37 protein-coding genes (1 of these 37 only partly in view) are annotated in these 41,229 nt (G+C 37.4%); 11 read left to right on the top strand and 26 right to left on the bottom strand.

What is annotated here, in order from left to right; translation table 11 throughout:
* Positions 1 to 1,056: IS4 family transposase (locus tag DEU40_RS07835; RefSeq protein WP_110009317.1), on the top strand; the 1,056-nt coding region annotated here is incomplete at its 5' end.
* Positions 1,057 to 1,171: 115 nt separating this feature from the next.
* Here DEU40_RS07835 and DEU40_RS07830 read toward each other — a convergent pair.
* Complete coding sequence (locus DEU40_RS07830; RefSeq protein WP_110009316.1) at positions 1,172 to 2,053, bottom strand: AraC family transcriptional regulator; 882 nt, start codon at positions 2,051 to 2,053, stop codon at positions 1,172 to 1,174.
* Positions 2,054 to 2,256: 203 nt separating this feature from the next.
* Between DEU40_RS07830 and DEU40_RS07825 the strand changes: the two genes are divergently transcribed.
* Positions 2,257 to 2,601, top strand: a complete 345-nt coding sequence (locus DEU40_RS07825; RefSeq protein WP_062671077.1) for a MerR family transcriptional regulator — start codon at positions 2,257 to 2,259, stop codon at positions 2,599 to 2,601.
* Positions 2,602 to 2,710: 109 nt separating this feature from the next.
* Here the strand turns inward: DEU40_RS07825 and DEU40_RS07820 are convergent, their stop codons facing one another.
* Positions 2,711 to 2,935, bottom strand: a complete 225-nt coding sequence (locus tag DEU40_RS07820) for a hypothetical protein (protein WP_110009315.1) — start codon at positions 2,933 to 2,935, stop codon at positions 2,711 to 2,713.
* A 226-nt stretch (positions 2,936 to 3,161) separates the two neighbouring features.
* Here DEU40_RS07820 and DEU40_RS07815 point away from each other — a divergent pair, with 226 nt between their 5' ends.
* Positions 3,162 to 4,421, top strand: a complete 1,260-nt coding sequence (locus tag DEU40_RS07815) for a helix-hairpin-helix domain-containing protein (protein WP_110009314.1) — start codon at positions 3,162 to 3,164, stop codon at positions 4,419 to 4,421.
* Positions 4,422 to 4,499: 78 nt separating this feature from the next.
* Here the strand turns inward: DEU40_RS07815 and DEU40_RS07810 are convergent, their stop codons facing one another.
* From DEU40_RS07810 to DEU40_RS07780, 7 genes are all read right to left on the bottom strand, one after another.
* Positions 4,500 to 5,723 carry a YncE family protein gene (locus DEU40_RS07810; RefSeq protein ID WP_146207835.1) on the bottom strand — a complete coding sequence of 408 codons (1,224 nt, stop codon included), beginning with the start codon at positions 5,721 to 5,723 and terminating at the stop codon, positions 4,500 to 4,502.
* Between the two features lie 173 nt (positions 5,724 to 5,896).
* The gene (gene rluF / locus DEU40_RS07805) at positions 5,897 to 6,619 is read right to left on the bottom strand and encodes a 23S rRNA pseudouridine(2604) synthase RluF (RefSeq protein ID WP_110009312.1); all 723 of its coding nucleotides are present in this window, start codon (positions 6,617 to 6,619) and stop codon (positions 5,897 to 5,899) included.
* Positions 6,619 to 7,197, bottom strand: coding sequence for a hypothetical protein (locus DEU40_RS07800; RefSeq protein ID WP_110009311.1), 579 nt, complete (start codon positions 7,195 to 7,197; stop codon positions 6,619 to 6,621). The genes rluF and DEU40_RS07800 overlap by 1 nt, the downstream gene beginning before the upstream one ends.
* The gene (gene truB, locus DEU40_RS07795; RefSeq protein WP_110009310.1) at positions 7,194 to 7,892 is read right to left on the bottom strand and encodes a tRNA pseudouridine(55) synthase TruB; all 699 of its coding nucleotides are present in this window, start codon (positions 7,890 to 7,892) and stop codon (positions 7,194 to 7,196) included. The genes DEU40_RS07800 and truB overlap by 4 nt, the downstream gene beginning before the upstream one ends.
* 19 nt (positions 7,893 to 7,911) lie before the next feature.
* The gene (locus tag DEU40_RS07790) at positions 7,912 to 8,730 is read right to left on the bottom strand and encodes an undecaprenyl-diphosphate phosphatase (RefSeq protein ID WP_110009309.1); all 819 of its coding nucleotides are present in this window, start codon (positions 8,728 to 8,730) and stop codon (positions 7,912 to 7,914) included.
* Positions 8,731 to 8,841: 111 nt separating this feature from the next.
* Entirely contained in the window at positions 8,842 to 9,138 is a 297-nt protein-coding gene (locus DEU40_RS07785) for a DUF3098 domain-containing protein (RefSeq protein ID WP_110009308.1), read from the bottom strand.
* 2 nt (positions 9,139 to 9,140) lie between these two features.
* Complete coding sequence (locus DEU40_RS07780) at positions 9,141 to 10,040, bottom strand: cell division protein FtsX (protein ID WP_110009307.1); 900 nt, start codon at positions 10,038 to 10,040, stop codon at positions 9,141 to 9,143.
* A gap of 91 nt (positions 10,041 to 10,131) precedes the next feature.
* On the opposite strand from DEU40_RS07780, the gene rsmA reads away from it, so the two are divergent.
* Entirely contained in the window at positions 10,132 to 10,902 is a 771-nt protein-coding gene (rsmA, locus tag DEU40_RS07775; RefSeq protein ID WP_110009306.1) for a 16S rRNA (adenine(1518)-N(6)/adenine(1519)-N(6))-dimethyltransferase RsmA, read from the top strand.
* A gap of 127 nt (positions 10,903 to 11,029) precedes the next feature.
* On the opposite strand, the gene DEU40_RS07770 is transcribed toward rsmA, so the two are convergent.
* The 8 genes from DEU40_RS07770 to DEU40_RS07735 form a co-directional block, all read right to left on the bottom strand.
* Entirely contained in the window at positions 11,030 to 13,282 is a 2,253-nt protein-coding gene (locus DEU40_RS07770; protein ID WP_228406465.1) for a choice-of-anchor L domain-containing protein, read from the bottom strand.
* 393 nt (positions 13,283 to 13,675) lie between these two features.
* On the bottom strand, positions 13,676 to 17,209 hold the full coding sequence (locus DEU40_RS07765; RefSeq protein WP_228406464.1) for a choice-of-anchor L domain-containing protein: 3,534 nt from the start codon (positions 17,207 to 17,209) through the stop codon (positions 13,676 to 13,678).
* A 219-nt stretch (positions 17,210 to 17,428) separates the two neighbouring features.
* On the bottom strand, positions 17,429 to 19,789 hold the full coding sequence (locus DEU40_RS07760; protein WP_110009303.1) for a choice-of-anchor L domain-containing protein: 2,361 nt from the start codon (positions 19,787 to 19,789) through the stop codon (positions 17,429 to 17,431).
* Positions 19,790 to 19,983: 194 nt separating this feature from the next.
* Positions 19,984 to 20,550, bottom strand: a complete 567-nt coding sequence (locus tag DEU40_RS07755) for a DUF1003 domain-containing protein (protein ID WP_110009302.1) — start codon at positions 20,548 to 20,550, stop codon at positions 19,984 to 19,986.
* 11 nt (positions 20,551 to 20,561) lie between these two features.
* Entirely contained in the window at positions 20,562 to 21,332 is a 771-nt protein-coding gene (locus DEU40_RS07750; RefSeq protein WP_410493750.1) for a TIGR02757 family protein, read from the bottom strand.
* A gap of 6 nt (positions 21,333 to 21,338) precedes the next feature.
* On the bottom strand, positions 21,339 to 22,253 hold the full coding sequence (locus DEU40_RS07745; RefSeq protein ID WP_110009301.1) for a ribonuclease Z: 915 nt from the start codon (positions 22,251 to 22,253) through the stop codon (positions 21,339 to 21,341).
* Between the two features lie 68 nt (positions 22,254 to 22,321).
* A complete protein-coding gene (gene rdgB / locus DEU40_RS07740) occupies positions 22,322 to 22,897 on the bottom strand; it encodes an RdgB/HAM1 family non-canonical purine NTP pyrophosphatase (RefSeq protein ID WP_262916991.1) in 576 nt (191 codons plus the stop codon).
* A 41-nt stretch (positions 22,898 to 22,938) separates the two neighbouring features.
* Positions 22,939 to 23,769, bottom strand: coding sequence for a CPBP family intramembrane glutamic endopeptidase (locus DEU40_RS07735; protein WP_110009300.1), 831 nt, complete (start codon positions 23,767 to 23,769; stop codon positions 22,939 to 22,941).
* 109 nt (positions 23,770 to 23,878) lie between these two features.
* Here DEU40_RS07735 and DEU40_RS07730 point away from each other — a divergent pair, with 109 nt between their 5' ends.
* The 4 genes from DEU40_RS07730 (at position 23,879) to DEU40_RS07715 (ending at position 28,441) form a co-directional block, all read left to right on the top strand.
* Positions 23,879 to 24,571 (top strand): hypothetical protein, encoded by a 693-nt coding sequence (locus tag DEU40_RS07730; RefSeq protein WP_110009299.1) that lies wholly within the window; start codon positions 23,879 to 23,881, stop codon positions 24,569 to 24,571.
* Between the two features lie 13 nt (positions 24,572 to 24,584).
* Positions 24,585 to 25,295 (top strand): hypothetical protein, encoded by a 711-nt coding sequence (locus tag DEU40_RS07725; protein WP_110009298.1) that lies wholly within the window; start codon positions 24,585 to 24,587, stop codon positions 25,293 to 25,295.
* A gap of 162 nt (positions 25,296 to 25,457) precedes the next feature.
* Positions 25,458 to 27,053, top strand: coding sequence for a peptide chain release factor 3 (locus tag DEU40_RS07720; RefSeq protein WP_110009297.1), 1,596 nt, complete (start codon positions 25,458 to 25,460; stop codon positions 27,051 to 27,053).
* A gap of 443 nt (positions 27,054 to 27,496) precedes the next feature.
* Positions 27,497 to 28,441 (top strand): DUF4349 domain-containing protein, encoded by a 945-nt coding sequence (locus DEU40_RS07715; RefSeq protein WP_110009296.1) that lies wholly within the window; start codon positions 27,497 to 27,499, stop codon positions 28,439 to 28,441.
* A gap of 239 nt (positions 28,442 to 28,680) precedes the next feature.
* Here the strand turns inward: DEU40_RS07715 and DEU40_RS07710 are convergent, their stop codons facing one another.
* Positions 28,681 to 29,046: a hypothetical protein gene (locus DEU40_RS07710; RefSeq protein WP_034695305.1), complete on the bottom strand. Its 366-nt coding sequence runs from the start codon at positions 29,044 to 29,046 to the stop codon at positions 28,681 to 28,683.
* A gap of 21 nt (positions 29,047 to 29,067) precedes the next feature.
* Positions 29,068 to 30,207: an acyl-CoA dehydrogenase gene (locus DEU40_RS07705; RefSeq protein WP_110009295.1), complete on the bottom strand. Its 1,140-nt coding sequence runs from the start codon at positions 30,205 to 30,207 to the stop codon at positions 29,068 to 29,070.
* Positions 30,208 to 30,551: 344 nt separating this feature from the next.
* Here DEU40_RS07705 and DEU40_RS07700 point away from each other — a divergent pair, with 344 nt between their 5' ends.
* Complete coding sequence (locus DEU40_RS07700; protein ID WP_110009294.1) at positions 30,552 to 32,330, top strand: AMP-dependent synthetase/ligase; 1,779 nt, start codon at positions 30,552 to 30,554, stop codon at positions 32,328 to 32,330.
* 66 nt (positions 32,331 to 32,396) lie between these two features.
* On the opposite strand, the gene DEU40_RS07695 is transcribed toward DEU40_RS07700, so the two are convergent.
* The 5 genes from DEU40_RS07695 to DEU40_RS07675 all read right to left on the bottom strand — a co-directional run bounded on the left by DEU40_RS07695 (position 32,397) and on the right by DEU40_RS07675 (position 36,611).
* Positions 32,397 to 32,969, bottom strand: a complete 573-nt coding sequence (locus DEU40_RS07695; RefSeq protein ID WP_110009293.1) for a hypothetical protein — start codon at positions 32,967 to 32,969, stop codon at positions 32,397 to 32,399.
* An 80-nt stretch (positions 32,970 to 33,049) separates the two neighbouring features.
* The gene (locus DEU40_RS07690) at positions 33,050 to 33,355 is read right to left on the bottom strand and encodes a hypothetical protein (protein WP_110009292.1); all 306 of its coding nucleotides are present in this window, start codon (positions 33,353 to 33,355) and stop codon (positions 33,050 to 33,052) included.
* Positions 33,356 to 33,759: 404 nt separating this feature from the next.
* Complete coding sequence (locus tag DEU40_RS07685; protein ID WP_110009291.1) at positions 33,760 to 34,536, bottom strand: zinc ribbon domain-containing protein; 777 nt, start codon at positions 34,534 to 34,536, stop codon at positions 33,760 to 33,762.
* Between the two features lie 2 nt (positions 34,537 to 34,538).
* A complete protein-coding gene (locus DEU40_RS07680) occupies positions 34,539 to 35,636 on the bottom strand; it encodes a Nif3-like dinuclear metal center hexameric protein (protein ID WP_110009290.1) in 1,098 nt (365 codons plus the stop codon).
* 126 nt (positions 35,637 to 35,762) lie between these two features.
* The gene (locus DEU40_RS07675; protein ID WP_228406463.1) at positions 35,763 to 36,611 is read right to left on the bottom strand and encodes a hypothetical protein; all 849 of its coding nucleotides are present in this window, start codon (positions 36,609 to 36,611) and stop codon (positions 35,763 to 35,765) included.
* A 250-nt stretch (positions 36,612 to 36,861) separates the two neighbouring features.
* Between DEU40_RS07675 and DEU40_RS07670 the strand changes: the two genes are divergently transcribed.
* Together DEU40_RS07670 and DEU40_RS22385 are read left to right on the top strand one after the other, a co-directional pair.
* Positions 36,862 to 37,689: an ion transporter gene (locus DEU40_RS07670; RefSeq protein WP_110009288.1), complete on the top strand. Its 828-nt coding sequence runs from the start codon at positions 36,862 to 36,864 to the stop codon at positions 37,687 to 37,689.
* Positions 37,690 to 37,732: 43 nt separating this feature from the next.
* Complete coding sequence (locus DEU40_RS22385) at positions 37,733 to 37,891, top strand: hypothetical protein (protein ID WP_181397945.1); 159 nt, start codon at positions 37,733 to 37,735, stop codon at positions 37,889 to 37,891.
* A gap of 182 nt (positions 37,892 to 38,073) precedes the next feature.
* On the opposite strand, the gene DEU40_RS07665 is transcribed toward DEU40_RS22385, so the two are convergent.
* Together DEU40_RS07665 and DEU40_RS07660 are read right to left on the bottom strand one after the other, a co-directional pair.
* Positions 38,074 to 40,398 carry a GEVED domain-containing protein gene (locus DEU40_RS07665; protein WP_110009287.1) on the bottom strand — a complete coding sequence of 775 codons (2,325 nt, stop codon included), beginning with the start codon at positions 40,396 to 40,398 and terminating at the stop codon, positions 38,074 to 38,076.
* Between the two features lie 175 nt (positions 40,399 to 40,573).
* Positions 40,574 to 41,229 carry the end of a fibronectin type III domain-containing protein gene (locus tag DEU40_RS07660; RefSeq protein ID WP_110009286.1) on the bottom strand. It continues 2,626 nt past the right edge of the window, so only the last 656 of its 3,282 coding nucleotides appear in the window; the start codon falls outside the window, past its right edge; its stop codon occupies positions 40,574 to 40,576.

The raw sequence follows: 41,229 nt of genomic DNA, 5'->3' as shown, positions 1-41,229 counted from the left end.
GGTTTCTATATCCATCCATCGGTTGTTCTTGATGCTTCCAACGGTACACCCTATGGCTTTGCTAATGTTAAGCTATGGAGTCGTTCGCAAAATTTTGCGAATAAACATGAAAGAAACTACCGTGATCTTCCTATCGAAGAAAAAGAATCCTACAAATGGATCGAAGTATCTGAGCAAACCATCTCTGCTTTGAAGGCGCAAGTTCCGGGCATGCTTATTGTGCAAGATCGTGAGGGTGATATTTATGAGCAGTTTGCCAGGATTCCCCAAGAAGGTGTAGATTTATTGGTCAGGGCAAGGGCAGACCGTTCACTTCCAGATGGGACAAAATTATTTTCCAGCATCGACAAGGAGCAGGTACCTGCTGTTTATTCGGTTTTTATTGATGCCAGAAATGGGAGGAAAAAGAGAACAGCCAAGGTAGAAGTCCGTTATAAACAAGTAGAAATAAAGAGCCCTAAAAGAATAAATGAAAATACGCCTAAAAGCTTAAAAATATATTTTATAGAAGCCAGGGAAGTTGAATATGAAGGCAGCGATGCGGTCTGCTGGCGTTTGTTAACTACCCTATCTATAGATAATATGGAGATGGCCATGAACTGTATCGAGTGGTATAGCTGGCGTTGGAGAATCGAAGAGATATTTAAAATTCTGAAAAAGGAAGGCTATGACATTGAATCCTCAGAACTGGAATATGCTTCTTCGATCCGAAAACAAAGCTTAATGATTATGGAAGTTACCATTAAGCTGTTCTTAATGCGCCTTGCCTATGCTGAGCCGGAGATAGAAATTACTCCCGGATCCTGTTTTCATCCTGAAGAACAGCAGCTGATGGAAGAATACATGAAAGATCTGGAAGGCAGTACCCAAAAGCAAAAAAATAATTATTCAAAGACCGATCTTAAAAGATATGTATGGGTCATTGCCCGCTTGGGAGGATGGAAAGGATACGAAAGCAACAGGCATCCGGGTATTACAACCCTGTGGATTGGACTCAAATGTTTTAAAGATATAGCCAAAGCTTACAAAATCTTTAAAGATCTGTCCACACGATAGTCCGTAGGAGGGGTGGCAAAAATTCAAAGAATTTTTGACGGGGTGGTTTACAACAATCTCTCCATTAAACTTTAAACTGTGAACCTTAAACCTTACACTTTAAACTTTACACTCATTAAGCCTTATATTTCCTCATAAACTGCGTGGGAGTCATTCCGGAGCTTTTCCGGAATACTCTTACAAAGTAGGAATATTCTTCGTATCCCAGTCTAAAGGCAATTTCCACCAAACTCTCGTCGAGATACATGAGCATTCTTTTGGCTTCCAGCACTACCCTTTCAGTAATGACATCAGTTGCTGTTTTTTGAACAACAGTCTGGGCAATCCTGTTCAGATGTTTGGATGAAATACCTAACAAAGAGGCATAATGCGTAATGGACTTGTGTTTTGTAAAGTTTTGTTCAATCAGATTTTCGAAATCCTGATAATGTTTAAAATAAGAAAGTCCGGCAGCAGAATCCATTGTATCAAAATCTTTTGAAAACAATCTTGCAGCATTAATAAAAAGCTGAGACATTAGTGATAAAATCAGGCCTTCTTTCATAATGTTTTTAGCCTGATGCTCTTCTCCCAGTTCTTTAAATAAACTCATGTTTTTCTTCAATTCCTGAGCATTCAATTGTAGTTTTCGCGGGAATGATACGGATCCGAAAAACGGAAAATTTCTGAGTTTCTGATTCACATAATGCATTTCATAAAATTCCTGGGAACAAAAGAAAATATAACCGTCTATATCTTCCGAAAGCTCCCAGCTGTGAATCTGTCCCGGTGACAGGAAGAAAAGACTTCCTTCAGAGACTTCATATCTTTGAAAATCGATCTCATGCACTCCTGTTCCTTTGGTAAAGAGAACAGCTGCATAAAAATCATGCCTGTGAGGCTTCTCTATATGACGATGTCCCAACACCAAATGACTCTTCATCGTGTTAAAATAAAAATCTGAAATATTTTTACCCGCCTGGAAAAGATCGATATGAAGAACGGAGATCGGATTCATTGATAAATATCTTAAGGATTCACAAATTTAGATAAAAAGAACCGGTAATAGCTGCTCTTCTTCTCTGTGATGACCAAATGGCTGTTTTGTGATGATTTTACATCTTTATTTTTCCTTTAAAACAAAGTCTGACCGCACTTTTTACAATATATTTTGGATGAAACTTTAAAAAATTTTTATCTTTGAAGTTTAGGAGTTGTAAAATGAAAATAAATTTACCTGATAAGCTGTATTATTCAATAGGAGAAGTTGCGAAAGCATTCGATGTAAACACTTCATTAATACGTTACTGGGAACAGGAATTCCCTATTATCAAGCCTAAAAAAAACAGAAAAGGAAACCGATATTTCACTCCTGAAGACATTAAAAATCTTCAGATGATCTACCATCTCGTAAAAGAAAAAGGATATACCTTAGATGGAGCTCGTATCGCTCTGACCACCAACAGTAAAATTTCCGAAACCATTACTCTGATCGACCGCCTGGAGTTTGTAAAAGCTGAACTGATCAAGCTGAAAGAGTCTTTAGGAGAACGGGAAGAGGATTAAATTCTTTGAAAATATAAAAAGGTCCGCTGCAAATAATTACAGCGGACTTTTTATTGATATACTCATACCTTAGAAAAGGCAATAATTTATTACTTATTTTTGTTCGAAGCTATTCTTCTTTCTTAAAACTCACCACCAGATATTCTCCGTTTGAACAGTATTTCTTACAGCTGTCATCTTTAAAGTTTTCAGGCTTTTTGGTGTACTCTTCAATATACCTCGAACTTTCAGTTGTATCAGCCGGAACTATAACAATATGGTAATTGTCAGCCACTGTACTGTCGGCTTTTTTTAATGCCTCTTCCTTGTATTTTAATGCTTCTGTGTAATTCATATTTATATCGATTAATTAGGTGTGATAAAAAATTTACAAAAACCAAGCCGTTTGAAGAAATACATTCTAAAATGCAGTCAGGACTTTTATTTCTCTACGAAATTATATCACATAAAAGACAATATTCCCGCCACCTTTTAAACCATAAAATGCTTTCTCTACATCATTTTTAACCATTTCATTATCAGCTATTGCAGTGCTTTATTTTTATTAATAGGTTTACTGTATGATGAGAAAAAACTATTACCGGAAACTGGCATTGATGGTCACATTGCTGACTGTTTTATTGGCCTATCAGAAATACACCAGTCGTGAAAAAGAACCTTTTCCTGAAGTTACCTTTATTAAAGATTCTTCAATACAAAATCTATCAGATTTTGATCCCAATACACTGGATAAAGAACAGTGGCTGAAACTTGGATTTTCAGAGAAACAAACTGCTACCATCCTTAAGTATAAAGATATGGTAGGAGGAAAATTTATTTCAAAAGAGCAGTTGAAAAAGTGTTATGCTATTTCCGAAGAGAAATTCAGTGAGCTGGCCTCTTTCATTTTACTTCCTGAAGTAACAGAAAAAAAGGATCCAAAAGGGTTCTCTTCCTACGGAAAGAAAGAAATTCTGGTTTCAGCGAAATTCAATCCTGATCGGTTTTCTGTCCACGACTGGCTTAAGATGGGTTTCAGTGAAAAGCAGGCAGAAGCTATTATAAAGTATAAAAATTATCTCGGGGGAAGTTTTATCAGTAAGGAAAAGTTTAAAGAATGCTTCATCATTTCCCCGGAGAATTACAGCAAAATCGAACCTTATCTTTTGCTGCCGGCAAAAACTCCGGAAAACTTCAGGAATTTTGCGAAGGATAATACTGTGAAATCCAGAATTCAATATCATATTTTTGATCCTAATCAACTGGACTTAGAGGGCTGGAAAACACTTGGATTCTCAGAAAAACAAGCAATCACAATCCTCAATTACCGGAACCGGAATTTAAGAGGAAGCTTTAAAAGCCTTGACGATCTGCAGAAATGTTTTGTGATTTCTGCTGAGAAATTTCAGGAAATGAAACCTTATATCAAACTTCAGGAAAAACAGCAGGAAAAAACAGACTTTTCAAAAACAGACCTTAATACCATTACGTTTAAACAGCTTATAGAATTCGGACTGGATGAAAGAAGTGCAGGTTCAATCATTGGTTTCAGAAAGAAACTGGGAGGTTTTATGAATAAGCAGCAAATTCTAAGCACTTACAATATCGATCTGGATCTGGTTCAGAAACTGATTTCAATAGCACCATTGAATACATCAGGTGTTCCCCGGTACTCATTAGTAAATGCACCGGAGGAATGGCTTAAAAATCATCCTTATTTCAAGTACTCAGCAGATAAAATCATATTCTACAGGATTAGTAATCCAGATGATAAAAAAATATGGAAACTCTTAAAACTGAAACCTGAGTATGAAGAAAGAATGAAATTATATGTAAAATAACATGACAACAAGAAGTTGACATAAACTCTTCCGAAATAATATTCCGGAAGAGTTATACTGTGAATAATGTCCTACATTTTAGTGATGCATATAACTGCCTGGCCCGTTAGTTCCTTCAATAGATTCCGGTAGAATTCCATATTTATTCCTTAAATCTACTGTTCCTAATTTTTTCCCGGAATTAATATCAATGATACTAATCGTACCGGAATTTAAGTTAGGAAGATCCAATAGGTTATTCTGTACTGCTACAACATCTTTTCCTGACTTGGTTTTAAAGAAAACCATATGATGCGCCCCTCTGTCAGCTTCAAAAGTCTTCAAAAGCTTTAGCTGGGGAAGATTATTTATATCAAAAACAAGCACTCTTCCAGGATCTGCAAAACTTACATAGAGCTTGTTTGTATCATCAATATACATTTCAAGCGCCCAGCCTAATCCTTGTGTACTTCCGTCAAAAATCTTGGTAAAAGCATCATATTTTTTGGTTGCGGTATTGTATGGGGCAATCCAGATATCACCGCCAAGCATTGTTGTAGCAAGTGCATATTGTGGAAATTTTCCGCGAAGTAACAATACCTCAACCGGAGCGGACAAATCTGTTGGTGAGTCTGCTACCTGGTATGTTTCCTTGATTTCATAGGTATTCAGATCTAACAAAGTACAGGTATTTCCCATTCCTGTCGTAAGATCAGGGTGAATGGTAGAAGTCACCATCATTAATCCTTTTTCCTCATTAACGGAAATGCCATGCGGATACATGATAAACTTACCGGGATTAGCCTGAATGGGAGCTTTAATCGTTTTGATAAGCTGATTATTATTAGCATTAAAAACGCCAATACTTCCGTCTTTCGGACCTCCTGCCCCACCCATAAAGGTCATAAAATATCTACCGTCATTTGTGAAAAACAAGTTTTCACCTACTGTATTCTCGCCCGTATCAATAGGAGTTGCACTGATTAATTTCGGCTGTCCGTACTGGTCTTTATCCGTTTTTATTTCATAGAGATAACTGCCTCCCAAAGCAGTGGTGAACATTTTTTTTGCATCCAGATTGTAATAAATATGATGGGGCAATACCCCATTACCCAATTCAAGCTTACTGCTGATGTTTCCAAAATTCGGAGCTTCAGGATCGAGTTCTATAACGGCTATTCCGTCTGATGCCCCTTTCAGACTTCTGTAATCAATGTAAAACGAAGTATTATGGGGATGATCGGGATTGTGGTTCTCATTCAGGCAACCCGTGGATATTACCAGAATAACAAACAAGAACACTGAATTCAATTTTAATTTCATGGTTTTGTGATTATCATTGTTAGTATTATAAATATAAAACATTTCCAATGAAAACAAAAACATATTACACCAATATGTGAAAAAAATAATAAATAACATTAAAAAATAATGCTTCCTGTAGCTAATACAAGGAAGCATGAAATTAAAACCGTTATAAAGTATCTTAGATATTTTTAATCAAATGTTTTACTGGAATCTACCAGCAAAGAGTTTAAGGTATTAAGCTCCTCATCAGTCATATCTCTCCATTTCCCTATCGGCAGATCAAGTTTGATATTCATAATACGGATTCTCTTGAGTTTTTTAACTTCATACCCCAGATATTCGCACATTCTTCGGATCTGTCTGTTCAGTCCCTGAGTAAGGATAATTCTGAAATTCATTTCATCAATCTTCTCTACCTCACATTTTTTAGTCACAGTATCCAGGATGGGAACTCCATTTCTCATTTTCTCCAGGAATTTTGGAGTGATCGGCTTATCTACACGAACCAAATATTCCTTCTCGTGATTATTTCGAGCTCTCAGGATTTTATTGACAATATCACCGTCACTCGTTAAGAGAATAAGCCCTTCACTAGGTTTATCCAGTCTTCCGATAGGAAAAATTCTTTTCGGGTGGTTGATATAATCTACGATATTATTTTTTTCACGTTTGGTATCGGTAGTACAAACGATTCCTACCGGTTTATTAAAAACGATATACACAGGTTTTTCCTGAGGTTCTCTGATGGGTTTTCCGTCCACTTCTACGAGATCCTCATCAGAAACTTTGGTTCCCAGTTCAGGAATTTTCCCGTTTATCTTAATTCTGCCTTCCTCCAAAAGTTTATCAGCTGCTCTTCTCGAACAGTATCCTGCTTCTGATAAATATTTATTAATACGTGTCTTTTCCATTAGTCTTTTCCGTAACCGGTATAATTTTTATTGCTGAAAAGGGTAATTCCATAGCTCAGGCCTATGAAAAAACCGTCAGTTCCATCTTTCAGCCGATGTGATTCAAAAACAATTCCTCCTTCCTGGCTCAATCTTTTTGAATAGGAAACCTGCATTCCCAGTCTCCCGCCCCAGAATTCAGTATCTGAAACAGCAGAGTGATTTAGTTGTTTTCCATAATTAATATCGATGTAAAAAGGTCTTTCTCCCGGAGAAAAAATAATCTTTGGTTGAATAACCCAATAAATCAGATGATAATTATCCTGGATAAAACTATATTTAAATCCTGTTCCCAATGCAAAGTTAGGAAGAAAATTATATCCACCCACAGCAGTAATCCCATAAGTAAGATTTCCTAATGAAGATCTGTTTTCAATATACTGCGAATTGCTGGTCTGGTTCTTCTTATTAATATTAAATCCTACATTCAAAGAAGGATTGAAGTAAAAATCCATTTTTGATTTTCCAGTTTCTGTATCCTGAGAAAATGCTTTATAAAAAGAAAATATTAATAAGAAAATGGATAATTTTATTTTCATAGGCTTTCGAATCTGTACTCGTTATTCAGGAACTGATCTGTAGCATCTTCAATGGCATAATCACCAATTTTGGTACGTCTCAGCTGTGTCAGATAAGCTCCTACTCCCAATTCCTGCCCGATATCATGAGCCAGACTTCTGATGTATGTTCCTTTTGAACAGCCTACCATGAAACTCACCAAAGGAAAATCGATTTTTATGTCTTTGATATAATGGATGGTTGTTTTTCTTGCCTTCATTTCCACTTCTTCACCTGCTCTGGCAAGATTGTAAGCTCTTTCGCCATCAATTTTAATCGCTGAATAAACGGGTGGTTTCTGTTCAATTTCTCCAACAAATTTTTCCAGCACTTCTTTTACCTGTTCTTCAGTAATATGAGAGATATCCTGGTGAAGAATTTCCGGTTTTTCGGTATCATAGGATTCTGTTTGCACACCGATCTTGATCTCTGTCCAGTATTCTTTGGGAGCATCCTGAATTTCAGGAATTTTCTTTGTAAATTTTCCACAGCAGACAATAAGAAGCCCGGTTGCTCTTGGATCTAAGGTTCCGGCGTGTCCGATTTTAAATTTCTTGGGAAGATCAAATTCCCTTTTAAGTTTATATTTCATTTTATTGACAGCCTGGAAGGAAGTCCAGTCCAAAGGTTTGTCCAATAAAAAAATGTATCCTGATTTCAGTTCTTCCGCAGTCATGAATGGGTATAAAAATTCCTTATTTAAAGAAATAAAAATAAATCAACAGGGCAATTCCTACAAAAATACGGTACCAGCCCCAAGGTTTAAATCCATATTTATTAAGCACTCCAATAAATGCTTTAATGGCAATAAGTGCCACAATAAATGCAACGATATTTCCAATTACAAAGATCATAATATGATCCTGTGAAGACATAATCATTTCGTATCCTTTCTGCGGATTTGCGGTTTCTTTTCCCCAGGTCTTAACAAAAACTGAGTATACCGTTACTGCCAGCATTGTAGGAACAGCAAGGAAAAAAGAAAATTCTGCAGCAGCCTTTCTGGTAAGACCTTGTGCCATTCCTCCAATAATAGAGGCCGCACTACGGCTTGTTCCCGGCATCATCGCAAGACACTGCCAAAAACCAATGGTAATAGCATTTCTTATGGTGATTCCTTTTTCATCATCAATTTTAGGATTCCTGAACCATTTATCTGCAAACAGCAAAACAACACCCCCTAAAACCAATACGGAAGAAATCGCAATCTGGTTCCCAAGAACGGCTTCAATTTTATCATCGAATAAATATCCCAACACCAAAGCCGGAACTACAGCAAATGCAAGTTTAAAATAAAACTGAATATTATTTAAGTCAAAAAACTTTTTCCAATAGGCTACCACCACCGATAGAATAGCTCCAAACTGAATAGACACCTGAAACATTTTTAAAAATTCTGTTTCTTCCAACCCCATAAGATTCGCAGTAAATCCCATATGTGCTGTAGAGGAAATCGGAAGATATTCCGTCAAGCCTTCTACAATGGCAATAATAATTGCTTTGATTAAATCCATATTCTTTTAAAAATTAAAAAGATTAAAAGATTTAAGAATTAGAAAAATCAGCTCATTGGCTTACATCTTTCAATTCTTAAATTTTTTAATCCTTAAATAAAATTATTTTATTTATTTTCTTTTTAAGATCGCGTACACTTCTATTGCAAATCCTATAACAACAAACAAAGGTGCTATTCTGATTCTTCTGATAGAAAAGATCCCGTCATTCCATGAGTTAGGATCAAATTTCCCGTCTACTGTATTGGCATCAGGTCCCATCATAAGTAGAAATCCTACTACAATGAAGGCTAGTCCGATCAGCATCCATTTGAAATTCTGCTGTCCGAAATAGAAAGCGTTTTCCTGTGGTACTTCAGCTTCATGCCCGTAGTCTGAAGCAGAAAATTTATTTGTTTTTTTGCTCATTATTAAGAGTAATATAAATCGTCAACGTTTGATTTCAAGAACCTCCATGTAGCGAAAATGGTACTTAAGACAGAAATAAAAATTCCAACACCCAGTACCAGGATTACTAACCAGAAGTACTGGTTGTTGTCCTGTACGAAAGCAGAACCAATCTGACTGGTGAAATAATACCAGACTCCGCCCAAAGCGAGAAGACCTATTACAGAACCGATAGCTCCTAAAATAATAGCTTCCACAATGAAAGGTTTAAGGATAAATCTTCTTTTCGCTCCTACCAGCTGCATTGTTTTAATAATAAATCTCTTTGAGAATATTTTCAGACGGATAGAGTTGTTGATCAATACAACTGCCAATATCAGGAACAGGACTGAAAATCCTAAGATCCATTTCAGGATTCTGCTCAGGTTATTGTAGACATCTACCATCAGAGTACTGTCATTTTTAACATCAATAATTCCGGGAACGGATTTGATTTCTTTAATAGCTTCATCAATTTTTGCTGGATCTACGAACTCCGGCTTTAAAGCCACTTCAATAGAAGAAGGGAAAATATTTTCCTCAAACAATGCATCACTGTCGATTCCCATACTTTTCTTGGCTTCTTTTGCCGCCATTTCTCTTGAAATATAAGTCGCTTTTTTTACAGGAGCTAATAACTGTACCTTTTTAAAAGTTTCTTCCTCAAGTTTTGCAATTTTTACAGAATCTTTAGCGTCATAGTTTTCATCAAAGTAGGCATTCACTACCAACTGTTCTTTGATATAGTCAGAATACTTCTGGGCATTAATCAGAATAAGCCCCATTAATCCTAACAAAAATAACACTAAGGCAATACTTATCACTACTGTAATATTGCTGGACCGAAGCCTTTTCTTATTAAATTCATCTACAGATTTAGCCATTAATATTAAAATTTTTGGCTAAAATAGAAAAAATCTTCCGAAATTTGGGACGAAATAAAGAAAATCACTGTTAATAAAATCATAAAAAACTTTGAGTGTAAAAGCAAAAAAACATCTTGGACAGCACTTCCTGACAGATGAAAATATCGCAAGAAAAATCGTAGAAGGTCTTAGTTTTGAGAGCTATAACAACATTATGGAAGTAGGTCCCGGAATGGGCGTTCTTACCAAATATCTTCTTGAAAAGGATCAGAACATTTACCTTGCAGAAATAGACACGGAATCTATAGAATATCTGAAAAACAACTATGCAAAAGTAACTGAAGAAACTTTTGTAGGTGATTTTCTGAAGCAGGATTTCAGTTTTATCAAGGATGATCAGATTGCGATCATTGGTAATTTCCCTTATAACATTTCGTCACAGATTCTGTTTCAGATTGTAGACCATTACCAGCTGATCCCGGAAATGGTAGGAATGTTCCAGAAAGAGGTAGCGGAAAGAACGGCGGCTGTTCCGAGAACTAAAGATTATGGTATTCTTTCTGTTCTGATACAGGCTTATTATGATGTATCTTATATGTTTACGGTACATGAAAATGTCTTCAATCCTCCTCCAAAAGTAAAATCGGGAGTCATCAGGCTTACAAGAAACCCTAAAGAAGGGCTTGCGGGCAATGAAGTACTGTTTAAACAGATCGTGAAAACAGGTTTCAACCAAAGAAGAAAAAAGCTTTCCAATGCTTTAAAAACACTCAATATTCCTGAAGCCTTGAAAGGGCACGAATTTTTAGATAAGAGAGCAGAAGAACTGAGTGTAGCAGATTTTATACACTTTGCAAATCTGTGGAAAGAAAATCAATAAAACAATCATTATAAAGCTTCCTTACCGGGAGCTTTTTTGCTGAATACATTACAATACACTGTCCGTTAAAAGCAGAAAGCCTTTCAAATAAATCCGAAAGGCTTTCTTTTATATTACATTATCAATTTTAGTTTCTGTTTTTCAGCATGATCCATCCTGACCAGTTCATCTGAGCTTTTGATTTCGGATATTCAAAATTGAACTTATACCAGTATGTTGCTGTAGGAAGTCTCTTACCACTTACCGTTCCGTCCCAGACTGGATTTTCTTTTGAGAACCTGAACATTTCCACTCCATATCTGTCATAGATAGAACCCGTAAAGTTTTTAAAGTCTCCAAGAGCCTTAAGATCCAATACATCGTTAATTCCATCTTCGTTTGGCGTAATGATATTGTTGATCTGCAATGTAAAGAATTCAAGAGATCCCACACAATGCGTACCTACTCTTCTTACCAAAACAGTATAGTTTGTATTGTCTAAAAGATTCGTAAATACATTTGAATCCTGCCATGTGATACCACCATCAAGAGAATATTCCAAAGTGCTTGGTGTATTGTTCATTGGCGGGTTTTCAGCTGTAATTGTTACTGTTTTTTTGATGCTTTCATAATTTAATGCAGTAACAAAAGGAGTTGCTGCCCCCATTACTTTGGCTTCAAAAACTTTCTTACAGATACCATTATCAATTTCTACTGAGTAGATTCCCCATTGGTCTACATCAATTTTCCGTGTTGTAGCACCTGTACTCCAAAGATATTTATAACCATCACCGGCTCCTGCATCCAGAGTGACAACATCACCGACACACATTTCAACGTCTTTTAATGTAGAGGTAATTTCCGGTGTCACTTCAATTCTGATCGTTGCCGGATTAAGAGATTTACATCCTTTTGCTCCAATTGCATATACTGTAAATGTTGTAGTCTGATATAGAGTAACCGTCTGCATATTCCCTGTTCCCATGAAATTGCTCCAAAGATACGTATCTCCTCCTTCAGCCGTAAGGGTTACAGATTCTCCCGGACAGATTTTTATTCTCGAAGATTTCACTTTAGCGGTTGGTGTTGCTTCTTTCTGCAATGTCAATTCTACAATTTTGCTACAGAATCCTCCATTGGAAACAAGAACATACAGAATCTGGCCATCGTTACCATTATAATTTAAAGGTGTCTGGATATAGTTGTTATTCTGTGCAACAGCATCCGCCTGATTTTCATAAAATTTAAAGATTGCTCCAGGCGTTGGGCTGATGGTAGGCATAATTGTACTTAAATCGAAAGTAGTAATATCCGGTGTGGTACAAAGCAGTAATGTAGCATCCTGAGCCTGAGGTGTTGTTCCTCCGTGAATCTGGATTGAAGCTTTACCCGGACATGGATTACCAGGAACACTTACTTCGATTGTATAAGTACCAGGCTGTATTGCAGTAATGGTATTGGTTGTAGCATTCGGGATTGGTGCTCCATTAAAGAACCACTGGTAAACAAGGTTAGGATCATTTACAGAAGCTGTAATGACCTGAGGTACATTATCACATACATTAATATCTGAAGGCAGTTTTGTTCCTGCAGGATCTAAAAGATCTACCCCGATATTGAAAGATCCTCCTTCAAGGAATACAGCAGAGTCATAACTATGGTCACTGTAATCGGCAATTACCATTTTGAAGTGGTATTGCTGTCCTGCTACTACGGTTGCTGTGGCAGTCAATGGGATTGTTCTTCCGTTAAAGTTGGTTTCAACGTTACCTGTGTTGTAACCGGCAAAATACTGCTCGTTTACCGCACCACAACTGGTTCCGATTGCAGGGTGGATATTGGTAATACTTACCGGACCTGCACCTCCCGGAAGTACAGCCATATTCACATAAGGTCCACCTGAAGTAGGTCTCAACAAGATGGCAAATGCATCTGCAAAGGTACAAGGGAAAGATCCAGTATATTCTTCTGATGCAATAAGGTAATTAAATTTGATCTGAGAAGTTGTTGGAACGAAGTCAAACTCCAAAAGAACGGCATCATTCAGTCTGCTTTCCACAACCCCGATCACCTGTGCAAGATCAGCATCTGATCCTCCACCGTTAACATCACTCAAACCGCCTTCAAAAGTATTACCAGCTCTTCTTGCATACCCTGTGGAAAGAATAAGCCCGTCTTTAAAAGGGAAATTGGTTGCAGCTTTATGAAAATACCCCCATGCTCTGTTTGCCTCACTTGCCGCATGGTTAGGAGTAATCTTCACATTGGTTACATTGGGAGTAAGGCAGGTATTGGTCCCGGAAGAGATCAATACATCTTTAACCATTTTTTCAATAGTATAAGCGGTTTCAGGATACTGCGGAGCATTCACATCAATAAAAGCACCAGCTCTTGCCGACATATTTGAGGGTCTTTCTTTGACGTGTTTTCGTGGTGGCAGATCTTGTGAAAATAAAAAAGTCGAGATGACTAAAAAAAATAAACAAAGCGGTAGATATCTTCTCATAATATTTTTGTTTCAACAAATTTAATTTTTTTTTAAATATCTCGCATACATATTTATATTTTTTACTATAAAAAAACAAAACAAAAAGCATTTACAGTAAATTTTCATTAATCAATCCCTATCCGGACAAATCATACTTCTTGTGCCAGCATCGTATTACAAATCATTTTAACATATTTTCCACTTATTTTACATAATTCACAAAACACGATAATATTTATTCATCAAAACCAAAAAAAATCTTTCATTACTGAAAGATTTTTATTTTGATTTTTATTTTTATAAAATCTAGTTTCTGTTCTTCAGGAGAATCCATCCTGAACGCTGTTCCATTTTCTTACTGGCTGGATTTTCCCATTGTACCCTGTACCAATAAGTAGCAGTAGGAAGATTAATTCCCTTTAAAGATCCTGTCCAGATAACATTTCCTTTACTTGCTTTGAATACTTCAGCACCGTACCTGTCGAAAATAGAAGCTGCGAAGTCTTTGTATCCGCTTATTCCGGTGAAATCAATAGTATCATTGATACCATCCATATTAGGGGTAATAGCGTTGCTGATAATGAATGTAAAATAATCCAGCGAAGTACCGCATTTAGCACCTTTCACTCTTACCATTACAGTATACATGGTATTGTTCAAAATACCTGTAAACACATTCGATTCGTGCCATGTCAATCCTCCATCGATGGAATATTCTAAAACTCCGCCTGTAGGGTTACTTGCCGTAAGCGTAAGAATATGATTATCATACACAATATTGGTAAACTGCGGCAGATCAGGATTAATAAGCTGTGCCGAAAAAGTTTTGGAACAAACCCCATTACTGATTGTCACAGAATATGTTCCGGGAATATTAGTTGTTATGGTTTGAGTAGTGGCTCCCGTGCTCCATACATAAGTATAGTTTGGTCCTGAACCGGCATCCAGTGTTCCTTTATCTCCGGCACAGACAAATACATCTTTTAATGTAGAAACGATTGCAGGAACGACTTCAATCTTAACTTTGGCAGGATTCACAGAGCTGCATCCGTTTCCTCCCAATGCATATACTGAATATTCTGTTGTTGCTGTTGGAGTAACTACCTGAGTATTTCCGTTTCCTGTGAGGCCAATCCAGTTATATGTAATTCCTCCTGTGGCAGTCAATGTTACAGATTCACCTTCACAGATTTTCAATTTAGAGGCTGTAAGGCCTGCTATTGGCGGACCTACCTGAACAGTAACTGACGCTGGTGTAGCAGAAATACATCCGTTAGCTCCAACGGCAAATACCGTATATACAGTAGTTGTGGTAGGCGAAACAACCTGGGTGTTTCCATTTCCTGTAAGGCCATTCCCCCAGTTATAGGTTACCCCTCCGGAAGCCGTTAATGTTACGGATTCTCCTACACAAATACGGGGTTGTGATGAAACTAATGCAGCAACAGGCTGTACTTTATCTTCCTGAACGTTTACCGTGGAAGTAAATGTACAGCTCAGATTTCCTGGCTGTGAAACATTCGTCACTGTTAAAGTATAGGTTCCGCCGGCGCTTACCACAGGGGTAAGTGTATTAGCTCCTGAGACAATAGTACCTCCGGTGGTTGTCCATGCAATGGTAGATCCTACCGGTACAACAGATGCTGATGCATTGATGGTAACCTGTGGTGTTGTACAGGTAATTGTTTGTGGTGCAGCAATGGTAAGCGTAGTTTGAGCCGTGCTTAATAACTGCAGAGATACTACATAGCTGCAGCCTCCATTACTTACCAGTACATAAATAGTCTGGCTTCCTCCCGGCGGCGTATATGTTGTAGGTGCTGCAATAAAGTTTCCGTTAGCAGCATTGGCATCAGCCTGACTGACGTAGTAAGTAAAAGTAACTCCTGCAGTTGTGGTGATCTGGGGCTGGGCTTCCGTAAGATTATAAGTTAATCCCGGCTGATAACATTTATGAAGTGTTGCATTTTGCGCTGTGAAAGGTTCTGAAACTTCTATCGTTATCGTTGCAGGGTTTTGAGAAACACAGCCATTCGCTCCTACTGCTGTTACGGTATAAGTGGTGGTGGCAGTAGGTGAAACAACCTGTGTACTTCCGTTTCCTGTAAGGCCATTACCCCAGTTATAGGTAGCTCCACCTGAAGCGGTAAGTGTTACAGAATCTCCTTTACAGATTTTTATTTTGCTTGCTGTAAGCCCGGTAACCGGCGGAGCACTGTTTCCTGTCACGGTTACAGTTCCTACCGCTGTACAGCTGATATTTCCTGGCTGATACACTTTTGTGATGGTTAAAGTATAAGTTCCTGCAGCATTAATCACAGGATTTAAAGTCGTTGCTCCTGAAACAATATTCCCTCCCGTAGTCGTCCAGTTGAAAGTAGCTCCTGCCGGATAAACGGAAGCTGATGCATCCAGCGTGGTCTGAGAATTGTTACAGGTAAGCACTGCCGGAGGGGCAATGGTAGGTATCATCTGTGGAGCTTTTACCAGTTGGAGTTGTGCTACTTTTGCACAGAAACCGTTGGCTACTCTTACATACACTGTTCCACCCGCACTCTGATGAGCTGTTGGATTAGGCATTGTATTGGCATTTCCTGCATTAGCATCCGCCAATGTGGTATAGTAGGTAAACACAGCTCCCGGAGTAGTACTTATAGAAGCTTGTGCTGATGTTAAATTAAAAGTTGCATTTCCGGCAGCATAACAGGCTGTTAATGTAGCATTCTGTACTGTAGGAGATGTTCCGCCAACTACTGTAATAGTAGCTTCCCCCGGACAGGTATTCCCCTGGATGAAAACCTTAACGGTGTATACCCCTGGTGCTGTTGCCGTGTAACTTGCATTGGTAGCTCCTGCAATCGGAGTAGTACCCTGATACCACTGATACGTTATATTAGGTCCCTGCACAGAGGCTGTAAAAGTCTGTGGAGTATTATCACACATATTAACAGAATCAGGAAGCTGCACGCCAGCCGGATCCAGTATTTTCACCCCGATATCAAATGACCCTGCTTCAAGAAATACTGCTGAATCAAAGTTGGGATCCTGATAATCCGCAAGCACAATTTTAAAATGGTAGGTTTGCCCGGGGATTACAGTTGCTTTGGCAGTAAGAGGAATGGTACGTCCGTTGAAATTGGTTTCAATCTGAGCGGTATTGGTTCCTCCGTAATAGGCTTCATTCTTAGGCCCGCAGTTTTGATATTGCGGGTGTATATTCGTTACACTTACAGGTCCTGCTCCTCCCGGAAGCACTGCAAGATTGGTATAAGTAGGATCAGTTGATTTTTTTAACAGCAGAGCAAAACCGTCTGTGATTGTACATGGAAAGTTTTGCTGGTATTCTTTAGAAGCAAATAAATATCGGAATGAAATTTCAGTAGAGGCAGCCACAAAGTCAAATTCTATAGAGGTGGCATTCGTGAGGTTATTATTACCGATTCCCAACGCATTCGCAAGATCTATATCACCTCCGGTTCCAAGATCATCACTTAAAGTTCCCTGAAGAGTGTTCCCTGCTTTATTGGCATATCCGGTAGAAAGGATAATCCCTTTGCTGAAAGGAAAATTGGTATTTGATTTATTAAAATATCCCCAGCTTCGGTTCTGGTTGGTAGCGGCCAGGTTGGGGGAGACGGTTACATTGCTTACACTTGAGCTGGTACAGGTGGAACCTCCGGATATAAGAACATCATTGATCAGCTGGGTAATAGGATAGCCGGATTCCGGGTAACTGGGTGCATTCACATCTATAAAGGCACCTGCTCTTAAAGAAGCAGCAGTAGGTTTTGATGCTATTTCTACCCTTCCTTTATTTTGAGCCAAAATAAAGTTTCCCATGAAAGCTAAAAATAACGCTAAAAATAAATTTCCTATCCTCCTATTTAACATTTTATATTATTTTAAACAAAAATACTATTTTTTTTAATTGAAATTCAAGTTAACACAATTTACATTATTACTAACGCAAATTTATTTATGTTAGAATATCAACTCTGTTTATTTTAAAATAATAAAAAAAGACTGACAAAATAGTCAGTCTTTCAGTTATAGTTCAAATTATTCTATATTTTTAAGCAATATCCAGCCTGTTTTCACAGTAAGTTCCTTGCTCGCAGGATCTTCGAAGGTTACCTGATACCAATATGTTGAAGTAGGAAGCTTTTTACCCTGGAAATATCCGTCCCAATACGGTCTGGTCTTCGCTGCTTTGAAGACTTCTCTTCCATATCGGTCGAAAACCTGACCGCTGAAATCTTTGTAATTAACTACCCCGCTGAAATCAATCGTATCATTAATATTATCCCCGTTTGGAGTAATTACATTTTTCATGACGAATGTAAAGAATTCAAGGAAACCTACGCAGCTTGTAAATTTAACTCTTACCCTGATCGAAATGATTTTATTTTTAGGTACATTATTAAATACATTGGAAGACTGCCATGTAACTCCGTTATCTACTGAATATTCCAGGATACCGTTACTTGGATTACTTGCTGTAACGATCATGGTTCCACTCTCATTATAATCCACTTTGATCACTTCCGGAATTACAGCTTTAATCACCTCAGTTTCGAACTCTTTTGAACAAACCCCGTTACTGATTACTACTGAATACTCCCCAGGAGTACCTACTGTAATGCTCTGACTCGTTTCACCAGTACTCCACTGATAGGTATATCCTGGTCCTGAACCCGCATCCAGAATAATTTTATCTCCCTGGCAGATATGGCCGCCTTTTAAATTTGAAACGATAGCCGGTACTACTTCAATGGTAATACGTGCCGGCTGAAGAGATTTACATCCCTGTGCTCCGATAGCATATACCGTATATGTAGTCGTCTGAGTTGGACTTACCGTTCTGATTCCTCCGGTAGCAGCTGCAGAATCGCTCCATTCATAGGTTACACCGCCGGTAGCTGTTAACAATACGGATTCTCCGGCACAGATTTTCAATCTCGGTGCTGTAACCAATGCTGTTGGTGTTTCTTCTTTTCTTAACGTTAAGGTTGCAATTTTACTACAGAAAGCGCCATTGGAAACCAGAACATACAAAATCTGTCCATCTGTTCCTGTATAATTGGTAAGATTGGTGATATAACTGTTATTTTGAGCCTGCGCATCAGCCTGATTCGCATAAAAACGGAATACCGCTCCCTGCGTTGTACTGATCAGAGGTTTTGCTGTTTCCAGATTAAAACTGGTAATAGCTGGTGTGGTACAGAGCTTAAGTTCAGCATTTTGTACAGTAGGGCTTGTTCCTCCAATAATGGTAATAGTAGCTTCGCCAGGACACTGATTTCCCGGGACCATTACTTTTACCGTATAAACTCCCGCCTGGGTAGCTACGTACACAGCACTGGTTGCCCCCGGAATTGCTACTCCGTCTTTGTACCATTGATAAGTCATGCCCGGAATTGCTGCCACCTGTGCTTTCAATTGTTTTGGAGTATTATCACACATGTTGATACTGCCCGGCAGCACTACTCCTGCTTCATCTACAATTTTAATTCCCACGTCAAAAGATCCACCCTCTAAGAAAACTGCAGAGTCATGCGAAGGATCTTTTGCATCAGCCAATACCATTTTGAAATGATAGGTCTGCCCTGGAATTACATCTGCAACAGCTGTCAGAGGTGTTGTTCTTCCATAGTAATTAATGACCAGATGCGGATTGGCCAAAGCCCCGAAATAATTAGCATTGATAGGCCCACAGCTGAATCCGTTTCCTGCAGGAACGATGTTGGTTGCGCTTACAGGTCCCGCACCTCCCGGCAGTACAGCCAGATTGGTATAAGTAGGATCTCCCGCTTTTTTCAGCAAAAGGGCAAAGGCATCGGAATACCCGTCACAAGGATAGTTGGAAGTATATTCATCTGAAACGAAGATATAATTAAATTTCACCTGATTGGAATTCGGAACGAAATCAAATTCAAGAGCCACGGCATCCGTTAAGCTAACGGTAGCTCCGGTAGCGGCTACAAGATCTGCATCACTTCCTGTTCCTACTGATTGTCCTACAGCTGATACATAGCTATTACCGGCTTCTGAAGCGTATCCTGTAGTAAGGACAATACCATCGGTAAAAGGAAAACTGGTAGTTCCTTTATGAAAATATCCCCAGAATCTGTTGCTGTTGGTCACATCATGATTCGGAGATACGGTAACGTTGGTTACATTGGCTGTTGTACAGTTGGTACCGCCATTGATCAGAATATTCTTTACCAACTGCTCCGGTGTATAATTTGAAGGCGTATATGGAGGTACATTCACATCAATGAATGCTCCAGCTCTAAGACTGGCCGCAGAAGGTTTTATTTTTTCGGACTTCCTGACAGGTCTCGTTTGAGAAAATGCAGAAGCAGAAATCAATAAAAAAGAAAAAAGGAAAAAATAGTTTTTTAGTCTATAAATTAACATTTTGTTTTCATTTGTTCAAATGTAGCAAAAATAATTATACTAATCCCCCCTTAACCACTACTATTTTATAATTCATCATATACATTCACAATAAATTTTTCTTATCGTTACATTTTCCATAAATCATTAAACCCAACAATTCAGACATAAAAAAACAGACTAAGAGGCTTAGTCTGTTTCCATTTTTAATAAACTTATTCCGGCTGTTTATCATCTTTTTTCAGCTGATCTATTTCATTTTGTAACTGCGAGATAATATCCTTTAAAGCTTTAATTTCATTTTTGTTGGAGCTTACATTGCTCTTGAGCATTACATTTTTCGCTCTTTCATTGTGGTCTTCCTCATCCTCTTCTTCGTTGATCTCTTCAATATCCTCACTGATTTCCTCAATGTCTTCCTGAATATCTTCTATATCCTCATTGATCTCTTCAATATCTTCGCTGATTTCTTCAAGATCTTCCTGAATGTCTTCGATATCTTCGCTGATCTCCTCAATGTCCTCCTGGATATCTTCAATTTTCTCATGGCTTTTATTCACAGACATCTGAATGAAGATTGCCAGATAAATAGCTTCCAGGGAAAGTACGGTCGTAAGAATCAGAAGCATTTTATCAAAATCAACGATATTCAGCATCGGAAGTAAAAACGAGGTAAGGAACAGCAGAGTATGAACAATCAGGGACTGAATAGATCCGATCCATGAGGTAATGCTGTCTGCAATTTTCTCAAGAACTTCTGTTTTTTCGTTATATTTTTTCATCCTTTCTATTTTTACAATAGTTCTTTTGTTACTCCTAATCCAAACAATGCAAAATCATATTTTGCAGGGTCTTTTTCATCAAATTTTCTGATGGCAATATCCAGTTCCTCCACTGTTTTCCAATCATTTTGTGTCCTCGAAACCAATCCCAGTTTTCTGGAAATGTTCCCGGTATGTACATCCAGAGGAATGGAAAGATTTTTCTGATCTATATTCTCCCAGATTCCAAAGTCTACTCCTCTTTTATCTTTACGCACCATCCATCTTAAAAACATAATAATCCTTTTGGCAGAGGAATTCTTATAAGGTGAACTGATGTGTTTATGGCTTCTGTGCTTTTCTGTTTCCAGGAAACCACTTCTGAATCTTTCTATGGCATGCAGAAAGTTATTTTCTGTTTTTTTTACTTTAAATAAACTTTCCAGGCTTTCATTTTCATTATAAATTCTGTTGAACTGTTTGATAAAATAAGAGAAATCCTGTCCGTTAAAAGTTCTGTGAATACTTTTATCCTGAATCCTTTCCAGATCTTTTTCAGAATAATTCATTACAAAATCATAGGGAGAATTTCCCATAATATCAAGCATTTTATCCGCAGAATTAATGATTGACTTTCTGTTTCCCCAGGAAATCGTAGCTGCCAGAAATCCTGCAATTTCAATGTCCTGTTTTAAAGAAAAACGATGCGGAATCTGTATCGGATCATTTTCAATAAAATCAGGAGCATTATACTGATCTGCTTTTTCGTTGAGAAAATCTCTGAGTTCTTCAAATTTCAGCATATTATTTTAAATCTTTACACTCTCCAATGCTTTTGGCAGAAATGTATTGGGAAATATTTCTCTCGCCTCATCAGTAAATACGGTCAGATCTCCATATCTGTTGGAAAAGTGGCCTAAAATCAACTTTCCGACCTGAGCTTTCTGAGCTATCGTAGCAGCTTCCAAAGCTGTGGTATGACCTGTATAATCTGCCATTTCCTTAAGATCATGTAAGAATGTGGATTCATGGTACAGAACCGTCACATTTTTAATAATCGGGATGACACTTTCAAGATAGCGGGTATCACTGCAAAATGCATAGGATACCGACGGAGCAGGATCAACAGTCAGAATTTCATTTTTAAGAACATAGCCATCACTCAGTACAAAGTCCTTCCCTGCTTTGATATTGTGATAATCGCAGGTTTCAATTTCGCTGTATTTCGCAATCTCCTTCATATTAAGATGTCTGTCTTTCGGCTTTTCTTTAAAAAGATAACCGTTACAGTAGATTCTGTGATCCAGCGGAATAGTATATACTTCTACCCTGTTGTCCTCATATATTTTTTCAGAATAATCTTTATCCAGTTCATGATAAATCACTTCAAAACCACGGTGGGTTTCTGTGATCTGAAAAATAGTTTCCAGCATCTTCTTAATACCTTTAGGACCGTAAACATGCAAAGGCATATCTCTTCCTAAGAGACGGAAAGAAGCTATAAGCCCCGGCAGCCCAAAACAATGATCTCCATGAAGATGAGAGATAAAAATATGATTGATTTTTGAAAATCTTGCTTTTGCTTTTCTCAGCTGAACCTGTGTACCTTCTCCACAATCGATCAGGAAGAGTCTTTCTTCCATTTCCAGCAGCTGTGCTGTGGGTGACGTGTTGATGGTCGGAATCGCAGAGTTAAAACCTAATATTGTTAAATAAGTACTCAAATCAATAATTTATGATAACAAATGTACAACAGAAAAACTAAATGGGGATTTTGTCCTGATATGTAAACTTAATCAGTTACTTTTAAAAAATCCATAAACAGGTCTAATGCCTGTTTGCGGTGGCTGATTTTATTTTTGTCTTCAGGATCCATTTCTGCAAAGGTTCTTTCATATCCTTCAGGAACAAAAATAGGATCATACCCGAAGCCTTTGAAACCTTTATTTTCTGTCAGTAAATTTCCATGAACCCTGCCTTCAAAATATTGCGCCCCGTTTTCATCATAATAGCAAAGAACCGTTACAAAATAAGCCTTTCTGTTTTCAATTCCCTGCATTTCTTCTAATACCTTTTCGATATTTTTTGCAAAATCATGGTCTCCGGCATAGCGGGCTGAGAAAATCCCGGGTCTTCCATCCAAAGATTCTACGACCAAACCACTGTCATCTCCCAAACTTGGAACCCCTGTTTTTTCAAAGCAATATTTAGCCTTGATCAGGGCATTGGCATGAAATGAATCTCCGTCTTCTACAATTTCTTCGTGAATATTATAATCGGTAAGACTTTTTACCACGCAGTCACTTCCCAGGATCTGTTGGATTTCTTCTTTTTTATGTTCGTTGTGTGTAGCTACTAATAATTCCATTTCTATATTCATTTTCAATTTTACTTTTTAAATCGGGTTACTTACATTTCAGCATAATGCACTTTATACTTTTTCATAAACAGATAATAGAATAAGGAGAAAAGTACAATTCCTGCAGCTAATACAAGCCATTCTGAAATATGAAGAACTTTTGCAAAACTCTCATCTTTACCATAAAGAACCAACAATGACAGTGTTAAATTATTAAACGCATGCAGTAATATCGGCATCAGTAAAGATTTTGTTTTATAATAAACCAATCCAAGCACACAGCCCAGCATCACTGCACTGATAAACTGCCATGGATTTCCGTGAACTATTCCAAAAATAATGGAAGCATACAAAATTGCTTTCCAGGGTTCTACTCCTTTATTAATCAATCCTTTCTGGATAATTCCTCTGAAAATAATTTCCTCAAAAACGGGAGCCATAATAACCGTCATGATAATCATTATCACCGGATTGTCTGTCAATTGGCTCATCAGCCTTGTAAAATATTCATAAAAATCTCCAAAAAAAGGACCTGTAGTTGGGATCTGAGCGGCTACAAATTCAGAAATAAACATCATTCCCGCCATCATTGGAAAGATGAGGAGATAGGTTGAAAAATTAACTGATGACATGTTGAAATTAAGCTTTTTTTGCGTGGTACGCCTTACGATAAAAAAGTCAAAAAAGGCAATAGCAGTAAGGAATCCTACAGAATTCGCTACCATCAGAAACCAGTCTTTCAATTCAATATTTTCCCTGAAAACCACTTTCCAGAAAGTACTGAATAAAGAAACGGCCATTGTTCCCACGAATAATCCAACCACCAAGACTACACCGCCCAACCATGTAAACGTAAACTTCGGATATTTGCTATTTTCCATCCTTTCTCTGTAAAAAGTTTATGAAAAACAAAGATAATTTTTTTGCCTGCTACAGGCAACTAAAAAAGGATTTTCTTATTTTCGTTCATTTATCCATGAACATTACAAAATGCATACAGAATTTCCATTCCAAAAAATTGAGTCTACCACCAACAGATGGATGACCATTGTCCTGAATGCTCTTTTCTTTGTGATCTTTATTTCTTTCGCTTTGATTTTCGTTTTAGGCCCTGCTTACGGAATTTACAAAAGAGGATTTGAAGCCATGCTGTACCCTGCCCTGATCGGCTGGGGACTTTCATTGTTGATTTTGATTCCTGCAATCCGTTATTATATCATTAAAAGGAAAAAACTGGCCCATACAATTGTGGTTGATGAAACCGGACTTTTATTTTATAATTCAGGAAATGAAATTGTGGATCAGATCCTCTACACAGATCTCCGGCCTTCAACACAGAATTTTGATATTTACATGGTAAATCCGGTAGGATCAGGAATCGCTCCTTTACTGGAAGTAACAATCTTATCAAAGAAAAAAGAAGAAGCTCTAAGACGTATTGATATGAATCTCCCTTTGAGAGTGGTAAAAAACAAATCTATTTTGTATGCCCATTTCCTACACGGCATCGTCACTTTTCGCCGTGATTTGAAGGTAGATCCTCTCGTTTTCCGAAGCTATTCTATTGATACAGAAACCTGGAAAGTGAACCGCAAAGGGATTTCTCCGGGAGGCTGGCTTGTCATACTGGCAGCACTCATAATTACGGCATTTATATGCGGGCTTGTATTTTTGTTAACTTAAGCTAAGAATTAATATGATTGAAAAATTCCAGACCATAGAATCCAAAATCAATATACCCATTACTTACTTTCTCATGGGAATTCTGTGGATCGCTGTTATTCTGATTATGGTGGTAATCGGGGTTGTTTTTAATTTTATCTACAATAATTTCAGACAATATACAGAAAATGACCTTGGAATCTTTTTCACGATTCTTATTGCCCTGCTTCTTCTTATGTTCTGCTGTATCGCTTTGATCGTGGCTTTAACTTACAGAAAAAAACAAAAGATCCGAAAAGCCATTGTAGATGAAAAAGGAGTAACATTCTACAACCACCGTAATGCAATTATTGAAACCATATTATATCATGAACTTCAGCCAGCTCAGCACTCATCCACCGATGTACATGTTTTCAACACCCAGACCGTAAAATACGGCAAAACGACATTGCAGGTTTACCTGAAAAATAAAGCTGGGGAAATTATGCCTTCAACGGTAGACTTTAATTTTAACTTAGTAATTCTACGCAACCAATATCAGCTATACCGTCATTTTCTTAAAGGCATTCAACACTTTCGTCCGGATCTGAAAATAAGTCAACAGGCTATTGATCAGTACAACCTTAGCTCAGAACCGCAAAAAACTAAATTTGGAATATTTGAATATATCATGTCTGCAGTTTTTATACTGATTGCTGCCGGATTGGTTTATGTCTTTATATTGCTGATAAAAATGTTTGTCTGATAAGTAATGTTAACGCAAAGCCAATTACTGATGAGTTTATAGCCATATCTCTCATTCTCAAATGCGGTTATCCTTCTATTCTTCTGCGTAATGAACATTGTTCTTCATTTAAATTTGAAAACCTCATAAAAAATCACGATTTTTGCAACTTCAAAATACGATATGTCAGACTTAATCAAAGAAATACAAAAAAGAAAGACCTTCGGGATCATTTCCCACCCGGATGCCGGAAAAACAACTCTTACAGAAAAGCTACTTCTTTTCGGGGGAGCAATTCAGGAAGCGGGTGCGGTAAAATCCAACAAAATAAAAAAAGGAGCTACCTCCGACTTTATGGAAATTGAAAGACAGAGAGGAATCTCTGTAGCGACTTCCGTATTGGCATTTGAATATAGAGATCATAAAATCAACATTCTGGATACTCCGGGTCACAAAGACTTTGCTGAGGACACCTACAGAACATTAACAGCCGTAGACTCTGTAATCGTTGTCATCGACGTTGCAAAAGGGGTTGAGGAACAGACGGAAAAACTGGTTCAGGTGTGTAGAATGAGAAACATTCCAATGCTGGTCTTCATTAATAAACTGGACCGTGAAGGTAAGGATGCTTTCGATCTGCTGGATGAAGTAGAACAAAAACTTGGATTAACCGTTTGTCCGCTTTCTTTACCGATTGGTATGGGAAGTGACTTCCAGGGAATTTATAACATCTGGGAAAACAATATTCAGTTATTCCTGGAAGAGAAAAAGCAGAAAGTTGGGGATTCTATTAAGTTTGATGATATCAATGATACTTCAATTGATGATGTTATTGGTGAAAAAGCTGCCAAAAATTTAAGAGAAGAGCTTGATCTGATCCAGTCTGTTTATCCTGAATTTAATCGTGAAGATTATATGAAAGGTGATCTTCAGCCGGTATTTTTCGGTTCTGCTTTAAATAATTTTGGAGTACGTGAACTATTGGATGCTTTCATTGATATTGCTCCTATGCCGCAGCCCAAAGAAAGTGATACGCGTCTGGTAAAACCTGAGGAAAGCACTTTCACAGGATTTGTTTTCAAAATCCATGCGAATATGGATCCTAAGCACAGAGACCGACTTGCATTCGTGAAGATTGTTTCAGGAACATTCAGGAGAAACGAAAACTATTTACTGGTAAGAGAAGGTAAAAAAATGAAATTCTCCTCTCCTAACGCATTCTTTGCCGATAAAAAAGAAGTGGTGGAAGAAAGTTTCCCTGGTGACATCGTTGGTCTACATGATACGGGAAGTTTCAGAATCGGAGATACATTAACAGGTGGAGAGAAATTAAGCTTCAAAGGAATTCCGAGCTTCTCTCCTGAACATTTCCGTTATATCAATAACAACGATCCGTTAAAAGCCAAGCAATTAGCGAAAGGTATTGACCAGCTGATGGATGAAGGAGTTGCACAGCTGTTTACCCTTGAAATGAACGGAAGAAAGATCATTGGAACGGTTGGAGCCCTTCAGTACGAAGTTATCCAATACCGTTTGGAACATGAATATGGTGCAAAATGTACTTATGAACCGTTATCTATGCACAAAGCATGTTGGATAGAAGCTGATGAGAAATCAGAAGAATTCAAAGAATTTGCAAGATTAAAGCAGAGATTCCTGGCGAGAGATAAGTACAATCAATTGGTATTCCTGGCGGATTCTTCATTCACCATTCATATGACGCAGGAGAAATTCCCGAATGTGAAACTGCATTTTATCAGTGAATTCAGAGAAAACTAAGAAGCAATCAGGTAAACCGAAATTGTTTACAATATAGATCCGCAGAAAATTTCTGCGGATTTTTTTATAATATATCATATGAAACCACCCCGGCAAAAATTCTTCGAATTTTTGCCACCCCTCCGGAGGACGGGAATTTTTAGATTTCCCAACTCATATTTGGTAAAACGACAAAGTGTATGAATAACTGAGTACTCTGTTTGTCATTCTGTAGAAATCCAAATCCACAAGTAATAAAATACTGTTATTAAATACTCCTTTGCGAAGTATAAATACTATCCTTATTCCATCAAAACACAGAAAAACGCTTTGTAAATCTTTTGTAAAACAAATATAAAACCTTGATAATATATGAGTTAGCATTTTACCAGTATAATACATTTCATTTACAATCTTTACAAGAACTTCCCTTCTAATTTTACTTCATCAAAAAAATTAATCTTATGAAAAAGTTCATATTACTCGCTGCTGTAGCAGGCACTTTCATTATGTGTAAAAAGGCAGAAGCTACCCAGGATAGAATCAATGAAGTAATCCATTCAGCGGACAGTGCTGCCACTGTTGCTACAGAAACCATAGATCATGTCAGTAAAACGGCTGATAAAGTTCTGGACTCGGCCAGTATTAAAATAAAAGATTTTGAAAATTCGAAAAACGACATCCGTGAAAAGATAGAAAACACTTCCAAGATGGTAGATTCTTTATCGGATAAAATTGCGAATACAAAACTGGAGTCCAACATAGAGAAAAAGGATTCGGTAGAAAAGAAGACTGAAAAGATTGCAGCAAAAGTTCCGGCTCCCAAGGTTATTAAAGAAACCAAAATCATCTATAAAGAAAAGCCTAAGAACGACAGTTACGAACTGAATATGCCACAAGATAAAATGGTAAAATCAGGATATCTTTCTATAACCGCAGAGAATGTGGAGACAGTAAAGGAAATCATCAGAGAAGAAATCAGCAGAAATAACGGCTATATCAAAAGTGAAAATCTGTCTTATGTGGAATCCGCTTATCTTCATGGGGAAAATCAAAAAGTATACAGTCTGGATATCAAAGTTCCTATGCAGCATTTTGATGCGCTAATGGATGCCATAAATAGCAATATTGGAGATATTGATACAAAAGATATTCAGGTTTCAGGGCGAAACTATACGGACAATGCAATCTGTACGATCAATGTAAATATCAGTGAGAAAGCTAAAACAGAAACAGAGCCTGAAACCTTCAGTGGAAAATCTCTGGCAGCCATTGAATCCGGCTGGAATGTTATTACTTCTATATTCCTGTTTATCCTGCCGCTGTGGCCTTTATTTCTTATTGCCGGCATTGGATATTATTTCTATAAAAAGAAGAATGGGAACACCGCTGATCGTGATTCTCATTAGATTTTTAATTTTTTTTTAATGAGGTTTGGAATTGGTGTTCGATTCTTATGTTTAATTTTACCAAATATTCAACAGAAGTGTTGTTTATTAGAAAAATAACTCTTAACTTTAAGTATAAGCAAAATGCAATGAATCTCCGATCAGACGAGGTTCAAATAAATTTGGAAATTTTATTTCATATATTAATATTTTGTGATTTGGTGTAAAATAAGGCCCTCATATTGAGAGCCTTATTTGTTTTATTTCATATTCACTACCTTATCTACGATAAATTTTGTGTTTCCTCTCCACGGAAGAGCCCCGTTGTACTCTTTGTAATGCAGATCAAAAGTTTTACCGCTGTTGGTTTCCAGTTGTTTGAAAACTTCGGGATCATCTACGGAAAATTCAAACTCATAGCTTGTAATAGTTCCTGTTTTTCCTCTTCCAAAGCCTTCCTGAATCAGCTTGCCTTCATAAGTTTTGAAGACATAACCTTTTTTCATAGCATAATTCAGGTATCCGGATTTTACACCTTCTCCGAAAACGAAATAGTACTTATACCAGACAAATACGCCCAGTAACAGCAGTACGACACCGAGGGTGATCCACAAAGATTTTTTCATAGGTCGTGTGTTTTATAAATGTTATTTTGCGATGCTTCTTGAAATCACGATTTTCTGAATTTCAGAAGTTCCTTCATAGATCTGAGTGATTTTCGCATCTCTCATTAATCTTTCTACGTGGTATTCTTTCACGTATCCATATCCTCCGTGGATCTGTACTGCTTCAATAGTAGTATCCATTGCCACCTGAGAAGAGTATAATTTTGCCATAGCTCCGCTTTCAGAGATGTCTTTTCCTGCATCTTTTTCACACGCAGCTTTGAAACACAGCATTCTAGCAGCAGTGATCTGAGTTGCCATATCAGCCAATTTGAATGCAATCGCCTGGTGGTTGATGATTTCAGTTTTGAAAGCTTTTCTTGTTTTAGCATATTTCAACGCCAGTTCGTAAGCACCTGAAGCAATACCCAGGGCCTGAGAAGCAATACCGATTCTTCCTCCATTCAACACTGCCATAGCAAAGTTGAATCCGAACCCGTCTTCACCGATTCTGTTTTCTTTTGGAACTTTTACGTTATTAAAGATCAAAGAGTGAGTATCACTTCCTCTGATTCCTAATTTGTCTTCTTTTGGTCCGATTTCAAATCCTTCCCATCCTCTTTCAACGATAAAAGCATTGATTCCTTTGTGTTTTTTCTCAGGATCTGTCTGTGCAATTACGATATAATAAGTAGCTGTTCCACCGTTCGTGATCCAGTTTTTGATACCATTTAAAAGATAGTAATCTCCTTTGTCTTCAGCTGTAGTTTTCTGAGAAGTAGCATCAGAACCAGCTTCCGGCTCAGATAATGCAAATGCTCCGATTACCTGCCCGCTGGCCAGTGGAGTAAGATATTTTACTTTTTGCTCTTCAGAAGCAAATTTTTCAAGACCGGCACAAACCAATGAGTTGTTTACAGACATTACAACAGCTGCAGAAGCATCTACTTTTGCAATTTCTTCCATAGCAAGCACGTAAGAAACGCTGTCCATACCCGCACCGCCGTATTTTGGATCTACCATCATTCCTAAAAGTCCCATTTCTCCCATTTTCTTCACCTGTTCAGCAGGGAATTTCTGGTCACGGTCTCTTTCAATCACTCCAGGTAAAAGTTCGTTCTGTGCAAAATCTCTTGCTGCCTGCTGAATCATCAGCTGTTCTTCCGATAAATTAAAGTCCATAAAAAAAATAATTAGATAGCCGTAAATTTACACTTTTTAAGCAAATCTGAAAAAATAAATTAAAAGCGGGAAAAAGGCAGGTTTGGGGAGATTTAATGATGATGGATACGTGTTTCGGGAAACGGGATATGCATTAGGAAGACAATATAAAATGTATTGAGAAAAATAAACCTTTATAAAAGATTAATTGAAAATATAAAATCCCCTTTTCAGGGCTTCCGGTCTCCTTTTTGATTCAAACTATTATGGTAAGCATTTAACTAATTTCTAATTATTACCTTTGGATGGTTTCAATTAAAAAAAATGCTTATATTTAAATTTCTTTATAAATTACGTAAAAAATCATGACAATCAAGAGATTATTCGATATTCCACACTATGCTTTAGAAAAATATCCTAAAACGGATATGTTTGTAACCAAATATCATGGTGAGTGGAAAAAAACTTCTACACAGGAGTTTATTAATGAGGGAAATAAGGTATCCAGAGGATTATTGAAGCTTGGTATAAAACCAGGGGATAAAATCGCTTTAATTACAACCAATTCCCGCACAGAATGGGCTATTATGGATTTCGGACTTTCTCAGATCGGGGTTGTTTCAGTACCGGTTTATCCAAGTATTTCTCCTGAAGATTATGAATTCATCTTCAATAATGCTGAAATCCAGTATTGTTTTGTTTCTGATAAAGAGCTGTTGAATAAAGTAATGAAAGTAAAACATAATATTCCGAGTTTGCAGGGAATTTTTACTTTTGACAGTATCAGCGGGGCTGCCAACTGGAGAGAAATTCTGGATCTGGGCAAGGACGAATCTACACAAATTGAAGTGGATGATCTTTCTAATGCGATCAATACAGAAGATCTGGCAACGATCATTTATACTTCCGGAACCACCGGAAGACCTAAAGGAGTAATGCTTACCCATAATAATATTGTTTCAAACATATTGGGATCCATTCCAAGAATTCCAAAAAAGAGAGGCTTTGATTACAAAGATGCCAGAGCATTAAGCTTCCTTCCTATCTGCCATATTTTTGAAAGAATGCTTTTCTATCTTTATCAGTACAATGGTTTTTCTCTTTATTTTGCTGAAAGTATCGAGAAAATGGGTGAAAACGTAAAAGAAGTGAAGCCTCATTATATGACCGTAGTTCCGAGACTGGTAGAAAAGGTATATGACAAAATCTATAATACAGGATCTTCAGCCGGAGGATTAAAATCCAAAATATTCTTCTGGGCATTGAATCTGATCACCAAAAAGAAAACCATTTCAAAGCCATCCGGACTTCAGGAAATCATCGCAGACAAGCTTGTATTTTCTAAATGGAGAGAAGGTTTAGGCGGTGAAATCGTAACTTTGGTTTCAGGATCTGCTGCACTATCTACAAGACTTAATTTAATGTTCCAGAATGCCGGAATTCCAATTCTTGAAGGGTATGGCTTGACAGAAACATCACCTGTAATCTCTGTGAACAGTTTTGATAAGATGAAAGTGGGAACCGTAGGAATTCCATTGGATAATTTAAAGGTTAAAATTCAGGAAGATGGTGAAATTACGGTAAAAGGGCCATCTGTATTCAAAGGATATTTCCGGAATGAGGAAATGACAAAAGAAGCTTTCACAGAGGATGGTTTTTTCAAGACCGGAGATATCGGACATATCGATAGTGACGGATTTTTACAGATCACAGACCGTAAGAAAGAAATGTTCAAAACTTCCGGTGGAAAGTATATTGCTCCCCAGACTATTGAAAACCTGGCAAAAGCTTCAAAATTTATAGAGCAGATTATGGTGGTAGGTGATGGTGAAAAAATGCCATGTGCTTTGGTACAGCCTGATTTTGAATTTGCAAAAAACTGGGCTATGAGAAATAATCTTAATTTAGGCTCAACACCTGAAGAAATTGCAAAAAGCCCTGAATTGAAGCAAAGAATTGAAAAGGAAATCGAAGGCATTAATGAACACCTTGGAAACTGGGAGAAAATCAAAAAAATTGAGCTTACTCCTGAAGTATGGAGCATTGAAAGCGGATTACTCACTCCAACATTAAAACTGAAGAGAAAGGCCGTAAAAGAGAAATTTATTGCTTTGTATAATAAAATGTACGATCATCATGAATAAAAAACAGAAACCGCTTCATTATTGAAGCGGTTTTTTTCATTGACAATAAAATATTTTTCTTTATCCCTATAATTTTTTCAGGCTGAAATGACGGGCCTCAGAAACACCCGCAGGCGCCTGTGACTGCACTGTTCCTGTAGCATTGTCAAAAGCCCCTCTATACATCGTTAAATAAATAACATCACCAGCAACTAAATTGACAAGACAATGGAATGAAATGGGTGTATTCCCGGACCCCGCAATAAGCTGCCCTATATTTGAACGGGTACCGGCAATAAGGTTGGCAGCAGCCGTTCCATTTTTTGTAATACCCAGATTAACACCAATATAATTGCTTGCCCCTGTAGTTCCTCCGGCTCCGAAATAGGATAAAGCATCCAGTTCATAGATACCTGTTTCATTAATGATAAAACGGTTGTTTGCAGCATCCCACGAAGCGGTTGAGCCTTGATTAACCTGTATTTCGCCAGCCGTAAAAGGCAGAACTTGCGGAATACCGGAATTAAAATTAGCGGTCGAAGGTAAATTATATGTAGAGTTTGTTGACATACTGATAATCGTATTAATAGAAGTAGCCGGATTTATAACTATTGCTTCCCAGGTGACCACACCTCCTGCAGCTCCATTACATATTAACATGACAAACCATCCTTGCCCTAAACCAATGGATGAAACAGGCAGACCTGTCTGATTATCAATCAGCTCACTTCCATTGGCTGCTATGGTAACATTAAATTTCCTGTGTTTTTAATATAATATACACGTCCTTTGATATGTCCCGGCGCAGGATAAGCAGCAATAGCTGCCGGCAGTGTTATGGTACCGACTGAACTGCCATTATAAGCTACATAATAGTCTGTAATACTCATATTGTAATCTGCTGATATTAACCGGTACTGTGCTGAAAGACTTCCGTTAATTTCCAATGTACTGCCAGGTATGATTGTATTAATGCCAACATTCCCTGCCTGACCCAGGAGACAGTAACTCAAAAGAGATAAGAACCCCATTAATAATTTTTTCATGATATATAATTTTTCTGGTTGTGTGTAAATTGAATATCAGAATATCCAAATAATACCATTTATAAAAAATTCATTTTGAACGGTTCAATGAAGTTGTAGTTTATGGATATGTCTGCTTTTTTATTGTAACCATAAAGCCTTACTTCCTATATCTCCTGCTGAAGCTTTGTTCAGTTATTTAATCACCATACTTTTCCTTTTTTTATTATATAAAATATACACATAAAAACATTACACTAATGATAATTTAACATAATTCATTATTATTAAAAAAATTAATAAAAAAATCAATGCAATAAGTATTATTTTCTCTTTTAAAGGTAATTATCGAAACACTTTACATATGTCCATAAAAAAAGCTGTCTCATTTCTGAAACAGCTTTCATATGACTTAAAATCAATAATTAGAATTTAATTACAGATTTCATTTTTTCGTTTTCTTCCATTACCAACTCGTCATCAACAAGGATTTTTCCAGAGTGCTCATCAATGATGATTTTCTTTCTCTGAGCAATTTCCATTTGCTTCTGAGGAGGAATCGTGAAGAAAGATCCTTTTGGAGCACCTCTTTCTAATCCTACAACAGCAAGACCGTTGATAGAGTTTGTTCTGATTCTGTTGTAAGAAGCCAATAATCTCTCATCGATTTTAGCTGCAAATTCTTTAGACTGCTCTAAAAGATATTCTTCTTCTTTCTGAGTTTCAGAGATCAAACCATCCAATTCTTCTTTCTTGAACTTTAAGTGGCTTTTCAAATCGTCGATCTTTGCATTCAGTTCAGCTAAAGTTTCGTTTTTGTGAGCAATTTTAGCTCCGAATTCTTTAATTCTTTTTTCAGCAAGCTGAATTTCCAGCTCCTGGAATTCCATTTCCTTTCCTAATGCTTCAAACTCTTTATTGTTTCTTACATTATCCTGCTGAGATTTGTATTTCTCAATTAAAGTTTTAGCATGGTTAATTACTTCATGCTTTGTTTTGATCTGATCTTCCTGATCTTTGATATCAGCATGAAATTTTTCAGCTCTTTTTTCAAGACCTTCAATCTCAATTTCAAGATCTTCAACTTCAATTGGCAATTCTCCTCTAGTATTTCGGATTTCATCCAATCTTGAATCTATGATCTGTAAATCGTATAAAGCTCTTAATTTTTCTTCAACTGAAATATCGTTGGTTTTTGCCATATTTAAATGAAATAATTTACTGGGTTTGTTTTTTCAATAGATTTTGAAATTGCAAATGTACTAAATTTTTGTGATAAAATTTCAAATAATTGTTGAGCAACAAATTGTTCGGACTCATAATGTCCTATATCACAGATCAGCATTTTAGACTCTGCTAAAAAATAATCGTGATATTTAAGATCTCCTGTAAGGTAAGCATCACATTTTCTGGCCGCTGCAGATCTTATCCCACTTGCTCCCGAGCCTCCCAGAACCCCCACTCTTTTGATTTTTTTATTGTTAAAAGAAGAATGTTTGATCACCTCCAGTCCAAATTTTTCTTTTACAAACCCAAGGAAATCTTTTTCATCCATTTCCTCTTCCAGATCACCGTACATTCCCAATCCGGCATGATGATTTTTATTATCCAGACTATAAACCTGATAGGCTACTTCTTCATAAGGGTGTGCTGACTTCATAGCGCCTACAATCTGCCCTTGTTTAAAGCCTTCAAAAATTACAGAAATCATATCTTCGTCTGCATTTTCACGAATACCCTGCTGTCCGGAAAACGGATTTGAGCCTTCCACAGGCCTGAATGTCCCATTACCATTCACTGTAAAACTGCATTCGTCATAGAATCCTATATTTCCTGCTCCGGCTGAGAACATGGCTTCTTTTACTTTTTCCGAATACTCTTTAGGAACAAAAACCGTTAACTGCTTTAAGTTATTTTCTTTGGGCTGAAGAATCTTCATATTCTTTAATCCTAACTGACTGCATATACCGTGGTTCACTCCAAAGAAATCATTGTCAAATGCAGTGTGGATGGCATAGATTGCTACTTTATTTTCAATAGCTTTTAAAACGGCCCGCTCTACATAATTTTTCCCTGTTAAAGATTTTAATCCGGAAAATATAATGGGATGAAAGCATACAATCAGATTACAGTTTCTCTCAATCGCCTCATCTATTACATTTTCCAGCGCATCATGACAAACCAGAATTCCCGACACATCACGATCATAAACACCACACAGCAATCCTACATTATCAAAATCTTCTGCCTGCCTGATGCTTATCTCCTCTTCAATCTTTGCAATTACAGTTTTTAGCTTCATTAATTTATATTTTACGGTTACAGCGAAGATATTAATTTTACCAAAAACCCGGAAAAATTTGCAATAAAAAACCGGCTTTCTTCAACCGGTTTTGCTTTGATATTAAAAAAGAAATCAATAAGACTATTAATCTTTGAAAAGCGATACTCTTGTAAAGGAATCTACTACTACGCCACAGTTGATATCGGATTCCATAAAAAGCTGATAGCCTTTTCCCGGATCAAGACTCGCTGGGTCCGCAATGGTATAGAAATAAAAGGTAAGAATGTTACCTGTTCCACTGGAGCCGCTTGGAACCAGCTGGATAGAATTGATTTCAAAACCGGAATCGGGATTTTTAAAAGTAGCTTTTATGGATCCTGAAGAGTTGGAACCTGGAGTGATTGTAGCGATTGCTCTCCAAAAATGAACCTGCCCGTTAATTTCATTTTCTCTCCATTTACCGGTAGCCGCAATATAGATATTGCTCGTTACGCCCGGAAATGGAACGGTAGTTTCCGGCCAGCTTGTAGTAGGACTTGCTGCAAAAACCAGCGGTGTGGCATAAAGCACCTGTTGTCTCGGGCCATAGCCGCTTCCTGATGCACTTAAATTGAATGAGGGTTTTACATTTGCGTTTCCAGAATTTACTTTAACGACACCGTCGTTACCAGCCTGAGAAGATGTGGGAACAAAAAGCTGTCTCCAGAGGGTACCATCCCAATACTGGAAGTTATTCGTTGTCGTATTATAAATAAGAGTTCCTGCAGTAAGGTTAGCGTTTACTACACCTGCAGGAGGCACTGTGGAAACGTCATTATCAGCCAGGTTGGTATCCCGGTCAGTATCAGTAAGACGAGGAATGAGAATTCCTTTCTGGTTGGAAACTATATCCAGTACTGAAGCACTATTTGGCGTTACAGTATTAATCCCAACCTGAGCATACGCAAAACTGCTTATCAAAAACAGCATTAAAAAGGTTAAAATTTTTCTCATGATATAAAGCTTTTGTAGAATAAAATTACAAACTTGGACGATAAAAATGTTAAAAAAAACATTTTTATATGTCATATTTTATTCGTATTTTACTTAATATAATATATTGATAACCACTATATTAAATTATAATAATTCACTTTTACATGATGAATTTTATTTTAACATTTGCAGGATTCTTTTAACAATCATATATTTACCCTATTCTATATATAAATTATTAACTTCGCTGTGAAATAACCCTATCTAAATGGAAAGAGAACATAATCTTATTCCTGAGGAGACTCTATGGAAAAGATTCCTTTACCGGATAATTTATCGATCTGATACGAAGCTTGGAAAACTGTTCGATATCATATTATTGTCTTTAATTCTTGCAAGTACTGCCATTATTATGATGGAAAGTGTACCTAAGCTTGATAAGAGATTTCATTATACCTTTCTGATTCTTGAATGGATCATCTCCATTTTCTTTACAATAGAATATTCCATGCGGATTGCAGTGGTAAAAAATAAGCGGAGCTATATATTCAGTTTTTTCGGAATTATAGATTTTCTGGCTCTGGTTCCCTTTTTTCTCAGTTTTTTCTTTCCTATTACCAAGTATTTTCTGATTTTCAGAATGTTGAGAATGTTGAGGATTTTCAGGATCTTCAATTTAATGGATTTTATGAATGACGGGTATTTCATTGTAAGGGCTTTAAGAAACAGTTCGAGAAAAATTTATATTTTCCTTCTTTTTCTGATCATTTTCTCAGTCATTGTAGGCTCACTTATGTTTATGGTAGAAGGTGGAAGACCTGGATTTGAAACGATACCGCAATCTATCTATTGGGCCGTTGTTACGGTAACTACTGTAGGATATGGTGATGTATCTCCTATTACGCCCTTAGGCAAGTTTTTTGCGGTTATTCTTATGCTGGCCGGTTATTCTATTATTGCAGTCCCTACCGGCATTGTAACCGCAGAAATGAGAAACAAAAGACAAAACCTGGAAATGGTATGCGAACGCTGCGGAAACGACGATATTGATGATGACGCGAGGTATTGTAAGAAATGTGGCAAGAAATTAGCTTAATATTTGATATAAGTAAAATTCATTAATCAAACACCACAAAATCATGGAACCAAAAAAGAAAAACAGACCCAATAGCTTAGTAATTATTCTTTTTGCACTGATTGTACTGATGGTCATCATTTATTTTATATTAGTAATGTTCTTCCCTGCTGTTTTTGATCTTATGAATACAGGCGATATGCAGCCAGTACCCGATAAGTGATGAGTGATGTGCAATTGTCGACGATAAACAATTTACAATCATCGCGAACCTGGATAAAATAAAAAGATGAGCTGAACATTTCACTCATCTTTTTTTATCGATATTTTTCATATACTCTTAAATCTCAATAAAAAAGACGGATCACATATGACCCGTCTTCCTTTTTTTATTTAAATGATGAATTATTTTTTAATGGCTTTGATCGTTTGTTTAGATCCGTCTTTCATTTCAAGCGTTATCAGATAAACTCCCTGCGTTACATCCCTTAAATGGATCGTAGATTCGGGGTTACCAATGGTTTTCACTAATCTTCCCGTAACATCTGTCACAGATACATTTTTCACATTTTTCACATCGGAGATACTCAACACATCTGTAAATGGATTAGGATAAATCTGGATATTATTTTTCGCTGCAGCGACTTCGGATGTTGACAGGTTAGCATTGTTAATACTGATATCATCTATATACAGATTATACTGGTCCGGATCTGAATAAGCATTAAATCCAAAGAAATACACCCCTGTTGCAGGAACTGTAAATGTTATAGATTCGGTATGAGCAATTCCATCATTAATTGAAGGATAATCTGCTATAGAACCAGTCATAGCAGCCGCATCAGGCGAAGTACCATATGCTACTTTCAGTTTTTCAGCATAAGTTGATGAATTATTACCATATTGATAACTGATTGTATATTGTACTCCTGCTGTTAAGTTCAATCCTTGTGTAAAGAACCATGCATCGGCAGAATTGGAAGAGTTGTACTGATATTTCAGCACATTGGTAGTGAATCCCTGGCTGTCAGAAGGAGGATCCGCTGTTTCCCAGTCATTTGCAGCCCCTGCATTAACATTCATTGTACAACCTGGAAGCTCTGGAACAGTAACATTTTCAAAATCTACAACATAAGGAAGGTTTGCACTTGAACATAATGTTGTAAATGTGGCAGAATCACTCCATGCACTTTTGCTTGTTGCGCTACACGCCGATCTCACCCATACATAATACACAGATGAAGAAGCTAAACCTGGAATATTATAGGTAGTTGCTGTAACTCCTGTAAAATTAGGTGTGCTTGTTGCTGTAGGTGCCGTATTGGTTGTACTGTAATAAATATCATATCCGTTTGCAGGAACGGGAGTAGCTGCTGCCCAGGAAACGGTAGCTCCTGCAGCAGTAATGTTTGAAACAGCTAATGCATTAGGTTCACTACAAGCCGGTGCTACATCGATTTTAATATCATCAACATATAATTGATTCATATTAGCATCAGAATACGCCTGGAATCCAAAATAATAAACACCTGTAGCTGCTGGCGTAAAGTTCACAAAAGCGCTCGTTGCTGTACTGGTAACAATATTCGGGTGATCCGCCAGTGTATTGGTCATTCCAGCGCTGGTAGCTGAAGTTCCATAGGCTACTTTTAATTTTTCTGCGTATACAGTTCCTTCTGCATTGGCATATTTATATTTAATTCTGTAGGTAGTTCCTGCGGTAAGGTTGATTCCATTGGTAAAAAACCAGGTATCGGCATTATTAGCATAATCATAAGAATACTGAAGAACATTCCCTGTAAATCCCTGGGCATCCAGATCACCTGTTTCCCACATATTTCCGGCACCATCATTCACTACCGAAGTACAATTCGGCATATCAGGTGGAGTTATACTTTCGAAATCCAATGCGTAAGGTACTCCCACAGCGACACATGATGTCATAAATGTTGCCATCTGGGACCATGCACTTTTGTTCGAAGTACTGCATACAGAGCGTACCCATACATGATAGGTAGTGGCTGGTGCAAGGGATGGCAGATTTGTAGTCAATCCATTGATAGATCCGGAAACAACTGTTGTAGCAGTAGGATATGTACCGGAAGTTGAATAATAATACTCGTAACCGCTTCCCGGCGCAGAAGAAGGAGCTGTCCATCCGATCTGCGCAGAATTGGCCGTAACAGCAGATACCGTTAAAGCAGATGGTGCAAAACAGGTCGGAACCGCGCCGATGTTTACCGTATAATCATGTGCTTCTCCGTACCCATCCGTATTACAAGGTATAGGATCACTGGAGAATCTGTCGCCTACTCTCATCCTGTAAGTACCAGGAGTAACGGTAGCAGGAATGGTTATAAGTCCGGCCGTAATATTATTGGCTCCTACAAGAGTACTGCTTGCCGTAGCTACAAGTTCAGGAGCGGCATCATCAAAAGTTCCGTCGTTATTGAAATCTATCCAGATACGGACATTCTGATCACTGTAATCATGTTTAACACTAAAATCATAACTCAAACCTGCACTCAGGTTGATCGTCATAGAGGTATAATCTCCATAGGCATCAGTAGAACAACCTGTATTAGGATGATCAAATCCGGCACCCGGAATTGCAAAAGAATCTATCACATCTCCTCCACTACACCCACTGGCAAAAGCAGGCGTACAGTAAGTCTGCGCAGAAGATAAAAAGCCGGCCATTAAGAAACCAACAAGTAAAAAATTTCTCATATAAAAACAGTATTAGTTAATCAAATCTAGTGAAAATCAGCAATAAAAAAAATATTTATTTAATTATATCACAATGAATTAAACTTTTTCTTTAATAAAAGGCAATTTCACCTATATAAAGAGAGGCCGCTCAAATTGAGCAGCCTCTCTTTTCCTGTTTTTTCAAGAAACTATTTTATCTCTTAATTGCTTTAAGGGTTTGTTTAGATCCGTCTTTCATATTCAGGATCACTAAATATAACCCTTCTTTCAGATCTCTCAGCTGAAGCTCTGAAGATGGCTTATCAATAGTCTTAATCAATCTTCCGGAAACATCAACAATTAAAACAGACTGTACCTTGGATACATCAGAAATTGTCAGCGTATCAGTAAACGGATTAGGATATATATTAATCTTGTTTTCTTTTACTGCAGTTTCAGACGTTGCCAGATTAGGGTTTTGCTTTATTTCAACATTATCTAAAAGAATATCATCATAGTAATATCCGCTACCATTCACATTTTTATCTACAGTAAATCTTACCTGAATAGTAGCTCCGATATAAGAAGCTGCCAAAGGAACAGCAACTGTTCTCCATTGGTTTGAGTTGGTATTATCACTAAATATAACTACCCATCCGTTTCCATCGTTTACTTCTACCGTAAGCTTGTTATTATCATAAGTGGAAGGTGATACCGTAGTAGAAGAAGAGGTAGAATGGTTTTTAAACCAGTCAAAAGAAACAAGAGGTGCGGTTAATCCTGTTAAATTTACAGGAGGAGTAACCAGCTGAACCGTGTTGGCACCCGCTCCATTATATGGTGAACTTGCATCTACCCATGCATATGTAC

Origin of the sequence: Chryseobacterium sp. AG844, assembly GCF_003182335.1 — a bacterium.
GTDB classification, from domain to species: domain Bacteria; phylum Bacteroidota; class Bacteroidia; order Flavobacteriales; family Weeksellaceae; genus Chryseobacterium; species Chryseobacterium cupriresistens.
This window is presented reverse-complemented; position numbering and strand designations above follow the sequence as displayed.

Excerpts from the sequence above, each read along its gene's own strand:
- DEU40_RS07830 (WP_110009316.1), bottom strand. The coding sequence starts at position 2,053 with ATGAATCCGATCTCCGTTCTTCATATCGATCTTTTCCAGGCGGGTAAA.
- DEU40_RS07825 (WP_062671077.1), top strand. The coding sequence starts at position 2,257 with ATGAAAATAAATTTACCTGATAAGCTGTATTATTCAATAGGAGAAGTT.
- DEU40_RS07820 (WP_110009315.1), bottom strand. The coding sequence starts at position 2,935 with ATGAATTACACAGAAGCATTAAAATACAAGGAAGAGGCATTAAAAAAA.
- DEU40_RS07815 (WP_110009314.1), top strand. The coding sequence starts at position 3,162 with ATGATGAGAAAAAACTATTACCGGAAACTGGCATTGATGGTCACATTG.
- DEU40_RS07810 (WP_146207835.1), bottom strand. The coding sequence starts at position 5,723 with ATGAAATTAAAATTGAATTCAGTGTTCTTGTTTGTTATTCTGGTAATA.
- rluF (WP_110009312.1), bottom strand. The coding sequence starts at position 6,619 with ATGGAAAAGACACGTATTAATAAATATTTATCAGAAGCAGGATACTGT.
- DEU40_RS07800 (WP_110009311.1), bottom strand. The coding sequence starts at position 7,197 with ATGAAAATAAAATTATCCATTTTCTTATTAATATTTTCTTTTTATAAA.
- truB (WP_110009310.1), bottom strand. The coding sequence starts at position 7,892 with ATGACTGCGGAAGAACTGAAATCAGGATACATTTTTTTATTGGACAAA.
- DEU40_RS07790 (WP_110009309.1), bottom strand. The coding sequence starts at position 8,730 with ATGGATTTAATCAAAGCAATTATTATTGCCATTGTAGAAGGCTTGACG.
- DEU40_RS07785 (WP_110009308.1), bottom strand. The coding sequence starts at position 9,138 with ATGAGCAAAAAAACAAATAAATTTTCTGCTTCAGACTACGGGCATGAA.
- DEU40_RS07780 (WP_110009307.1), bottom strand. The coding sequence starts at position 10,040 with ATGGCTAAATCTGTAGATGAATTTAATAAGAAAAGGCTTCGGTCCAGC.
- DEU40_RS07770 (WP_228406465.1), bottom strand. The coding sequence starts at position 13,282 with ATGTCGGCAAGAGCTGGTGCTTTTATTGATGTGAATGCTCCGCAGTAT.
- DEU40_RS07765 (WP_228406464.1), bottom strand. The coding sequence starts at position 17,209 with ATGGGAAACTTTATTTTGGCTCAAAATAAAGGAAGGGTAGAAATAGCA.
- DEU40_RS07760 (WP_110009303.1), bottom strand. The coding sequence starts at position 19,789 with ATGTTAATTTATAGACTAAAAAACTATTTTTTCCTTTTTTCTTTTTTA.
- DEU40_RS07755 (WP_110009302.1), bottom strand. The coding sequence starts at position 20,550 with ATGAAAAAATATAACGAAAAAACAGAAGTTCTTGAGAAAATTGCAGAC.
- DEU40_RS07750 (WP_410493750.1), bottom strand. The coding sequence starts at position 21,332 with ATGCTGAAATTTGAAGAACTCAGAGATTTTCTCAACGAAAAAGCAGAT.
- rdgB (WP_262916991.1), bottom strand. The coding sequence starts at position 22,897 with ATGGAATTATTAGTAGCTACACACAACGAACATAAAAAAGAAGAAATC.
- DEU40_RS07735 (WP_110009300.1), bottom strand. The coding sequence starts at position 23,769 with ATGGAAAATAGCAAATATCCGAAGTTTACGTTTACATGGTTGGGCGGT.
- DEU40_RS07730 (WP_110009299.1), top strand. The coding sequence starts at position 23,879 with ATGCATACAGAATTTCCATTCCAAAAAATTGAGTCTACCACCAACAGA.
- DEU40_RS07725 (WP_110009298.1), top strand. The coding sequence starts at position 24,585 with ATGATTGAAAAATTCCAGACCATAGAATCCAAAATCAATATACCCATT.
- DEU40_RS07720 (WP_110009297.1), top strand. The coding sequence starts at position 25,458 with ATGTCAGACTTAATCAAAGAAATACAAAAAAGAAAGACCTTCGGGATC.
- DEU40_RS07715 (WP_110009296.1), top strand. The coding sequence starts at position 27,497 with ATGAAAAAGTTCATATTACTCGCTGCTGTAGCAGGCACTTTCATTATG.
- DEU40_RS07710 (WP_034695305.1), bottom strand. The coding sequence starts at position 29,046 with ATGAAAAAATCTTTGTGGATCACCCTCGGTGTCGTACTGCTGTTACTG.
- DEU40_RS07705 (WP_110009295.1), bottom strand. The coding sequence starts at position 30,207 with ATGGACTTTAATTTATCGGAAGAACAGCTGATGATTCAGCAGGCAGCA.
- DEU40_RS07700 (WP_110009294.1), top strand. The coding sequence starts at position 30,552 with ATGACAATCAAGAGATTATTCGATATTCCACACTATGCTTTAGAAAAA.
- DEU40_RS07695 (WP_110009293.1), bottom strand. The coding sequence starts at position 32,969 with ATGTTAATATGTAATGGAGCTGCAGGAGGTGTGGTCACCTGGGAAGCA.
- DEU40_RS07690 (WP_110009292.1), bottom strand. The coding sequence starts at position 33,355 with ATGAAAAAATTATTAATGGGGTTCTTATCTCTTTTGAGTTACTGTCTC.
- DEU40_RS07685 (WP_110009291.1), bottom strand. The coding sequence starts at position 34,536 with ATGGCAAAAACCAACGATATTTCAGTTGAAGAAAAATTAAGAGCTTTA.
- DEU40_RS07680 (WP_110009290.1), bottom strand. The coding sequence starts at position 35,636 with ATGAAGCTAAAAACTGTAATTGCAAAGATTGAAGAGGAGATAAGCATC.
- DEU40_RS07675 (WP_228406463.1), bottom strand. The coding sequence starts at position 36,611 with ATGAGAAAAATTTTAACCTTTTTAATGCTGTTTTTGATAAGCAGTTTT.
- DEU40_RS07670 (WP_110009288.1), top strand. The coding sequence starts at position 36,862 with ATGGAAAGAGAACATAATCTTATTCCTGAGGAGACTCTATGGAAAAGA.
- DEU40_RS22385 (WP_181397945.1), top strand. The coding sequence starts at position 37,733 with ATGGAACCAAAAAAGAAAAACAGACCCAATAGCTTAGTAATTATTCTT.
- DEU40_RS07665 (WP_110009287.1), bottom strand. The coding sequence starts at position 40,398 with ATGAGAAATTTTTTACTTGTTGGTTTCTTAATGGCCGGCTTTTTATCT.